Annotated in this window: 46 protein-coding genes; 27 read left to right on the top strand and 19 right to left on the bottom strand. The window is 72.3% G+C overall.

The window, feature by feature from the left end:
- The first annotated feature begins 198 nt into the window (after positions 1-198).
- Both ACFTXQ_RS30020 and ACFTXQ_RS30015 read left to right on the top strand, forming a co-directional pair.
- Positions 199-945: an enoyl-CoA hydratase family protein gene (locus ACFTXQ_RS30020; protein WP_382646610.1), complete on the top strand. Its 747-nt coding sequence runs from the start codon at positions 199-201 to the stop codon at positions 943-945.
- Positions 933-1,532 (top strand): TetR/AcrR family transcriptional regulator, encoded by a 600-nt coding sequence (locus ACFTXQ_RS30015; RefSeq protein WP_382646607.1) that lies wholly within the window; start codon positions 933-935, stop codon positions 1,530-1,532. Before ACFTXQ_RS30020 ends, ACFTXQ_RS30015 begins: the two co-directional genes overlap by 13 nt.
- Before the next feature lie 97 nt (positions 1,533-1,629).
- Here ACFTXQ_RS30015 and ACFTXQ_RS30010 read toward each other — a convergent pair whose 3' ends face one another.
- Positions 1,630-2,736, bottom strand: a complete 1,107-nt coding sequence (locus ACFTXQ_RS30010; RefSeq protein ID WP_382646604.1) for a citrate synthase 2 — start codon at positions 2,734-2,736, stop codon at positions 1,630-1,632.
- Between the two features lie 200 nt (positions 2,737-2,936).
- On the opposite strand from ACFTXQ_RS30010, the gene pdxH reads away from it, so the two are divergent.
- Complete coding sequence (gene pdxH, locus ACFTXQ_RS30005; protein WP_382646601.1) at positions 2,937-3,599, top strand: pyridoxamine 5'-phosphate oxidase; 663 nt, start codon at positions 2,937-2,939, stop codon at positions 3,597-3,599.
- Between the two features lie 467 nt (positions 3,600-4,066).
- A complete protein-coding gene (locus ACFTXQ_RS30000) occupies positions 4,067-5,383 on the top strand; it encodes a PAS domain-containing protein (RefSeq protein ID WP_382646598.1) in 1,317 nt (438 codons plus the stop codon).
- Here the strand turns inward: ACFTXQ_RS30000 and ACFTXQ_RS29995 are convergent.
- On the bottom strand, positions 5,380-6,135 hold the full coding sequence (locus ACFTXQ_RS29995; protein WP_382646595.1) for an SIS domain-containing protein: 756 nt from the start codon (positions 6,133-6,135) through the stop codon (positions 5,380-5,382). The genes ACFTXQ_RS30000 and ACFTXQ_RS29995 overlap by 4 nt on opposite strands.
- Before the next feature lie 244 nt (positions 6,136-6,379).
- Here ACFTXQ_RS29995 and ACFTXQ_RS29990 point away from each other — a divergent pair, with 244 nt between their 5' ends.
- From ACFTXQ_RS29990 to ACFTXQ_RS29980, 3 genes are all read left to right on the top strand, one after another.
- A complete protein-coding gene (locus tag ACFTXQ_RS29990) occupies positions 6,380-7,072 on the top strand; it encodes a metal-dependent transcriptional regulator (protein WP_382646592.1) in 693 nt (230 codons plus the stop codon).
- Positions 7,073-7,390: 318 nt separating this feature from the next.
- Entirely contained in the window at positions 7,391-8,314 is a 924-nt protein-coding gene (locus ACFTXQ_RS29985; protein ID WP_382646589.1) for an alpha/beta fold hydrolase, read from the top strand.
- Positions 8,315-8,442: 128 nt separating this feature from the next.
- A complete protein-coding gene (locus ACFTXQ_RS29980) occupies positions 8,443-8,964 on the top strand; it encodes a hypothetical protein (RefSeq protein WP_382646587.1) in 522 nt (173 codons plus the stop codon).
- Between the two features lie 49 nt (positions 8,965-9,013).
- Here the strand turns inward: ACFTXQ_RS29980 and ACFTXQ_RS29975 are convergent, their stop codons facing one another.
- The 3 genes from ACFTXQ_RS29975 to ACFTXQ_RS29965 all read right to left on the bottom strand — a co-directional run bounded on the left by ACFTXQ_RS29975 (position 9,014) and on the right by ACFTXQ_RS29965 (position 12,336).
- Complete coding sequence (locus ACFTXQ_RS29975) at positions 9,014-10,660, bottom strand: transporter (RefSeq protein WP_382646585.1); 1,647 nt, start codon at positions 10,658-10,660, stop codon at positions 9,014-9,016.
- Positions 10,657-11,496, bottom strand: coding sequence for an ABC transporter ATP-binding protein (locus ACFTXQ_RS29970; protein ID WP_382646583.1), 840 nt, complete (start codon positions 11,494-11,496; stop codon positions 10,657-10,659). The genes ACFTXQ_RS29975 and ACFTXQ_RS29970 overlap by 4 nt, the downstream gene beginning before the upstream one ends.
- A 153-nt stretch (positions 11,497-11,649) precedes the next feature.
- Positions 11,650-12,336, bottom strand: coding sequence for a bifunctional DNA primase/polymerase (locus ACFTXQ_RS29965; protein ID WP_382646580.1), 687 nt, complete (start codon positions 12,334-12,336; stop codon positions 11,650-11,652).
- Positions 12,337-12,550: 214 nt separating this feature from the next.
- On the opposite strand from ACFTXQ_RS29965, the gene ACFTXQ_RS29960 reads away from it, so the two are divergent.
- Positions 12,551-13,933 (top strand): transcriptional regulator, encoded by a 1,383-nt coding sequence (locus ACFTXQ_RS29960; RefSeq protein ID WP_382646577.1) that lies wholly within the window; start codon positions 12,551-12,553, stop codon positions 13,931-13,933.
- Positions 13,934-14,095: 162 nt separating this feature from the next.
- Positions 14,096-15,511 (top strand): hypothetical protein, encoded by a 1,416-nt coding sequence (locus ACFTXQ_RS29955; protein WP_382646574.1) that lies wholly within the window; start codon positions 14,096-14,098, stop codon positions 15,509-15,511.
- Between the two features lie 16 nt (positions 15,512-15,527).
- Here the strand turns inward: ACFTXQ_RS29955 and ACFTXQ_RS29950 are convergent, their stop codons facing one another.
- A complete protein-coding gene (locus tag ACFTXQ_RS29950; protein ID WP_382646571.1) occupies positions 15,528-16,814 on the bottom strand; it encodes an ABC transporter substrate-binding protein in 1,287 nt (428 codons plus the stop codon).
- Between the two features lie 208 nt (positions 16,815-17,022).
- On the opposite strand from ACFTXQ_RS29950, the gene ACFTXQ_RS29945 reads away from it, so the two are divergent.
- Together ACFTXQ_RS29945 and purU are read left to right on the top strand one after the other, a co-directional pair.
- Positions 17,023-17,469 (top strand): hypothetical protein, encoded by a 447-nt coding sequence (locus ACFTXQ_RS29945; protein ID WP_382646616.1) that lies wholly within the window; start codon positions 17,023-17,025, stop codon positions 17,467-17,469.
- Positions 17,470-17,483: 14 nt separating this feature from the next.
- Entirely contained in the window at positions 17,484-18,368 is an 885-nt protein-coding gene (gene purU / locus ACFTXQ_RS29940) for a formyltetrahydrofolate deformylase (RefSeq protein ID WP_382646568.1), read from the top strand.
- Between the two features lie 212 nt (positions 18,369-18,580).
- Here purU and ACFTXQ_RS29935 read toward each other — a convergent pair whose 3' ends face one another.
- Positions 18,581-19,099 carry an EF-hand domain-containing protein gene (locus ACFTXQ_RS29935; protein WP_382646565.1) on the bottom strand — a complete coding sequence of 173 codons (519 nt, stop codon included), beginning with the start codon at positions 19,097-19,099 and terminating at the stop codon, positions 18,581-18,583.
- Positions 19,100-19,415: 316 nt separating this feature from the next.
- On the opposite strand from ACFTXQ_RS29935, the gene ACFTXQ_RS29930 reads away from it, so the two are divergent.
- Both ACFTXQ_RS29930 and ACFTXQ_RS29925 read left to right on the top strand, forming a co-directional pair.
- Entirely contained in the window at positions 19,416-19,994 is a 579-nt protein-coding gene (locus ACFTXQ_RS29930; RefSeq protein ID WP_382646562.1) for a sigma-70 family RNA polymerase sigma factor, read from the top strand.
- Positions 19,991-21,247: a maleylpyruvate isomerase N-terminal domain-containing protein gene (locus ACFTXQ_RS29925; protein WP_382646559.1), complete on the top strand. Its 1,257-nt coding sequence runs from the start codon at positions 19,991-19,993 to the stop codon at positions 21,245-21,247. Before ACFTXQ_RS29930 ends, ACFTXQ_RS29925 begins: the two co-directional genes overlap by 4 nt.
- Before the next feature lie 727 nt (positions 21,248-21,974).
- Here the strand turns inward: ACFTXQ_RS29925 and ACFTXQ_RS29920 are convergent.
- From ACFTXQ_RS29920 to ACFTXQ_RS29890, 7 genes are all read right to left on the bottom strand, one after another.
- On the bottom strand, positions 21,975-22,256 hold the full coding sequence (locus ACFTXQ_RS29920) for a DUF6087 family protein (protein ID WP_382646556.1): 282 nt from the start codon (positions 22,254-22,256) through the stop codon (positions 21,975-21,977).
- Between the two features lie 294 nt (positions 22,257-22,550).
- Entirely contained in the window at positions 22,551-23,717 is a 1,167-nt protein-coding gene (gene tgmC, locus ACFTXQ_RS29915; protein ID WP_382646553.1) for an ATP-grasp peptide maturase system methyltransferase, read from the bottom strand.
- Positions 23,714-24,679: an ATP-grasp ribosomal peptide maturase gene (gene tgmB / locus ACFTXQ_RS29910; RefSeq protein ID WP_382646550.1), complete on the bottom strand. Its 966-nt coding sequence runs from the start codon at positions 24,677-24,679 to the stop codon at positions 23,714-23,716. The genes tgmC and tgmB overlap by 4 nt, the downstream gene beginning before the upstream one ends.
- Complete coding sequence (gene tgmA, locus ACFTXQ_RS29905) at positions 24,679-24,942, bottom strand: putative ATP-grasp-modified RiPP (RefSeq protein ID WP_382646547.1); 264 nt, start codon at positions 24,940-24,942, stop codon at positions 24,679-24,681. The genes tgmB and tgmA overlap by 1 nt, the downstream gene beginning before the upstream one ends.
- Before the next feature lie 102 nt (positions 24,943-25,044).
- Positions 25,045-25,467, bottom strand: a complete 423-nt coding sequence (locus ACFTXQ_RS29900; protein ID WP_382646545.1) for a hypothetical protein — start codon at positions 25,465-25,467, stop codon at positions 25,045-25,047.
- Positions 25,468-25,552: 85 nt separating this feature from the next.
- Complete coding sequence (locus tag ACFTXQ_RS29895) at positions 25,553-26,809, bottom strand: helix-turn-helix domain-containing protein (protein WP_382646542.1); 1,257 nt, start codon at positions 26,807-26,809, stop codon at positions 25,553-25,555.
- 246 nt (positions 26,810-27,055) lie between these two features.
- Positions 27,056-28,615 carry a class I adenylate-forming enzyme family protein gene (locus tag ACFTXQ_RS29890; protein WP_382646541.1) on the bottom strand — a complete coding sequence of 520 codons (1,560 nt, stop codon included), beginning with the start codon at positions 28,613-28,615 and terminating at the stop codon, positions 27,056-27,058.
- A 123-nt stretch (positions 28,616-28,738) separates the two neighbouring features.
- Between ACFTXQ_RS29890 and ACFTXQ_RS29885 the strand changes: the two genes are divergently transcribed.
- From ACFTXQ_RS29885 to ACFTXQ_RS29855, 7 genes are all read left to right on the top strand, one after another.
- Positions 28,739-29,947 (top strand): amidohydrolase family protein, encoded by a 1,209-nt coding sequence (locus tag ACFTXQ_RS29885; protein ID WP_382646539.1) that lies wholly within the window; start codon positions 28,739-28,741, stop codon positions 29,945-29,947.
- Positions 29,947-31,101, top strand: a complete 1,155-nt coding sequence (locus ACFTXQ_RS29880; protein ID WP_382646537.1) for an acyl-CoA dehydrogenase — start codon at positions 29,947-29,949, stop codon at positions 31,099-31,101. Before ACFTXQ_RS29885 ends, ACFTXQ_RS29880 begins: the two co-directional genes overlap by 1 nt.
- Before the next feature lie 5 nt (positions 31,102-31,106).
- Entirely contained in the window at positions 31,107-32,006 is a 900-nt protein-coding gene (locus ACFTXQ_RS29875) for an acyl-CoA dehydrogenase family protein (RefSeq protein WP_382646534.1), read from the top strand.
- Between the two features lie 360 nt (positions 32,007-32,366).
- Positions 32,367-32,852, top strand: coding sequence for an ATP-binding protein (locus ACFTXQ_RS29870; protein WP_382646531.1), 486 nt, complete (start codon positions 32,367-32,369; stop codon positions 32,850-32,852).
- A 221-nt stretch (positions 32,853-33,073) separates the two neighbouring features.
- Positions 33,074-33,298, top strand: a complete 225-nt coding sequence (locus ACFTXQ_RS29865; protein ID WP_382646528.1) for a tryptorubin family RiPP precursor — start codon at positions 33,074-33,076, stop codon at positions 33,296-33,298.
- 79 nt (positions 33,299-33,377) lie between these two features.
- Positions 33,378-34,424, top strand: a complete 1,047-nt coding sequence (locus ACFTXQ_RS29860; protein WP_382646526.1) for a cytochrome P450 — start codon at positions 33,378-33,380, stop codon at positions 34,422-34,424.
- Positions 34,414-35,637 carry a cytochrome P450 gene (locus tag ACFTXQ_RS29855; RefSeq protein WP_382646523.1) on the top strand — a complete coding sequence of 408 codons (1,224 nt, stop codon included), beginning with the start codon at positions 34,414-34,416 and terminating at the stop codon, positions 35,635-35,637. Before ACFTXQ_RS29860 ends, ACFTXQ_RS29855 begins: the two co-directional genes overlap by 11 nt.
- Positions 35,638-35,656: 19 nt before the next feature.
- On the opposite strand, the gene ACFTXQ_RS29850 is transcribed toward ACFTXQ_RS29855, so the two are convergent.
- Positions 35,657-36,583 carry a cyclase family protein gene (locus ACFTXQ_RS29850; protein ID WP_382646521.1) on the bottom strand — a complete coding sequence of 309 codons (927 nt, stop codon included), beginning with the start codon at positions 36,581-36,583 and terminating at the stop codon, positions 35,657-35,659.
- 83 nt (positions 36,584-36,666) lie between these two features.
- Between ACFTXQ_RS29850 and ACFTXQ_RS29845 the strand changes: the two genes are divergently transcribed.
- Genes ACFTXQ_RS29845 through ACFTXQ_RS29835 form a run of 3 tightly spaced genes read left to right on the top strand, consistent with a single transcriptional unit; the run spans position 36,667 to position 39,871 of the window.
- On the top strand, positions 36,667-37,587 hold the full coding sequence (locus tag ACFTXQ_RS29845) for an SDR family oxidoreductase (RefSeq protein ID WP_382646518.1): 921 nt from the start codon (positions 36,667-36,669) through the stop codon (positions 37,585-37,587).
- Between the two features lie 14 nt (positions 37,588-37,601).
- Positions 37,602-38,807 (top strand): acyl-CoA dehydrogenase family protein, encoded by a 1,206-nt coding sequence (locus ACFTXQ_RS29840; RefSeq protein WP_382646515.1) that lies wholly within the window; start codon positions 37,602-37,604, stop codon positions 38,805-38,807.
- Positions 38,804-39,871 carry a Zn-dependent alcohol dehydrogenase gene (locus ACFTXQ_RS29835; protein WP_382646512.1) on the top strand — a complete coding sequence of 356 codons (1,068 nt, stop codon included), beginning with the start codon at positions 38,804-38,806 and terminating at the stop codon, positions 39,869-39,871. Before ACFTXQ_RS29840 ends, ACFTXQ_RS29835 begins: the two co-directional genes overlap by 4 nt.
- A gap of 2 nt (positions 39,872-39,873) precedes the next feature.
- Here the strand turns inward: ACFTXQ_RS29835 and ACFTXQ_RS29830 are convergent, their stop codons facing one another.
- Entirely contained in the window at positions 39,874-40,791 is a 918-nt protein-coding gene (locus tag ACFTXQ_RS29830) for a hypothetical protein (protein WP_382646510.1), read from the bottom strand.
- Positions 40,792-40,864: 73 nt separating this feature from the next.
- Entirely contained in the window at positions 40,865-41,482 is a 618-nt protein-coding gene (locus ACFTXQ_RS29825; RefSeq protein WP_382646613.1) for a flavin reductase family protein, read from the bottom strand.
- A gap of 107 nt (positions 41,483-41,589) precedes the next feature.
- On the opposite strand from ACFTXQ_RS29825, the gene ACFTXQ_RS29820 reads away from it, so the two are divergent.
- The 4 genes from ACFTXQ_RS29820 (at position 41,590) to ACFTXQ_RS29805 (ending at position 45,215) form a co-directional block, all read left to right on the top strand.
- Positions 41,590-42,552, top strand: coding sequence for a hypothetical protein (locus ACFTXQ_RS29820; RefSeq protein WP_382646507.1), 963 nt, complete (start codon positions 41,590-41,592; stop codon positions 42,550-42,552).
- Positions 42,553-42,690: 138 nt separating this feature from the next.
- Complete coding sequence (locus tag ACFTXQ_RS29815; RefSeq protein WP_382646505.1) at positions 42,691-43,530, top strand: hypothetical protein; 840 nt, start codon at positions 42,691-42,693, stop codon at positions 43,528-43,530.
- Positions 43,531-43,562: 32 nt separating this feature from the next.
- Positions 43,563-44,327, top strand: a complete 765-nt coding sequence (locus ACFTXQ_RS29810; protein ID WP_382646502.1) for a hypothetical protein — start codon at positions 43,563-43,565, stop codon at positions 44,325-44,327.
- Positions 44,328-44,432: 105 nt separating this feature from the next.
- The gene (locus ACFTXQ_RS29805) at positions 44,433-45,215 is read left to right on the top strand and encodes a VOC family protein (RefSeq protein WP_382646499.1); all 783 of its coding nucleotides are present in this window, start codon (positions 44,433-44,435) and stop codon (positions 45,213-45,215) included.
- Between the two features lie 11 nt (positions 45,216-45,226).
- On the opposite strand, the gene ACFTXQ_RS29800 is transcribed toward ACFTXQ_RS29805, so the two are convergent.
- Complete coding sequence (locus ACFTXQ_RS29800) at positions 45,227-46,027, bottom strand: enoyl-CoA hydratase/isomerase family protein (protein WP_382646496.1); 801 nt, start codon at positions 46,025-46,027, stop codon at positions 45,227-45,229.
- 206 nt (positions 46,028-46,233) lie between these two features.
- Positions 46,234-48,468, bottom strand: a complete 2,235-nt coding sequence (locus ACFTXQ_RS29795; protein WP_382646493.1) for an acetate--CoA ligase family protein — start codon at positions 48,466-48,468, stop codon at positions 46,234-46,236.
- Between the last annotated feature and the right edge of the window lie 207 nt (positions 48,469-48,675).

The following is a 48,675-nucleotide window of genomic DNA, read 5'->3' as shown; positions in this document are numbered from 1 at the left end:
ACCCCAGGGCGCCGAACATCGAAGCCCGTCCCGGACGACACCCCACCCCGTCCCCGACCCCGCCCCCACGAAGCCCTGCCCGGGAAAACCGCCGAGCCCCCATCGGGTGACGTCCAGGGGCCCGCCAACCCCGGCGGAGCCGGCACCGCATAGCCTCCCTCGGGAGGAGACCGCCCCACCCCTCCGGAGGAGAAGACATTGCCCCCCGTCGTGCACGCCGCCCAGGCGGCCGGGATCCACACCCTCACCCTCGACTCCCCGGCCAACCGCAACGCCCTCTCCGCCGCGCTCGTCGACTCGCTCCGCGCCGCCCTGACCGACGCCGCCGCGGACCCGGCGGTCCGGGCCGTCGTCCTCACCCACACCGGCGGCACCTTCTGCGCCGGCGCCGACCTCAAGTCCCCCTGCGACCCCGCCGACTTCCTCGCCCTCCTCGGCGCGATCGCCGAGCTGCCCAAGCCCGTCGTCGCCCGCGTCACCGGCCACGTCCGCGCCGGCGGCCTCGGCCTGCTCGGCGTCTGCGACATCGCCGCCGCCGGGCCGCAGTCCTCGTACGCCTTCACCGAGACCCACCTCGGCCTCGCCCCCGCGGTGATCTCCATGCCGCTGCTCCCGCGCCTCGACCCGCGCGCCGCAGCCCGCTACTTCCTCACCGCCGAGCGCTTCGACGCCGCCGAGGCCACCCGCATCGGCCTGCTCACCCTGCACGCGCAAGCCCCGCAGGACGTGGACGACGTGCTGGCCCCCGTCCTCGCCGGACTCCGCGCCGCCTCCCCCCAGGGCCTGGCCGCGACGAAGGCACTGACCTCCGCCACCGTCCGCGAGGCCCTCGCCCGCGACGGGGCCCGCCTCACCGAGCTGTCCGCAGGACTCTTCGCCTCCGCCGAGGCACGCGAAGGCATCACCGCCCGCTTCGAACGCCGGGAGCCGTCATGGGCACTGTGACCGACCCCCGCCACCCCAAGCAGGCCCGCAGCCGCGTCACCCGCCGCCACCTCCTGGAGGCGGCCGTCTCCTGCCTGGCCGAACACGGCTGGGCCGGCTCCACCGTCGCCGTCGTCGCCGAACGGGCCGGGGTGTCCCGGGGCGCGTCCCAGCACCACTTCCCCACCCGCGAGGACCTCTTCACCGCCGCCGTCGAGTACGTCGCCGAGGAACGCTCCACGGCCCTGCGCGAGCTCTTCCAGGCCGGCCCGGCGGCCCGCCCCGTCGTCGTGGAAGCCCTCGTGGACCTGTACACGGGCACCCTCTTCCGGGCCGCCCTCCAGCTCTGGGTCGCCGCCTCCAACGAGGAGCAGCTGCGCCCCCGCGTCTCCGAGCTGGAGGCCCGGGTCGGCCGCGAGACCCACCGCATCGCCGTCGAACTGCTGGGCGCCGACGAGTCCGTGCCCGGCGTACGGGAGACCGTGCAGGGCCTGCTGGACATGGCCCGCGGCCTGGGCCTGGCCAACGTCCTGACCGACGACACGGCCCGCCGGGCCCGCGTGGTGGCCCAGTGGTCCCGGATCATCGAGACGACCCTGGCCCCCTGAACGCGAACGCGACAGGGCGCCGCACCCCCGAACCGAGGGGGATACGGCGCCCAGGCCATGCGGGACAGCGAAACAGCGAAACAGCGGGACAGCAGGATCAGGCCGTGGAAGCGATGTCCGCGTAGCCCTCGATCTCCTGCGGGTTGCGGCGCCCCGGCCCGATGTAGCGGGCCGACGGCCGCACCAGGCGGCCCGTGCGCTTCTGCTCCAGGATGTGCGCCGACCAGCCGGCGGTACGGGCGCAGCTGAACATCGAGGTGAACATGTGCGCCGGGACCTCCGCGAAGTCCAGCATGATCGCGGCCCAGAACTCCACGTTGGTGGCCAGCACCCGGTCGGGGCGACGCGCGTGCAGCTCCTCCAGCGCGGCCTTCTCCAGCGCGGCGGCGACCTCGTAGCGCGGCGCGTCCAGCTCCTTGGCCGTGCGCCGCAGCACGCGGGCGCGCGGGTCCTCGGCACGGTAGACGCGGTGCCCGAAGCCCATCAGCCGCTCGCCCTTGTCCAGGGCCTTCTTCACGTACGCCACGGCGTCGCCGGTGCGCTCGATCTCCTCGATCATGCCGAGCACGCGGGACGGCGCCCCGCCGTGCAGCGGCCCGGACATCGCGCCGACGGCACCCGACAGCGCGGCGGCGACGTCGGCACCGGTGGAGGCGATCACCCGCGCGGTGAAGGTGGAGGCGTTCATGCCGTGCTCGGCGGCCGAGGTCCAGTACGCGTCGACGGCCTTGACGTGCTTCGGGTCCGGCTCGCCCCGCCAGCGGATCATGAAGCGCTCGACGACGGACTCGGCCTTGTCGATCTCCTTCTGCGGCACCATCGGCAGGCCCTGGCCGCGCGCGGACTGGGCGACGTACGACAGCGCCATCACGGCCGCGCGCGCCAGGTCGTCGCGGGCGGTCTGGGCGTCGATGTCGAGCAGCGGTTTCAGACCCCACACGGGCGCGAGCATGGCGAGCGCGGACTGCACGTCGACGCGGATGTCACCGGAGTGGACCGGGATGGGGAAGGGCTCGGCGGCCGGCAGGCCGGGGTTGAAGGCACCGTCGACCAGCAGACCCCAGACGTTCCCGAAGGAGACGTGCCCGACGAGGTCCTCGATGTCGACCCCGCGGTAGCGCAGCGCACCGCCTTCCTTGTCGGGTTCGGCGATCTCCGTCTCGAACGCGACGACCCCTTCGAGCCCGGGTACGAAGTCGGACATCAGGCGGCTCCTCAAATAGTGCGAACACGCGCGGTTCCCGGCGTGATTCGCGGTCCGTCGCGGTCATCCCCGTTGATGCCCGGCACGGCCGAAGGTCACCCGTGTGGACACCCTCGGACCGGCCCCAAGATTTTGTCCGTTCCGGTTGAACTGGGGAAGCGTGACATACGGCACACCCCCGGCGGGGTTCCTGCGGCAGGATGGCCCGCGTGACCGACCAGGACCTTGATCCCGCCACCATGCGCAAGCAGTACCGCTCGCACATCGTCCACGAGGAGAGTCTCGCCGAGGAGCCGATGCAGCAGTTCTTCCGGTGGTTCCAGCAGGCCGCCGATGCGCACGTCTTCGAACCGAACGCCATGGTGGTCTCGACGGCGACCCCCGACGGCCGCCCCAGCTCCCGCACGGTGCTGCTGAAGCAGTTCGACGAGCGCGGCTTCGTCTTCTTCACGAACTACGTGTCCCGCAAGGGCCGCGAGCTCGATCTGAACCCGCAGGTCGCGCTGCTCTTCCCCTGGCATCCGATCGCCCGCCAGGTCGTCGTCACCGGCACGGCGGCCCGGGTCGGCCGCGACGAGACGGCGGCGTACTTCCGCTCCCGCCCGCACGGCTCGCAGCTGGGCGCCTGGGCGAGCGAGCAGTCCAGCGTGATCGGCTCGCGCGCGGAACTGGACCGGCGCTACGCCGAGCTCGCCGCCCGCTACCCGGAGGGCGAGCAGGTTCCGGTCCCGCCGCAGTGGGGCGGTTTCCGGGTCACCCCGCTGGAGGTGGAGTTCTGGCAGGGTCACGAGAACCGCCTCCACGACCGTCTGCGCTACGTCCTGGACGGGGAGAAGTGGCGCATCGAGCGCCTGTGCCCGTAGCCGTCCGGCGCTGACCGCTGACCGCTGACCGCTGACCGCTGACCGCTGACCGCTGACCGGTCGGGCCCCGCGGGCCCGGCCCGTCTCCCGCCTCCCCGAGCGGGAGCGGAAAACGCAGACGACCCGCGGACTCGGGTCTCTCCCCTGCAGTGGGAGAGGCCGGCCGGACGTGCCGGCGAGCCCGCGGGTCGGGTGACTGCTGTGGATTGGCGCCAGGCGATCCGCCGGGCACCGCACTGGGTGCGTGCGACGACGGGCGCTTAGCCCGCAGCCACCTCACGCGTCCGGTTTCCGTACATTTCGGGAACCACCTCCCTTCTCGTGTACGGCAGAGCCTAGGCACCCGCCCCGGCCGGCACAACCGTTTATTTCTTGCACCCAATCCGCGGAAAGCGGTGTGGGCTGCGTCACGTTCCAGTTGAATGATCTGACGTGCCGCACACGCGAACACCTGCAGGGGGTGCCAGGTGAGTGCCTACGGACGTGGTGAGACCGCCGACGATCTGCTCGCAGCGCTGCTGGACGGGATGGACGCCGCCCTGTGCGCGTTCGACTCCGACGGCGTGATCACCCACTGGAACCGCGAGGCCGAGCGGATCCTGGGCTGGTCCGCGGCCGAGGCCGTGGGCCGCAAGGGGTTCGCGGGGTGGGCGGTGCGGGCCGCCGACGCCCAGGACGTGCAGGACAGACTCATGGCCGCCCAGGAGGTGCCCGGGCGGCAGGTGCACGAGTTCGCGCTGCTGACCAAGGACGGCGGGCGCGTCCTCGTACGGACCCAGTCCGCCGGGGTGCCGGGCGCCGACGGGAAGCCCGCCGGCGTGTACTGCGCCTTCAGCGAGGTGCACGCCCAGATCGACCTGGAGCGGTCCATCGCGCTGAGCGAGGCCCTGCTCGACGACGCCTCGTGGGGGGTCGTCCTGGTCGACGTGGACCTGCGCCCGGCGGTCGTCAACGCGCACGCGGCGCGGGCCTTCGGCTCGGGCCGCACCGCCCTGCTCGGCCGGCCGCTGGGGGAGCTGCTGACCCAGGGCGTGGAGGAGCTGGAGGGTGCCCTCCAGCACGTGCTCGCCGAGGGGGCACCGCCCGGGCCCGTCGAGCTGTGGGTGTCGGTGCGCACGTCGGAGGGGGTGCGGCGCCGGTGCTGGCGGTGCGGGTTCCTGCGGCTGGCGTCGCCGCTCGCGGAGGAGCCGGTGCCGCTCGGTGTGGGCTGGCTGTTCCAGGACGTCACCGAGGCCCGGCAGGCCCAGCTGGACACCGCGCAGCTGCGGTTCCGCACGCACCAGCTGCACCGCGCGGGGCGGGCCGCCGCCGAGTGCGAGGACCCGGCGGAGGCGGCCGCCGTACGCCTGGAGTACGCCCTCGCCGGCTTCGCCGAGCACGTGCTGCTGGACGTACTGGACCCGTCGGCCGGCCCCGAGCGGCGCAGGCTCGTACGGTCGGCCGCCTCGCCGCCGGCGCTGCCCGGGCCGGGTGCGATCCCCGTACGGTACGAGCCCGGGCATCCGGCGCTGCAGGCGCTGGACCGGATCGGCTCGGTGCGGACCAGCGTCCCGCGCGGGCAGGCGGACGGCGAGTGGGCGCGGGCCCGCCAGTGGCCCGAGGGCGCGGCGCACGTGCTGTGCACGGTGCTGCGCAGCCGGGGGAGGACGGTGGGAGCCCTGACGTTCGTACGCGGCCCCTCGCGGCCCGCCTTCGAGCGGGCGGACGCGGAGTACGCCGAGGAGGTCGCGGCCCGGGTGGCGGCGGACCTCGACCTCGCGACGGGGGGCCCGGGGCCGGCCTAGTGGCGGAAGAAGATCCGGTCGCCGTACTCCTGCATCACGCGGCCGTTCCACTCGTGGCCGCCGTCGACGTTGCCCGAGCGCAGCAGCGGCGGCTCGATGCCCCGGGCGGCGAGCTCGCCGGCCGCCGTGGCCATGACCGCCTGCATGATCGCGCTGGTCACGACGGTCGAGGCGGGGGCGAAGGGGGCGTCGATGCCGTCGAGGCTGAGCTCGGCGTCGCCCACCGCGATCTTGCTGTCGAGGACCACGTCGCAGTGGTCCTTGAGGAAGGTGCCCGAGACGTGCCGCGACTTGGTCTCCGTCGCGTACGCCACCGAGGTCACGCCGATCACCTTGAGGCCGATCGCGCGGGCGTTCATGGCCATCTCGACCGGCAGGGCGTTGCGCCCGGAGAGGGAGATGATCACGAGGACGTCGCCCGCGGAGGCGGGGCTGCTGTCCAGGACCGCCCCGGCCAGGCCGTCGACCCGCTCCAGGGCGCTGCCCAGCGTCGCGGGCATGACGTCGACGCCGGCCGTGCCCGGAACGGCGAGGAAGTTCATCAGGGCGAGCCCGCCGGCCCGGTAGACCACGTCCTGGGCGGGCAGCGAGGAGTGCCCGGCGCCGAAGGCGAAGAGCCGGTTCCCGGCCGCCACGGCGTCGGCGACGAGGGTGCCGGCCTCGGTGATCCGCGCGGCCTCCTCGTCGCGCACCCGCTCCAGCAGGCCGATGGCCGCGTCGAAGAACTGACCGGCCAGCTTGCTCTCGCTCATACGCCGAAGGCCCTTCCAGAAGTGGGGTGCGTCCGTGTCCGCCGCTCACCGTGCGGTCTGGACCAAGGGCCTGTCAATACGGGCGTCAATCCCGGCCGTGCGATCTCCGGGGCGTCTCCGCGCGATCTCCGGGGGGTGTCCGGGGGATGTCCGGGACTGGCCTTGACCGTCGGCACGGGACGGTTGTCGGCCCGATGCGTCAGAATTGGGGGCAGGGCCAGCGCACGCAATCCGAGGGGCACGAATGTCCGGACTGATCGATACCACGGAGATGTATCTCCGCACCATCCTCGAGCTGGAAGAGGAAGGCGTGGTCCCCATGCGCGCCCGTATCGCCGAGCGGCTCGACCAGAGCGGTCCGACGGTGAGCCAGACGGTGGCGCGCATGGAGCGGGACGGGCTGGTGTCCGTCGCCACCGACCGCCACCTGGAGCTGACGGACGAGGGGCGGCGGCTGGCGACGCGCGTCATGCGCAAGCACCGGCTCGCCGAGTGCCTCCTCGTCGACGTCATCGGCCTGGAGTGGGAGCAGGTGCACGCCGAGGCCTGCCGCTGGGAGCACGTGATGAGCGAGGCGGTGGAGCGGCGGGTGCTGGAGCTGCTGCGCCACCCGACCGAGTCCCCGTACGGGAACCCGATCCCGGGGCTGGAAGAGCTGGGCGAGAAGGCCGAGGCGGACCCGTTCCTGGCGGACGGCATGATCAGCCTGTCCGAGCTGGACCCGGGCACCGAGGGCAAGACCGTGGTCGTGCGCAGGATCGGGGAGCCGATCCAGACGGACGCGCAGCTCATGTACACGCTGCGCCGTGCGGGCGTGCAGCCCGGCTCGGTGGTGAGCGTGACGGAGTCCCCGGGCGGTGTGCTCGTCGGCTCCGGCGGGGAGGCCGCCGAGCTGGAGGCGGAGATCGCCTCGCACGTGTTCGTGGCCAAGCGCTGAAGCGAAGCGGCTGTCGCGTTGACGCGGATTTCCCCGCAACGCCCCCCGCACGGTTCAGGATGTGGATAGTGGACGGTCCCGGCGCCTCGCGGCGCCGGGACCGGTCCTCCCCTGTTGACCTGGAGCCCCGAGCTCTCAAGGTCATCCCCTTCGGACCGTCTTCCCCGAGCGGCCCGCCTCCCTGTTGAAAGGATCTCCATCGGCAGCGGCGGCCAATCCTTGAGCAAGGTCACTCGAAAGAGCGGTGTTGAAGGCAGGACACCTGTTTTCGAATACGGGTTCGATAGTCTGGCCGGGAGTGAAGGGGGTGCATCCTCGGTGGAACAGCGCATCGATGTGACGGCGGCCGACGGCGTGCGTCTGGCCGTCTGGGAGTTCCGCGCACCGGCGGCCGAGCCGGCCCCCGGCCCCGGAGCGGGCGCAGCGCGGGAGCCGGCCCCCGGGCAGGACTCCCGCCCCGCCGTGCTGTTACTCCACGGCCTGATGGGCCGCGCCTTCCACTGGGCCGGCACCGCCCGCTGGCTCGGCGAGCACCGCCGCGTCGTGGCCCTGGACCAGCGCGGCCACGGCCAGAGCGACCGCCCGCCGGCCGACCGAGACGTTCCGACCGCCCTCGGCCGCGAGGCCTTCGTGGCCGATGCCGAGACCGTCGTCGAACAGCTCGGGCTCGCCCCGGTCACCCTGATCGGCCACTCCATGGGCGCCCTCACCGCCTGGCAGCTCGCCGCCCGCCGCCCCGACCTCGTCGAAGCCCTCGTCATCTGCGACATGCGCGCCTCCGCGCTCGGCGAAGCCTCCCAGCAGGAGTGGGAGGACTGGTTCCGCCGCTGGCCCCTGCCCTTCCCCACCCAGGACGCCGCCCGCCGCTGGTTCGGCGAGGACGACCCCCGCGTGGAGCGCCCCGACCCCGGCCGCGGCGCCTTCTTCGCCGAGGTCATGCACGAAGCCCCCGACGGCTGGCGCCCGCTCTTCTCCCGCCGCCAGATGCTGACGGCCCGCGAGACCTGGGTCCACGACGCCCACTGGGAGGAGCTGGCCCAGGTCCGCTGCCCGACCCTCGTGGTCCGCGGCCTGGACGGCGAGCTGGGCCGCGCGGAAGCCCAGGAGATGGTCCGCGTCCTCCCCGCCGGCCAGTACGCCGAGATCCCGGACGCCGGCCACTACCTCCACTACGACCACCCAACGGCCTGGCGCGCGGCCCTGGAACCCTTCCTGAACGGAATCAGAGCCGACGCGCCTTGACGGCGTGCGGCCGGGCAGCCACACGACCCGGGTGTCAGCGGGCTGTCAGTGGGGTCTCCGGGGTCTGTCAGGGGGCGCTGTCACCGTGACGGCGTCACCAGGCAGACCCCGAGGGAAGAAGGACCACGATGAACACGACGACCGCCGCGCTGCAGATCCTGATCGCGCTGGCCTTCCTGAGCATTCCGCTGGTCCGCAGCCGCTACGGGGCCCGCGCCCAGGCAGCCGTCGAGGCCGAGTTGGGCCGGCAGGGGGTGCGTACGACGGTCATGGCCGAGAACGGGATGCGGCTCGACGCCGGCGGCCACGAGACCTGGGCGCCGGTCGGCATCGCCACGGCCCTGCTGGTCCCCGCCGCGTTCACCCTTGCCGGCAGCCCGCTCGGCGAGACCCTCTCCTGGATCATCCAGCCGCTGGTCGTCCTCGTGAACTGCGCGATCCTCTACTCGAACCTGACCGCCGTGCCCGCCGTCACCGCCGCCTTCGCGAAGACCGGTGACGCCGAACTGCAGCGCATCGACGTCAGGTCCATGCTCGGCGCCGCCGAGAAGGGCTTCCCCCGCTGGGTCATGCCCTACCTCCAGAACCTCCGGCACGTCGTCGTGTTCGCGGGCTCCCTCGCGGTCTTCGCCGTCCTCGCCGCCGGCTGACCCGCATGGGCCGGGAAGCGCCGCCGGCCGGAACGCACGCGGCCCTCCCTCAGCCCTTGCTCACCGCCAGCAGGATCTCCGGCAGCTGCCGCGCCACCGTCGGCGCCGCCAGGCGCAGGCCCGCCCAGGTCGCCAGCGTCCCCCAGGCCACGCCCAGCGGGAGCAGCAGCCACGAGACGCCCTGGTGCCCGGCCAGGTTGAGCCAGATCGCCGCCGCGATCACCGGGGCGCAGATCACCGCCGAGGTCAGCATGCCGCCGAAGATGCCCGCCCAGGCCAGCCCGGCCTGCCCCGGGGCGACGCTCTTGAAGGCGCCCTCCGTCGGGATGGAGTACGGGAAGCGGGCCGAGGCCAGCGCCCCCGTGCAGAGCATCGAGCCGAGCAGCGCCAGCGTCACGCCCAAAGCACCCGGAAGGACGGGCCAGTCGTCGAGCAGCGCGGCCGTGACCACCGTGACCAGGATCGTGTACGGGACGGTCACCAGCGCCAGCGCGGCGGCCCGGGCACGCAGTTCCACGTACGCGTCACGCGGCGTCGAGATCGTCTGCGCGACCATCCAGAACGCCGACGTGTCCTGCCCGAACTGGTTGTACATCTGCACGCCGAGCATGCCGGTGCCGAAGCAGGCGAGGTAGATGGAGCCCGTCCCCTGCAGGGCGTTGAAGACCGGGACGATCACCCCGATCGCCAGGGCGGTGACCCAGGCCGACTTCGTCTTCGGATCGCGGACCGCGTAGCGCAGGGTGCGCTGCATCGTCGCCCCCGTGCGCCCGCCCGGCAGCAGCGACCAGAAGCCGCCCGCGCCGCGGTCCTTGGCCGGCTGCGCCGCCGCGAGGGTCGAGCCGTCCGGTGTGACCATCAGCTTGGTCAGGCTGCGCTCCCAGAACCAGAGCAGCAGGACCAGCGCGCCGACCGTGAGGACGAGCTGCGCCGCCGCCACCCCGTAGGCGCCCTCGCTCGCCGAGTCGACCATGCCCACGGCGGTCGCCGGCGGCAGCCACCGCACCACCGCCTCGGCCGGCTCCAGCTGGGACAGGCCGCCCGCCTGGAACAGGCGCTGGCTGGCGAAGTTGGCCACCTGAGCGCCCACCGCGATCAGCAGACCGCTGAGCAGCGCCAGGTCGCGCCCCCTGCGGCTGGTCAGCAGCCGTACGTTGGCCGTGGCCACCGCCCGTGCGAGGGTCACGCAGCCGAGCAGCAGGAGCGGTACGGCCACCACCGCGGCCGCCACGCCCGCGGCGCCCCGCGCGACCGCCAGCACCGAGCCGACGGCCAGGCACAGCGTGAACAGCGGCCCGATGCCGACCAGCGAGGAGGCCAGCAGGGCCCGTACGAGCGGACGCGGGCGCAGCGGCAGCATGACCAGCCGGCTCGCGTCGAGGGTCTCGTCCCCGGAGGGGAAGAACAGCGGCATGACGCTCCACCCGAGCGCCAGGATCGCGGCCAGCAGCACGACGACCGTGCCCGCGTGGGTGCGGCCGTGCAGCATGGCCAGGCCGAGCGTGACGAAGAAGCCCACGACGAGGGCGAAGGCCAGCGTCGAGAACCAGACCACCTTGCGCTTCGAGGAGCCCTTCAGCCCGTTGCGCATCAGCGACAGCTTGAGGCGGACGAAGACCGCGGTCAGGGAGGCGGGGGCGGCGGCCGTGGCGGTCGTGCCCGCCGTGCCTCCGGCCACCGTCGCGTTCGCGGTCATCGGGAGGCCGTCCCGGAGCCGCCCAGCCATTCCAGCGAGTCCCCGGCCGCGTCGCGCCCGTGCGCGCCGACCAGTTCGAGGAACGCGGCCTGGAGGGAGGGCGCGGAGCCCCGTACGTCGGCCAGCGGGCCCGCGGCGCGGATCCGGCCGGCGGCCATGACGGCCACCCAGTCGCACAGCGACTCCACGAGCTCCATCACGTGGGAGGAGAACACGACCGTGGCGCCGGAGGCGGTGTAACGTTCCAGCACCCCGCGGATCGTCTGCGCCGACACCGGGTCGACGCCCTCGAACGGCTCGTCCAGGAACAGCACTTCGGGGTTGTGCAGCAGGGCGGCCGCCAGCCCGATCTTCTTCCGCATGCCCGTCGAGTAGTCCACGATCAGCTTGTGCTGCGAACCCGCCAGGTCCAGGACGTCCAGCAGCTGCGTCGCCCGCTTGTCGGTCTCCTCGCCCGGCAGCCCCCGCAACCGGCCCATGTAGCCGAGGAGTTCACGCCCCGACAACCGCTCGAAGAGCCGCAGGCCCTCCGGCAGCACGCCGATCCGCGACTTCACCTCCGCCGGGTCCGCCCACACGTCGTGCCCGGCGACGACCACCCGCCCCATGTCCGGGCGCAGCAGCCCGGTCACCATCGACAGCGTCGTCGTCTTCCCGGCGCCGTTCGGGCCGACCAGACCGATGAACTTGCCCGCGGGCAGCTCCAGATCGATCCCGCCGACGGCCACCTGCTCGCCGAAGCGCTTCCACAGACCTTCCACCCGTACGGCGGACGGCGCGGATCGCGCGCCACCCGTCCCGTACGTCCCGCCCGTCGCATCACCCTGGTCCGGCATGCGCCTGCCTCTCATTGCGTCCCCGTTGGTCGTTCTTTCCTCACGATAGGAGGAGGGGGAGAGGCCCGAGCAGTTACTTATGTCATCAGTTTCCGGTCGGTAATGTCCTTGCCGGGCAGCGCCGTGGCTCCGGAACCCCCGGCGCCGGGCGCGTCAGCCCTGGCGCCGCTTGCGCTCGGCCGCCGCCTCGCTGCCGCACGCGTACGCCAGCGCGTCGATGAGCTCCTCCGTGTCGGGCAGCCACCGGTTCGCCGGCGTGGGGCGCCGCGCCCACTGCACCGCGCCGCGGCCGCCGAAGCGGGTGGGCGGAGCGGCCACGTACTCGCCCTCGCCGCGCGCCACCAGGTCGAGCGCGGACGGGGTCCAGCCGAGCTTGCGCACCAGGTCCGGCACCTTCGCCCCGGCGCCCGGCAGTACGAAGAACAGCATCCGGTGGTCGGGCGTGAGGGTGACCGGCCCGAGCGTGCGCTCCATCCGCTCCAGCCGCGCCAGCGCCAGGAATCCGGCGGCGTCGGGCACGTCCAGCGCGTCGAACGTCCGGCCCGTCGGCATCAGGATCGAGGCCTCCGGGCGCTTCGCCCAGATCCGCCGCACCTGCACCGCGCTGCCGGTCGCGTGCGCCGCCCAGTCCTTCACCGCGGGGTGCGCCCCCGGGGCCACGCAGTCCTCCGCCCCGCAGGAGCACAGCTCCCGCCCGTCCCCGGGCTCCAGCCAGGTGCCGGCGAAGACGTCCCAGTGCCGTTCTTCCGCGTACCGCACGGCATGGTCCAGCAGCAGTTCGCCGCGCTGCTTGGGGATGGGCGCGGTCTCCGTGACTCCGATGGTCTCTTCCACGCCCATCACAACTCCCCGGGTCACCCGGGGTTACGGGCGTAAACCAGCCGGTGGGCGGAGCATCGATCCTGCATACGGGGCGCATCGGAGCACGCGTGGGGGCGCGTGGGAGGCCGGGGCGCTGGAGTTGGGTAGCGACACGACGCAGAGCGGAAGATTCTCCGCACATCAGGCGGGAAGTGATCATTCCAACGATCACCCGCGGCCTCAGGGGGTTTTCATGGCAGCCAGGCCTCTCGTCGCCCGCCAGCCGAACGAACGGCTGCAGGCGCTCATCCAGGAAGCCGGGTGCTCCAATGCCGGGCTCGCCCGGCGCGTCAACATGTGCGGGGCGGAACACGGTCTCGACCTCCGCTACGACAAGACCTCCGTGGCCCGCTGGCTGCGCGGCCAGCAGCCGCGCGGCCGGGCCCCCGGCATCATCGCCGAGGCGCTCGGGCGCAAACTCGGCCGGACCGTCACCATCGACGAGATCGGCATGGCCAACGGCAAGAACCTCGCCTCCGGCGTCGGCCTCCAGTTCTCCCCGACCGTCATCGGCGCCATCGAGCAGGTCTGCGAGCTGTGGCGCAGCGACGTCGGCCGCCGCGACTTCCTCGCCGGATCGAGCGTGGCCGCCTCCGCGCTCGTCGAGCCGAGCCGCGACTGGCTGATCACCGGGGCCGACACCCAGGTGGCGCGCAGCGGCGGTTCGCGGGTCGGCATGTCCGACGTCGAGGCCGTACGCGCCACCACCGAGGCGCTCAAGGACCTCGACCACCGCTTCGGCAGCGGGCACGTGCGGCCGGTGGTCGTGCACTACCTCAACTCGGTGGTGTCCGGGCTGATCGGCGGCTCCTACCGGGAGCCGGTCGGCCGGGCCCTGTTCGCGGCGGTGGCCCGGCTCACGGAACTCGCCGGCTACATGGCGGTGGACACGGGCCAGCCGGGCCTGGCGCAGCGCTACTACATCCAGGCGCTACGGCTGGCCCAGGCGGCCGGCGACCGTGCGTACGGCGGCTACGTCCTGGCGGCCTCCATGAGCCACCTCGCCGCCGAACTGGGCAACCCGCGGGAGATCGCGCAGCTGGCGCGGGCCGCCCAGGAGGGCACGCGCGGGCAGGTCACGCCGCGGGTGGAGGCCATGTTCTACGCCGCCGAGGCGCGCGGGCACGCGCTGCTCGGGGACGCCCGGGCCACGGCGGTGCTGTCCTCGCGGGCCGTGACGGCGCTGGAGCGGGCGGAGCCGGAGTCGGGCGACGACCCGGCGTGGATCCGCCACTTCGACCAGGCGTACCTCGCCGATGAGCTGGCGCACTGCCACCGGGACCTGGGGCAGGCGGACGCGGCGGCGAGGAGGGCGGAGGAGGCACTGCGGGGTCTGCCGGCGGGCAAGGCCCGCCGGCGGGCGATCGGGCTGCTGCTGCTGGCGGCGGCGCGGGTGCAGCAGCGGGAGGTGGAGCAGGCGTGCCAGACGGCCACGCAGGCCGCTGATCTGCTGGAGGGGCTCCGGTCGAACCGCGGAGCGGAGTACCTGGAGGACTTCCGCACCCGCCTGGAGCCGTACCGGGAGGAGGCGGCGGTCCGCGAATTCGGCGCCCGCCTGGAGGTGCGGGTGGCCTAGCCCGTCTGCGGTGCCGCCGCGCGAGCGACCCCGCGCCTCGAACGCAGGCGGGGCTGGAATCCCGGAACCGGGGGTCCGGGTGGTCTGACGGTCGCCGTGGGTGACCAGGTAGCGTGAGCCGACGGTTCCGTAGGTTCGGGCAAGTCGGAGAAGGAGTCCCCGGTGACGGAGAGCGGACAGGGGGGCGCGCCCCAGCAGGGTGCCCCGTGGGGTCCGGCGTACCCGGAGCAGCCGCCGGCGCAGCCGGAGTACCAGGAGCCGGGCTACCCGGCGCAGGCCCAGCCCCCCGCCCAGGCCCCGGACGGGCCGGCCTACGGCTACCCGCACGCCTATCCGGCGGGCCCGGGGGAAGCGGGGCACGTGGTGGGACCGGGCTACGAGGGGCCGGGCCAGCCGCACGGCTACGGCTATCCGCCGCTGCCCGAAGCGGTCACCCAGTACATCCCGCCGGTCCCGGCCGCCCCCGCGGGGCACGAGGAGGCGGCGACGCAGTACATCGCGCCGGTCCCGGCTTCCCCCGCGGGGCACGGCGAGGCGGCGACGCAGTACATCGCGCCGGTCCCGGCCGCCCCTGCCGGGCACGGGGAGGCCGCCACGCAGTACATCCCGCCGGTTCCGGCCGCCCCCGCCGGGCACGGGGAGGCCGCCACGCAGTACATCCCGCCGGTTCCGGCCTCCCCCGCCGGGCAGGACGAGGCGGCCACGCAGTACATACCGCCCGTGCCGGGCGGGCCCGCGGCCGGCGGGTTCCCGGGGGACGACTCCGTCGGGCAGACGCAGCAGCTGCCGCCCGTCCAGGAGCCGGTGCTCCGGCAGCAGCCGCCGCCGCGCCCCTATCCGCCGCGCGCGCAGGGGCCCGTACCGCCCCGGCAGCCGCACCCGCACCAGCAGCCGCAGTACGCCCCGCCCCCGCCGCCGGAGGCGAACCGGAAGGTGTCGCCCGGGATCATCGCGGCGGTGGTCATCGGCCTGGCCGTCGTAGGACTCGGCGTCGGCTCGCTGCTCGGCGACGGCAAGCCGCAGAACAACGACCCGGGTGCCGTGCCCTCCGCCCCCGCGTCGAGCGGCGGCTCCGCGGCGCCCGGCGGGGAGGCGCCGGTGGATCCGGGCCGCCCGCAGGCCGTCCAGCTGGACAAGCTGCTCGCGGACAGCAACGACAGCCGAGCCTCGGTGATCAAGGCCGTGGACGACATCAAGAGCTGCAACAACCTCGACCAGGCGGCATCGGACCTGCGCGACGCGGCCCGCCAGCGCGAGGAGCTCGTCACCCGCCTCCAGGAGCTGAAGCTGGACCAGCTCCCGGACAACGCCCGCCTGACCGCCGCGCTCACCAAGGCCTGGCAGTCCTCCGCGGCCGCCGACAACAGTTACGCGGCCTGGGCGGGCGACGTGGCCGCCGACCGCGGTGACAAGGGCGACAAGGGCTGCAAGGACGGCAAGGCGAAGAACAGCGAGAACGCGGCCGCCGGCAACAAGGCGAGCGGCGAGGCGACGAAGGCCAAGGAGTCGGCCGCGACCCTGTGGAACAACATCGCGTCCAAGTACGGCCTCACCAAGCGCGACAAATCGCAGCTGTGAGCGGGACGGCCGCGGGTCAGGCCGCTCGCGGGGCCTGCTCCAGGGTGGCCGTCATGTCCACGGCCTGCTCGCCCGGCTGGGCGACGAGGCGGCCCGACTGGACGACCTGGAAGCTGACCCGGCCGTTGACCATGCGGGGGAAACCGGCGACGGCGCGCATGTCCTGGTAGCGCCAGCTCAGATCCGGGGTGAGGCCGCCGGTCTTGACCGCCTGCGACTGGTTCAGCGCCCGTGAGAGCTTGCGGGCGCTGATCTCCTCGCCCTCCTTGAAGCGCTTCACGACCTCGTTCAGCACCGTGTACGCGATCCAGGTGGTCTGCGTCCCGCTGTCGTCGGGGTCCACGGAGTCGTCGCCGAACGCGTAGTCGGAGATGACCTTGCGCATCGGCTGCCAGAGCGGGTCGGTGGACACCGGGTACCAACTGGTCACGTACGCGCCCTCGAAGGGGCTCTCGCGGCCGCCGGTGCGGTCCACCACCGCCTGGCTGACGCTGCCGAGGACGGAGGAGATCTGCGGCTTCCTGTTCTTGACGTCCTCCCGGCGGAAGGCGTCGAAGAACGTCTCGGTGCGCTCGCCGAGCACCGCCGTCACACAGCCCCGCTCCTTGCCGGCGGTGGCGGTGGCGGTGGCGTTGGTGAGGGCCTGGCGGGCCTGCGGCGCGAAGTCGGCCGAGTCCTCGGCGGCCCGGATGTCGGAGGCGTCGGCCATCTGGTTGGCCCGGAGCCCGGAGTTGAGCAGGACCGGCAGCGAGTCGCCCGCGAGGGTGTCGGGGCGGACGAGGGCGACCTGGCTGCAGGCGCGGCCCAGCTGGTGGCCGGCGCCGGCGAGGAGGACGGGCTGGCCGCCGTTGACGGGGTAGGAGAGCGGGGACTGGAACTCCTCGGAGGAGACCCCGTACCCGCCGATGAAGGGGATGCCCTCGGCCTCCAGCGGGGCCATGAAGGCACGCCCGTGCTGGCTGTAGGAGCCGACGACGGCGACGGCCTTCTCGGTGATGGCCTTGCGGGCGCAGTCGGCGGCGCCGTTGGCCGTGTTCTTCTCGTTGCAGGTCAGGACGCGCAGCTTGTGGCCGTTGATGCCGCCCTTGGAGTTGACCCAGCGCTCGTACGCCTTGGCCATGCCGGGCATTCCGGCCATGTTGGTCGCTTTGGTGCCCTCCGGGGCGAAGGTCATGACGGTGATGGTGTCCCCGGAGCCCCCCGAGCCTCCGGGGAGCACCCCGCATCCGGCGACGAGACACGCACCCAGGGTCGTGGCAAGGAGGGTGCGGGAAAGGTGTGCTGTGCGTCGCCGATCGGTCATGTCCATGCACCATTCCGCCCCACGGGTAACGGAGTAGTGAGGTGTACACAACATTCGGTGACGCCAAGGTGAATTGCCGGGGGGAATCTATGCCTCCGTTTGTTCACCGGCGCCTGAAGATCGCGGAGAGCGGGAACGTACGATCGAGGACGTGACATTCGCCCAAGGTTCGAAGAACTCTTCCCGCCGCGGCGGCCGCTCCTCCACCATGGGCGGCATGCCCCTCAACGACATGCCGTGGTGGCGCTGGCGCAGCAACGTGCGCTCGGCGCTGCACATGCTCTCCGACCAGGCCTTCCACGAGGACACCTGGCTGGCCGGCACCGAAGGCTACGGGGACGTCACCGACGCCGTGTACCGGCTCGTCGAGGACACCTGGCTCGACAGCTGGTCCGCCGAGAAGTACGTCGGCACGATCTTCCGCGACTCCCAGGAGGCGGCCCTCGTCGACCTGGCCGTGCTGCGCGTGCTGCGCATCCTCCACCAGGTCGGCCCCGACGCCCCCGTCTCCGCCTACCTGGAGCACCACGCCTGGCCCGAGGCCGTCCGCGCGGCGCGCGAGGCCCACGTACGCCTGGCCGCGGCGGACGGCGACGACCCCGACGCACGGCCGCGGTCGCTCGAAGTGTTGAGAATCCTCACGCGCACCGTGTGAAAAACTGTCGGGTCATGAGCGACCCGCACCCCGAGGCCCCGGCCCAGCAGCAGCCCCAGTACGTCCTGACCGTGTCCTGCCCCGACAAGCAGGGCATCGTGCACGCCGTGTCGAGCTACCTCTTCATGACCGGCTGCAACATCGTGGACAGCCAGCAGTTCGGAGACCGGGAGACCGGGCTCTTCTTCATGCGGGTGCACTTCGAGGCCGAGCCGTCGGTGACGGTGGAGAAGCTGCGCGCCAGCTTCGCCGCGATCGGCGACTCGTTCAAGATGGACTGGCAGATCCACCGCTCCGAGGAGCGCATGCGGATCATCCTGATGGTGTCGAAGTTCGGCCACTGCCTCAACGACCTGCTGTTCCGCTCCAGCATCGGGGCCCTGCCCGTCGAGATCGCGGCCGTGGTGTCCAACCACACCGACTTCGCGGAGCTGGTCGGCTCGTACGAGATCCCGTTCGTGCACATCCCGGTGACGAAGGACACGAAGGCGGCGGCGGAGGCGGAACTGCTGGAGCTCGTGCGCGCCGAGAACGTCGAGCTGGTGGTGCTCGCGCGGTACATGCAGGTGCTGTCGGACAACCTGTGCAAGGAACTGAGCGGGCGGATCATCAACATCCACCACTCGTTCCTGCCGAGCTTCAAGGGCGCGAAGCCGTACCACCAGGCGCACGCGCGGGGTGTGAAGCTGATCGGCGCCACCGCGCACTACGTGACGGCGGACCTGGACGAGGGGCCGATCATCGAGCAGGAGGTCGAGCGGGTGGGGCACGAGGTGACCCCGGACCAGCTGGTGGCGATCGGGCGGGACGTCGAGTGCCAGGCGCTGGCGCGGGCCGTGAAGTGGCACAGCGAGCACCGCGTCCTGCTGAACGGCTCCCGCACGGTGGTGTTCGCGTAGGCCGCTGCCCTGCGGCCGGGGCGCGGTTGTCGGGCCCCTGCGGGCCGGGTGCCGGGGCGCTGCCCCGGACCCCGCTCCTCAAACGCCGGAGGGGCTGGACTTTCCCCGCCTGAGTGCCCACGTGCGGCTCAAGGATCGGGGCCCCGCCCCGGACCCCGCCGGCGGGGCTGGAGGCGGCTTCCCCCGAAACCCCGCCGAGCGCGCCGCAGGCGTCAGGCGTCAGGGGCCTCCACGCCGCAGTACGCCGCGAACGCCCTCAGGACGTCGTCCTCCGCGAGGCGGTCGTCGCCGTCCGGGTCCAGGGCTGCGGCCACCTGGGTGGCCAGGGCCGGGGCCGTGCCGAGGACGCGCAGGACGCGCGCGGCCGCCGCCGGCGTGGCGCCGGCGCCGTCCTCGTCCGCCACCGCGATCACCGCCCGCAGGAACGGCCGGGCGATCTCCGCGAACCGCTCCGGACTGTCCCGCAGCCGCTTCGCCGCCCCGGTGATGAACTCCTCGCGGGACACCCGCTGGTCACCGTCGACATCGGCGATTCCGGCCATCCCCTGCCAGAACGCCTCCGCGCCCGCGAAGACGGCCTGGCCCTTGTCCGACCGGGCGGTGGTACCGAATTCGGCCAGGACGGCCTTCGCGGCCGCGCTGAAGTCCTCCCGGTCGATATAGCCGGACCCGTCCTGGTCGAAGGTGGCGAACCGGGCGGCGATCTTGCGCTCGTATTCTGCGCTGTCCATATGCGGCGTTCCGCCTTCACGTGTGCGTGGGGTACAGATCAAGACAAGGCAGGAGCGTAAGGCCTCCGTGGCCTGCGCGTTAAGCGAAGTGGTCAAGGAACCGGCCGCATCGAACCAGCGCACGGGAAGCGCGGTGGGGCGCGCACACCTGTGCCCATGTGCCGCCCGGTCCAACGGGGTTCGTACGGGTTCACGCCGCGCCACACCCCTATCACGGAGGGCTCACTTCGAGGGCGAGGTTCTCCCAAAACGGGCGCGCCGGGCCGAGTGCCGACTACATTCGATGCGTCGACACACGGCCACGGCTGGGGGCACTATGCCGAAGGACGTACCACCGCGCTGGGACCGCCGCATGCAGCAGCGCCTCGCACGCGGCGAGGCCGCCGCGCTCGGGGAGCTGTACGACCGCTTCGCCTCGCTCGTGCACAGCCTCGCGCACCGGGTGCTGGGCGACGAGAAGGCCGCGGACCGGATCACGCGCGAAGTCTTCGGCTACATCTGGGAGAACCCCGACGCCTACGACCCCAAGCAGGGCTCCATGCGCTCCTGGGTCGCCCGCATCACCCAGGGCCAGGCGGTGGCCCGGCTGCGCCAGGCCGAACTGGGCCGGGGCTCGCGCGAGGAGCTGGAGCAGAAGGTGCGCAGCGCCAACGCCGCCGCCCGCGCGGACTACATCGTCACCTCCATGCCGGCGCCGCTGCGCGCCGCGCTGGAACTCGCCTACTTCAAACGCCGCGACTACCGGCAGGCCGCCGCCGACCTCCAGATCAGCGAGGACGAGGCGCGGCGCCGGCTGCGCCTCGGACTGCAGCTGCTGTCGACCGCCAACGCCCTCCCGCCGGAGGACACCACCCAGCCCGGATACGGCCCACAGGAATACGGAACGCGCCGATGAACGGCCCCGCCGAGTCGCCCGACGACCGTTACGAGCTGCCCGGCGGCCCGAGGCGGATACCGGGTCCGCGCGGGCCCGCCGACGACCTCGACCCGCGCTGCGCCCCCGAGCCTGCGCCGGCTGCGGCCGAGAGGTTCCCCCAGCCGTCGCCGCCGCCCTCGCACGCCGTACTGAAGTCCCTCCTCGGCGCGTGGGCGTTGGCCGCCTGCTCCACCGAGGAGACCCAGGCGGTCGAGGACCACCTCACCGAGTGCGCGCCCTGCGCGGAGGAGGCGCTGCGGCTGCGCGACGCGGTGGGGCTGCTGCATCCCGAGGAGAGCCTCGACCTCAAGCCGCTGCTGCGCTCGCGGGTGCTGGAGGACTGCCTGGGCAAGCGGCCGGCCCGCATCCCGGTGCCGGCGTGGGCGAGCCCGTACGACACCGAGACCGCGCGGCTCGACGCACTGCTCCAGGACTTCGGGGACTCGGAATGGCACACCCCGGTCCGGTTGAAGTGGTTCGAGGAGGAGCGGCGCAGGTCGCACCGGACGACGGTGGCGGGCGTGATCGGGCACCTGCTGACGGTGGACGGCCTGATCGCCGGCGCGCTCGGACTGGACGACCCGCTGGGAGCGGACGCGCCGGCGGGCGACCCGGCCGCGCGGACGGAGCACTTCTGGAAGGCGTCGGCCTACCCCGCGACGCGGCGGGTCCGCGAGCCGTGGCGGGAGCAGGGGCACACGCTGGTGCGCACGGTCTCCTTCGCGGGCCGGGGCGTGGCGGAACTCTCCGTGGACTACGGGAGCTTCGCGCTGCCGCTCGGGGACGCGTTCCTGGAGCGGGCCTTCGAGTGCTGGGTGCACGCGTGGGACATCGCGGACGCGGTGGACTACCCGTACGAGCCGCCGTCCGGGGCGCACCTGCACGGGATGATCGACCTGGCGGCGCGCCTCCTGCCGGGGGCGCTGGCCTCGCGGCGGCGTGCGGGACTGGCCGCGCCGGCGCGGGGCCTGGTCGCGGCGGGCGCGCCGGGCCGGACGCTGCACCTGGAGATCGAGGGCGCGGGCGGCGGCAGCTGGGACATCGCGCTGGACTCCCCGGCGGCGAAGCCGTCGGCGGACCGGACGGTGGCGGAGATCGCCCTGGACGGCATCGAGTTCTGCCAGCTGGCCGCGGGCCACATCGCCCCGGAGGACGCGGCCGCAGGCCAACACGGCGACCGCGAGGCCATCCGCGACGTCCTGTTCGCGGCGGCTTCGCTCAGCCGGATGTAGGGGGTGTACGGGCCGGGGGTAGGGACGGGTGGGGTTGCGGCAGAGACTTCTGTACGTGTTCACGCGCCTTCGGGGCCTTCACCCCCCTGGCTCCCCGCCCCAGAGCGGCGGTTGCCCACCCGCCCCCCTCGGCGGCGGAACCGAGCCTCGGTCAACTGTCGGGCGGGGTCGGCGACACCGGCATCTCGCTCAGGCAAGCCGAGCAGCGAGTCGGCGGCTTCGGGGTTCGGGGGCCGATCCCATCGGCATCGGAGACGGTTTGGGGGTTTCCCGCCAGTCCCATAGTCCTTCCGGGGCGGGCCGGCCTGTCAAGGGCGCTCCTTCGTCGCGTCGCTTCGCGATGGCCTACGGCCACCCTTGACAGACCGTCCCACCCCGGAAAGACAAGGACTGTCGGGAAGCCCCCAAAGGGATGGTCACCGGGCTCACTTATTCGGGCCCAGGGCATCAGCGATGCACTCCCCCGGTTCCGGGGCCGGGATGCCCACGCGGGCCCGCCACCAGGGCCCTTCCGGGCCGGGCGGGCTGTCTTCCCGCACGAAACGGCGGCGAGAGCCTCATCGGCAGCGGGCGCGCGTCACATCGCTACGCGCTCCTGCCCCTCAGCGTCAGCCGGCCTCTTGGGCTGGTCATAAGCCGCCCACGATCGCTACGCGCTCCTCAATCACGCGTCCGGCGACTGTCGTGGGTTGTTCTTCGTCGAGGAGACGGGTATCCGGGAGCTGGTTCAGCCGGTGCTGTGGCGGGGTTCGTTTGCCCACGCTTTGGCCGCCGCGAGATTGGGAGCGGTACCGGCCGGGGCATAGGTGAAGCCGTCCCATTCCTCCAGGACACGGGCCTCTTCTGGCCGCACGTGCTCCGCGCCCCCTCCAGCCGGCCGGTGGCGGCGGTAGACGTCCATGGGTGCGCGGCGGCGTTTGTCGTACGCGGCGAGCGGGTCGGAACCGTCCAGGCGGGGAACGGCACGGGAGGGTTGGTTCGGAGGCCCTGGTCTGCGGTGCTTGCCCATGGGGGCAGAATCCCACAGCAGTGGAGGGGAGTCGGCGTGCTTTCGCGGGTGGCTCAGATGTTGGTCTGCGGCATGGACGTGCAGGGTGAACGCCTCCTCGGTCGTGATCCGCTCCGGAGTGTGCCGGGTGGCCCGGCCTGTGTCCCGTAGGTCCGCTGCCGGTGGGAGCGGGGCTGCCGGAGGCTGGTGCGGCGTGGGTGAGGGCCGCGATGAAGGAGACCGTGCCGCAACGCAGTTGACCCTCACCAGTGCCGTTGTTGTGCATCCGCCTCAGACGTCGAGCGGGCCAATGGGTTAGCGAAGGGGGTGCTCCCATCGCAGGTCCGGGTAGTTTGCGAGGCGGTAGGTGTGGTGCCCCTCAGCCACGTGGATGCTGACCTCCGAAATGCCCGGCTGCCCGATGCCTGCCCACCCCAGGAGCGCCCGCTCGATGTCGTCCCAAAGCCGGACCGGGCCGCCCTGGCGTACGGTCCACTCGGCGCCGTCCTGGATGAGCTCGGCGAAGCTTTCGCGGTTCGGGTCGAAGAGGTAGACGCGAGGCGTGCCGTCGCCGGCCCGGACCCGAAGGATTTGGGCCGCCGGAGCCGCGAGCTGGGCCAGGAAGGCCGGCATCGGCTCATCGAGGTCGGTCGGGGCTACGAGGGCCCGCCGTTCGCTGTCGGGGTACGCCGCCCGGGAGGAGAGATCCCCGGCGATCGGTGTGACCGCCTGGGAGCGCGCCTGCATGAAGCTGGCGTGCGCGATGAACCGCCCGTCGGCTGTCCCGTCCTCGCGCACGGTGACCTTGGCGAGGCCGGTCCCGGTGGCGAGTGACCCGATGGTGGCGAGGATGATGCCGCCGGGGCGGGTCTGCCGAACCCAGGTGTAGGGGATGCGCCGGACGCCGCAGGTGGCGATCGCTCGGTCGTACGGGGCGCGGCGGGGCAGGCCGAGGAGTCCGTCCCCTGTGACGGTCCAGGTGGAGAAGCCTGCGGTCTCCAGGGCGGCGTCGGCGCGTGCGGCGACTCCGGGGTCCAGCTCGATCGTGGTGACGTTGTCCTCGCCCAGGCGGTGGCACAGCAGGGCCGTGGAGTACCCGGTCCCGGTGCCGATCTCCAGCACGCGGTGCCCGTCCTCGACGTCCAGGGCCTCGATCATCTCCAGCACCAGTTGCGGGATCGTGGACGACGAGGTCGGGATGCCCGGTACCGGGCCTGACGTCTGGTCGGTGGTGAGGTGGTTGTCGAGCTGCGTGACGAGGGACGCGTCGGAGTATGCGATCTTGATCCACTCCGCCGGGTCGGTGCCGGCGGCGGTTACCGGCCGCCAGAGTCCGTCTCCGGTGGGCAGGAAGACGCCCGGGTTCAGGAAGAGTTCGCGGGGGACGGCCTCGACGGCCTTTCGCCATGTGGGAGTGCGGATGGCGCCTGCGGCTTCGAGGCGGTCGGCGAGCGCCTGCCGCTCGGGGCTGGTGTCGATCAAGGGGCTTCTCCTTGGGCGAGCAGGTCAGCGAAGGCGGCCGCCATGGGGAGCCCGGTGTGCTCCTCCAGCCAGCCCCACTGTCCGTTGGGGTTGAGTTCCAGGAACCAGTACGTGTCGGCGTGGTCGACGGCGAGGTCGAAGGATCCGGACGCGAGGTCGAAGGTGTCGAGGAAGGCGAGGAGGGCCATTTCCAGAGGCTCGGGCAGGATGATGGCCGAGTACGTCAGGGCAGAGTAGTCCCGCCGCCAGTCCAGGAGATCGGACTCGATGCGCACGGCGAAGACCTGGCGGCCCACGACCAGGACGCGGATGTCACAGGCCTTGTCGATCCGTGTCTGGAAGAGGTGCGGGATGACGCGTACCCGGTCGTCGATCTCGCCGGCGGCGACCGGCTCCACCCAGGACATCACCGGGACGCCATCCCGCTGGTAGGGCGTCGCCCGGAGCGTCTTGTGGATCACGCCGGGATGGGCTGCCACGAATTCCCGGGCCTCGGACGGGTCGTTGGTGATGAGCGTGGACGGTACGGTGAGGCCGAGCCGCTGCGCCACGGCCAGTTGGTGGGGTTTGTAGTCCGCTTCGGCGTTCCTCGTGGGCAGGTTTACCCACAGCGTGCCGTCGAGGGCGTGCAGGATGCCGCCGAGCCCGTATCGCGTCTGAGCGGCAGCGAACCGGGCGTCGTCAGGGCTCATGGCGGGGAAGGCCGGCCAGGTCGGCCGGCGCCAGTACACGGCCCGTACGTCATCCAAACGGGCGGATCTCGACGGGGTGAGCACCCGCCCGGCCGCGTGGGCCTGGCGGGTGCCGTACCGAGCCGAGACCGTCAGGCCGTCGCCGATGTCGGCGGGATTGAACCTGACCACCGGCACACTGCGCCGGTTGAGTTCGGTGATGACCATGTCGGCGGTGACGTCGTTCGCCTCCGTCGCGACGAGGACCGGCCTCTTCTCGGTGGTGGTCATCAGTCCTGCTGGTCGTCCTGGTCGGTGCCCTGGTCGGCAGTACCGGGTCCCCCGTCCGGGCTGGTCTGGGTCTGGGTGCCCGTGGAGCTTGCGGTGCCGTGCTGGCCCATCTCCACGACCTGGCCGTTCCGGTCGCGGAAGATGCCGGTCTGGGTGGCGGGGTCGATGGTGACGGAGGCGTGCGGGAGCTGGATGGTGGTGGGGTGGGGGGCGAGGCGGCTGCTTCCCCACGGTGCAACGGGGGCAAGGGACGTGATGGTCATGGTGTCTCCTCGTTGGTTGGTCAGATCAACTGGTGCTGGCGACGATCACGGCAAGCACGCCGAACACGATGGCCACGTGCGAGGCCTGGTGGACCCGCTCTGTCACTGGCTGGACCGGCCCACGGAGGCGTCGGGCGTCCGCTGCTCGCGGAGTGCCTTGAGCATGTTTCTCGCGATGAGCGCCAGCATGCGGGCGTACGCGAGGTTGTCGGCTGTGCCGTACCAGGGGCCCTCTTCGGCCTGCGAGGCCAGGGCCGCCCAGTCGAGCAGGGCGCCGACCGCGCGTGTGGACCGCTTGGACTCGGGGATTTCGCTGAGGCCGACCGCGAGGGTCTTGCAGTGCGTGATCACCCGCGAGGTCAGCTCCGCAAGCTCTGCGGCCTCGGGCTCGGTTGTGAGAGCCGTGGTGATGTCCTGCTCTGCGCCGTCCTCGACGGCCGCCTCGATTACGTCCGCGAGCTCCTCGAGTAACGCCCCAAGGTTCGTGAATCCGTCACTCAGGGCCCCTCGGCTGTGCTCGTGCACGGCTGCTCCCTACTGTCGTCAGCGGGTGGAGACATCACGATGACGGCAGGGAACACGAAGAAGGGGCCCGATTCGGGCCCCCTCGCTAAGCGGCCAGCAGGCCGATGTCGACAGCCAGCCGACTTGCCCTCCGACGCCGCTCCGGAAGACGAGACGCCGTCTCCTCCAGCAAGATCGAGCGGGCGTACCCGTTGTAGCGGATCGTCTCGGACGCCGCCGCGTGTGCCTGTTCCAGCGTGGCGAGCGCGGTTTCCTGCTGGCCGTCGAGGTAGTAGGCGCGGGCCTGCTCGATCCGATGCCGGGCCCGCCGGGGCCGGGACGGGATCGCCTCCGCCTCCGCCCGGTTTGCCTGCCGTACGGACTCGCCGCCAGCCCGAAGCTCGACCGCGACGGTGACGCCGTGCGCACCCATCACGGCCCGGCCGAAGCTGGTCACGCGGTGGAAGTAGCCGGCGGGGAGCCGCTGGGAGATGCGGTCGGCGCGGTCCCACCATCCCCACGCAGTGCCCGTGGCGCGGCGCTTCGCCGCTGTCAGTCCCGCCTCGACGCGGAGCGCGCCGGTGATGGCCCGCACGTCGGGGGATGCGTCCGCCAGTCTCGGTTCCAGCAGGCGCAGGGCCTGCATCACCACGTCGTCGGCTTCGTCGTAGTGTCCCGGTCCCGAGTCCCGGTGAGCCTGCGCAGACAGCCAGGCAGCCACGCCGATGGCGTGCGGGTCCTCTGACTCCTGCGCGGCGGCCATGCCGCGCTCGGCCACTCGCCACAACAGGGACGGGTCAGGCTGGTAGGCGACGAAGAACTGGGCGAGGAAGAACGTCTCGGCCTGGAGCGCCAGTGCGGCGCGGCGGTCGGTCGAAGTCTCGGCCTGCCGGACGGCGAGCTGCGTGTCCCGGATCAGGCCGGGGAGCAGCTCTCCGAGTACCGCACGGTGATTCGGCGCTCCGTGACGAGCCGCCCACGCGGCATCCAGGGCCGCGCGCAGGAAGGCCTGGGACGGTGACTCTCGGGTGCCCGGGGCCGGGTACGTTGTGAGCGCAGCCCGGACCGCAGGGAGCTGATCGTGACCGGGGCCGACGAAGAGATCGGTGTGCGGCTCGGCGCCGACATCACCCACGAGGTCATTCAGGCGGCGAACGCGCAAGACTTCAGCGATGCGGAGGATCTCCGGCAATCGCGGCATTCTCAGGGTCCCGGTCTCAATCTTCTTGACCCATGAGGCGTGGTGGCCGAGGAGTCCGGCAAACTGCTCGCGAGTCATGCCTCGACGGTTGCGGTAGATCTGGACGCGTTGCCCGAACGCGACGGGGTTGTCGTACGGGTCGGGGGTAGCATCAGATGACACGGCCTTGCCCCTTCTCTGTGCAGCTCGACGCTGAACAGCGTAGGGGGCAGGGCCTCTTCCGTGCGCCCCCAGACGCACGGAAGCGCCTCGTCCCGCCCTCAGCGGAAGGGGGGATTGCGCGGCCGGGAGATGCCGTACCACTGGAGGCCCAGCCGGTGTTGGTGGAACTCGTCGGATGGCTCGCCTTGATGAGGCTGTGCGAGGGCTGGGGCTACCGAGGGGCTTCGCGTGTGAGTCGCGGCCTGCTCAGGAGTAGCGCTCGCGGAGTTTGTACTTCAGGACCTTGCGGAGCGCGTCGTTGCGGGGGAGGGCGTCCACCAGTTCCAGTTGTTCCGGGAGTTTGTGGGTGGCCAGGCCTGCCGTGCGGAGGTATGTCGTCAGTTGGGGGAGGGTCAGGGGGGATGCTCCCGGGGGTTGTTCGACGACCGCGCAGACGCGTTCGCCGCGGGTGGGGTCCGGGAGGCCGATGACCGCCACGTCCGTGATGTCCGGGAGTTGGTGGAGGAGGTCTTCGATCTCCTTCGCCGAGATGTTCTCGCCCTTGCGGATGATGACGTCCTTGCTGCGGCCGGTGAGGACCAGGTAGCCGTCCTCGGTGAGGTGGCCGAGGTCGCCCGTGATCAGGTAGCCGTCGGTGTCGAAGACCTCCGCCGACTGGTCGGGGTTCAGGTAGCCCTGGCAGACCGCCTCGCCCTTGAGGCGGACCTCGCCGTCCGTGTCCGGGGGCAGGGGCGCTCCGTCCGCCGTCGTGATGCGGATGGACATGCCGGTCGGGGGGCGGCCCTCGGTGGTGGCGAGGTGGTCCGCGGTGTCGTCCGGGGCGCCCATGGTGATCATCGGGACCTCGGTCATGCCGTAGCCGTGGGTCAGCTGGCAGCCCAGCTCCCGCACCACCGCGTGGTAGATCTCCGGCGGTTTGGGGGCGCCGCCGCCGGCCAGGAGGCGCAGGGTCGGGATGAGTCTGGTCGCGGGGTTCTTGCGCTGCTCCGTGAGGAACATGGAGTAGAAGGCCGTGGAGCCGCCGGCCACCGTGACCCCGTGGCGGCGGTAGCCGTCCAGGGCGTCCGGCATCGCGAACTTCTCGAAGAGGACCGCCGGGAAGCCGTACAGGAGGAGCATGACCGTGTAGTCCGGGCCGGCTATGTGGGCGAAGGGGAAGGCCATCGAGCCCACGTCGGACGGGGTCAGGTGCAGGGCGTGCGCGAGGCAGGAGCCGCCCGCGATCAGCGAGCGGTCCGTGTGCAGGACGCCCTTGGGGTCGGAGGTGGTGCCGGAGGTCCAGTAGATCCACCGGACGTCGGTGCCGGAGGCGGGGGGCGGGGGGAGTGCGGACGGGTCGCCGTCCGGGAGGGCGTCGTACGCCTCGAAGACGCCGCGTGCGCCCAGCCGGCGGGCCATGGCGGGGTAGTCGAAGCCGCGCCACACGCCGGGGACGGCGAAGTACTCGGCCTTGGCTTCCTGGAGGGCGAAGCCGACCTCCCGGTCCCGGTAGAAGGGGATGACGGGGGACTGGACGGCTCCGATCCGGGCGAGGGCGATCGACAGCAGTACGGTCTCGATGCGGGTGGGGAGCTGCCAGGCGACGACCGTGCCGGGGCGTACGCCCATGGCGTGGAGGCCGGCCGCGACGCGTTCGGAGCGGTCGCGGAGCTCGGCGAAGGTGCGCCGGCGGTCGCGGGCCGGGTCCTCGGCCGCCTCGATGAGGACGGTCGTGTCCGGGGTCAGTGCGGCCCGGCGGGTGATCAGCTCCCACAGGGTTGCCGACCGGCTCAGTTCCGTCGCTGTCGCTGTCGCGGTGTCCGTCATCCCGGCCTCCCCATAGCTGACGGATAGTCAGATCAAGCGGAGAGCGTAGAGCGCCGGCGCTTGTCGGTCCAGGGGTGGCGGGGCTAGCTTGTTTCTGACGATCCATCAGATTGGGGAGACCGCATGGGACTGGAACTGCCTCGGATCATCAGCGTCGACGACCACGTGATCGAGCCCGCCCACCTCTTCGACGTGTGGCTGCCCGCCAAATACCGGGACCGCGGCCCCAAGGCGCTCACCGCGGGCATCGGCGAGCTCGAGTACACCGGCGGCAAGTACGTGATCTCCATGGACCCCGACGGCCCGCCGACCGACTGGTGGATCTACGAGGACCTGAAGTTCCCGTACAAGCGCAACATCGCCGCCGTCGGCTTCGACCGCGACGACATGACCCTGGAGGGCATCACCCGCGAGGAGATGCGGCGCGGCTGCTGGGACCCCAAGGCGCGGCTCGCCGACATGGACCTCAACCACGTCGAGGCCTCCCTGTGCTTCCCGACCTTCCCGCGCTTCTGCGGGCAGACCTTCGCGGAGGCGCACGACAAGGAGGTCGCCCTCGCCTGCGTGCGCGCGTACAACGACTGGATGGTCGAGGAGTGGTGCGGCGACAGCGGCGGCCGGCTGATCCCGCTGTGCATCATCCCGCTGTGGGACATAGACCTCGCGGTCGCGGAGATCCGGCGCAACGCCGCCCGCGGGGTCCGGGCCGTGACCTTCTCCGAGATCCCGACCTACCTCGGGCTGCCGTCGATCCACTCCGGCTACTGGGACCCCTTCTTCGCCGTCTGCCAGGAGACCGGCACGGTCGTCAACATGCACATCGGTTCCAGCTCGCAGATGCCCGCCGCCTCCCCCGACGCGCCGCCCGCCGTGCAGGCCTCGCTCAGCTTCAACAACGCCATGGCCTCGATGATGGACTTCCTCTTCAGCGGGGTGCTGGTGAAGTTCCCGACCCTGAAACTCGCTTACAGCGAGGGCCAGATGGGCTGGATCCCCTACGCCCTGGAGCGCGCCGACGACGTGTGGCAGGAGCACCGCGCCTGGGGCGGGGTCCGCGACCTGATCCCCGAGCCGCCGTCCACCTACTACTACCGGCAGATGTTCTGCTGCTTCTTCCGCGACAAGCACGGGATCGCCTCGCTGGACGTCGTCGGGCGAGACAACGCGACCTTCGAGACCGACTACCCGCACGTGGACTCGACCTTCCCGCACACCAAGGAGGTCGCCCTCGACCACGTGAAGGGACTGGACGACGAGACCGTATACAAGCTGATGCGCGGCAACGCCATCCGCATGCTCGGCCTGGACCTGGACAAGGAGCGGGCCAAGTAGTGGACCTGACCTACACCGAGGAGGAGCAGGACTTCCGCGCCCGGCTGCGCGAATGGCTCGCCAAGGCCCTCCCCGAGCTGCCCGCCAAGCCGTCCCCGGACGACTGGCCCGGGCGGCGCGCCTACGACCTCGGCTGGCAGCGCCGGCTGTACGAGGCGGGGTACGCGGGCCTGCACTGGCCGGTGGACGCGGGCGGGCGCGGCGCCACCCCGACCCAGCACCTGATCTTCCTGGAGGAGACGGAGCGCGCGGGAGCCCCGTACGTCGGCGCGAACTTCGTCGGACTGCTGCACGCGGGCCCGACCATCGCCGCCGAGGGGACGGCCGGGCAGCGGGCGCGCTGGCTGCCGCCCGTGCTGCGCGGCGACGAGGTGTGGTGCCAGGGGTTCAGCGAGCCGGACGCGGGCTCCGACCTGGCCTCCCTGCGCACGCGTGCGGTCCGCGACGGCGACGACTACGTGGTCACCGGGTCGAAGATCTGGACCTCGCACGCGGAGGTCGCGGACTGGTGCGAGCTGCTGGTGCGGACGGATCCGGCGGCCCCCAAGCACCGGGGGATCTCCTGGCTGGCCATGCCGATGGACGCGCCCGGGGTGACGGTCCGGCCGCTGCGCACGCTCGCCGGGTCGACGGAGTTCGCCGAGATGTTCCTCGACGAGGTGCGCGTTCCGGTCGAGAACCGGGTCGGGGCCGAGAACGACGGCTGGCGGGTCACCATGGTGACGCTGTCCTTCGAGCGGGGCACCGCCTTCGTCGGCGAGGTCGTCGCCTGTCGGCGCACCCTGGGCGAGCTGGCCCGTGCGGCGAAGGCCAACGGGCGGTGGGACGACCCGGTGCTGCGGCGCAGGCTGGGGTGCCTGTACGGGGAGTTCGGCGCGCTGTGGCGGCTCACGCAGTGGAACGTCAGCGAATCGGAGCGGTCCGGCGGGGTCCCCGGTATCGGCGGCTCCGTCTTCAAGCTGGCCTACTCGCACGCGCGCCAGGAGCTGTACGACACGGCCGCGGAGGTGTTGGGGGCCGGGGCGCTGTCGCTGGACGAGGAGTGGGTGCTCGACCGGCTCTCCTCGCTCTCGTACACGATCGCGGCGGGCACCTCGCAGATCCAGCACAACATCGTCGCCGAGCGGATCCTCGGCCTCCCGAAGGGCCGGTGAGGGCCGTGGACTTCCAGCCGACCGAGGACCAGAGGGATCTGCGGGCGGGCGTACGGGACCTCCTGGCGGGGCGGTACGGGCGCGAGGCGCTGCGCGCGTCGGTGGACACCGGCGTGGCGGTGGACCGGGAGCTGTGGCGGGAGCTGGGGGAGGCGGGGTTCTTCGCGCTGCGCCTGCCGGAGGCGGAGGGCGGGGTCGGCCTCGGGCTGCCGGAGGCGGTCCTCGTCTTCGAGGAGGCGGGGCGGGCCCTGCTGCCGGGGCCGCTGGTGGCCACGCACCTGGCCGCCGGGGTGGTTGCGGGGGCGGCGGCCGGAGCGGCGGTGGTGACCGCCTTCGACCTGGGCGGGAGCGGCCTGGTGACGTACCTGGCGGAGGCGGACGCGGTGCTCGGCGCGGCCGAGCGGCCGGCCGGCGAGCCGGTGCGCTCGGCGGACCCGCTGACGCCGCTGCACCGGGCGGACGGTCCGCCGGTCCCGGTGGCGTACCGCGCCGCGGGAGCGCTGCTGACGGCCGCGCTGCAGCTCGGCAGTGCGCTGCGGACGGTGGAGCTGGCGGTGCGGTACGCGGGGGAGCGCGAGCAGTTCGGGCAGCCGATCGGGGCGTTCCAGGCGGTCAAGCACCTGTGCGCGGGGATGCTGGTGCGGGCGGAGGTGGCCCGTACGGCGGTGTACGCGGCGGCGGTGACGGCGGAGGCCGGGGAGATCGCCGCGGCGAAGCTGCTGGCGGACGAGGCGGCCGTGCGCAACGCCCGGGACTGCCTCCAGGTGCACGGCGGGATGGGCTTCACCTGGGAGGCGGACGTGCACCTGCACCTGAAGCGGGCGTGGGTGCGGGCCGAGCAGTGGCGGACCGCGGCGGAGGCGGAGGAACTGCTGGCGGCGGAACTGCTGGCCTCGGCCTCGTAGCCCCCGTCGTCGCCGTAGGGCCCGTAGCCCGCTGTGACGGCACGGGTGGGACAGGGGCACGGGAGGAACGGCGCGGGACGCATGTCCGATTACAGAGAGTTGATATCGGTTTGTGTCCTTCGCCCCACTCCCTACGGACCGGAGTCGGGGGCCTGCTCCGGTACGCTCCCACGAATGCGAGCGGTTGAGCGGCGCGGGCGCCGCACAGTATGCACCACGCCTACTCCTTCGCGCGGGAATATGCCCGAAGCGCTTGTTGTGGTGACTGTATGTCAACCATGCTGCTCCGCAAGGGGATCACAGTGGGTGATCCCGTCCTGTCGCGAGGCGAAGTGTCCGCCGGTTCGGATGGTGTGAGCGGTGCAGGTGCTTCAGGTTCAGCTGGAGGTAGGACCGGATCCCGCCGAGGTCGGCCGGGCGCGCCGGTGGGCCCGGTCCCGGTTGGCAGGGTCGGGCATAGGGGACGACGAGCCGCTCGCCGAGACGCTGATCCTGCTGATCTCCGAGCTCGTCACGAACGCGGTCGTGCACACGGGCTGTCCGGCCGTGCTGCGGATGCTGTTCGGGGGGCCCGGGGTGCGGGTCGAGGTCGCCGACGCGAGCGACCGGGCGCCGGCCCGCCGGCAGGCCGCCGGGGACGACACGGGCGGTCGCGGCCTGGAGCTGGTGGACGGCCTGGCCGACCGCTGGGGCTGGCAGCGCGAGGGCGCGGGCAAACGGATCTGGTGCGAGGTCGACCGGGCGGCGAAGGCCGCGTCGGACTGCGCGGCGGACGGCCCGGACCGGGCGCAGGAGGAATGCACCGAAGGATGTGCCGCCCTGCGGGAACCGCGCGTGTACCTCTAACGAGGTGTTGACGGTTCGTCACATGTTGATCACCCTGGTGTGGAGCGATTCGACGCGAGGGGACGCCAAGGGCAGGCCTTGACGAGTGCGGGTCGCGGGGTGGCGGCTGCCGTGCCGCGCTCGGGGCGTGCATGCGCGTACGCCGCCACCCGCAGGTCCCCTTCTCGGCGGACTCCGCCAATTCTCGACGGACTCCGCCAAAAAGATGCAAGCCCCATTGAATGGGCGCCGGTTGCGTGGCTATGGTGGCGGCGCGTGCCAAAAGGAACCGTCCGCGCTCTTCTCCTACCGGAGGAGTAGGTGCGGGATTTGGCCTGCTACCCACAATTCGGCCATCAGCCATACATGGGAGAGGGGGTGCGGCGATGAAGATGCTTTTCGCCATCCGCAACGCCGTTTCCGGTCACAAGAGCCTCAAGGCAAGCGCCTGGTATTTCTGGTACTAGGCCGGCACGGCCGCCGCCCCGGTCGCAGGCCGGCCGGGGCGGCGCCCGACGGCACCGACCGGCCCCATCGGAGTCCCGCATGCCCCTCTCCTCCCCGCCGGCGGCCCGCACCACGGTGTTCGCGCCCCGGCTGGCCGCCCTGCTCCGCGACCACACCGGCAAGGACGCCTTCCGGCTCGAACCCGACACCATGGGTGTCGCCGGTCCGGAGCTCGCCGACCGGATCCTCGCCGCCCGGCGTGCCACCGAGACCGAACGGCCCACGTTCAAGCCGCTGCACGGCCGCTCCATCGAGCGGAACGAGGCGTCGTCGGTGATGCGGATCATCGGGCGCGACGTACGGGAAGCCCTGGAAAAACCGCTGCCGAAGGAAACGGACCTGTCCGGTCCGTGGCCGATAACCGGCCATTTCTTTCTCAGGGACCTCATTCTCGGCGACGACCCCTACCGGCTGCGCATTCTCATGAGCCGCAATCTCGAACTCACCCCGAAACTCACCTGGTCCGTCATAGCGGCCGGCGCCGCGATTCCCTGGCGGAAAAGGGCGGGGGTCAGGACAACCGGAATATCCGGGCTGATGGCCGAGGCCGCCGGGTACCACGACCGCCGTTATGCGATGGGCATGTACCGGAGGGCGGCCGCCCCGCTCTGCTTCACCGTCTCCACCCTCGTCGCGAACGCGCTGTGGCTGGGCTCGCCCTTCGACGACGGCGTACCGAACCGGCACCTCATCCACGAGGCCGCCCGCCTGCTGCCGCCGTCGTGGAACATCCTGCGCTACGCCTCCCCCGAGTACACCGCCCTCGACGCGCGCATCGGCACGGGCGACGACGTCCTCGTCCTGCCCCTGCTCTCCCACCGGGATCCCGCGCTGTGGGAAGACCCGGAGGAGTTCCGGCCCGAGCGGTGGGACCGCCTCGACCCCGACACCGCGCCCGGATACCTGCCCTTCGGGCACTCCTCCGAGCGCTGCTGGGGCCGGCACATGGTCATGCCGCTCGCGGAACTGCTCCTGGACCTCATCCGGGACGCCGGGCTGGTGGTCGACCCAGGGCAGCGCAAGGCCAGGGTCCCGCTGGTCGGGCTGCTCGGGGTGGAAGACGTACGGCTCGTCCATGCGCGGTGACGGCACCGAGGAGGTCGACACCTCCTTCTTCGACCACCCGCACCCCGCCCTGCGGCGCTGGCGGGAGCAGGGCGGCGCACACCGGGTGCGGATCCTGGGGGAGGCCCCGCTGGAGGGCTGGGTGATCACCGGGCACGCCGCGTGCAGGGCGGCGCTCGCCGATCCGCGGCTGAGCAAGAACGCCGCGACCGAGGCCTTCGACCGCAGGGGCGGCGCCGACGAGGGACCGGGCCCGGGGCGGGCGCTGACCGCGCACATGCTCAACACCGATCCGCCCGACCACACCCGGCTGCGCCGGCTGGTCCAGCAGGCCTTCACCGTACGGAGGGTGGCCGCGCTGCGGCCGGTGATCGAGGCGCACGTCGAGCGGCTGCTGGGCCGTCTGGACGGGCCGGCGGGCGGCGATGAGGTGGACCTCGCAGCGGAGTTCGCCGTACCGCTGCCGCTCGCGGTGGTCTTCGACCTGCTCGGCGCGAGCGACGGGGCCGGGGAGGTCCTGGAGGCCTGGGCCGCCACGCTGAACGGCGAGGAGGGCGACGGCGAGGTGTCCGTCGGCACGGCCGAGGCCCTGGTGGGCCACATCCGTGCCCTGCTCCGGCACAAGCGCGCCCGGCCCGGCGACGACCTGCTGTCCGAGCTGATCGCGGCCCGCGACGCGGGCGACCGGCTCACCGAGCAGGAGATCACCTCGATGGCGTTCCTGCTGGTGGCGGCCGGCCACCAGACCACCGCCAACCTCATCGCCAACGGCGTGTACGCCCTGCTCACCCACCCCGACCAGCTCGCCGCACTGCGCGCCGACCCCGCGCTGACCAGCGCCCTGACCGAGGAAGTCCTGCGGCACGAGAGCCCGTTCTCCATCGCCACCATGCGCTACGCCACGGAGCCCGTGACCATCGACGGCACCACGATCCCCGCCGGTGACTTCGTACAGATCGCGATGCTGGGAGCCAACCGGGATCCGGCGGTCTTCCCCGACCCGGACCGCTTCGACCTGACCCGTCCCGCGGCCGGCCATCTGGCGTTCGGGCACGGCGTCCACCACTGCCTGGGCGCGCCGCTGGCCCGCCTCCAGGCCGAGATCGCCTTCACGGCGCTGCTGAGCCGCTACCCGGGCCTGCGGCTGGCCCCGGCCGCCCGTACGGCCGAACCGCGCTGGCGGCAGAACCCGCGGCACCGGGGCCTGCGCAGCCTGCCGGTCCTGCTGCGCTAGGCGCCGCGGGCCCGGCAGGTCAGAGGACGGCCACCGGGGACACCGGGGTGCCCGTGGCGCCGACGAAGGGTTCCGGCATCGCCGAGAGGAGGAAGGCGTAACGGTTCTCTTCTGCACAGGCTGTGGACAACTTTTCGAGGTTCCAGTTCTGGCCCTGGTGCATGCCCATCTCGACCAGGTCGAGGGCGTGCACGGGCAGCCACAGGTTCTCGATCTCAGGCGGGAAGATCTCGAAGGTCAGGGTGTCGTTCGCGACCGCCGCCACGTCCCGCGCGTGGAACCACTCCGGTGTGCGGACGGACAGGCCGGGGGAGGGGAAGCCGTAGCCGTGCTTGTCGCCGGCCAGGTAGACCTGCACCTGGCCGGTGCGGACCAGGACGATGTCGCCGGCGCGCACCCGCACCCCGCCGAATTCCTCGGCCTCCGCCAGGTCCTCCGGGGTCACCGCGTGCCCGCCCTCCAGCCGGTCCAGGCCCTTGGCCCGCGCCACGTCGAGCAGGACGCCGCGCGAGACGATCGGGCCGGCCTTGTCGATGCCGCTGAACTCGGCGCGGCCGTGCGCCGTGATCGAGGAGGCCGGTCGGCCGTTGTAGATCCGCCCCGAGTGCGAGACGTGGGTGAGGGCGTCCCAGTGGGTGCCCGCCTGGAGCCCCATCGTCACGGCGTCGTCGCTGCACGCCACCGTGCCGGGGCCGAAGATCTCCTGGTTGATCTGCACCATCGTGTGCAGCGGGTTGATCCGGCCGGGGATCATGCCCGCCTGCACCCCGTCCTCCTTCAGCGGCAGGGCGAGCGGTATCCGGCGGCCGGTGCGGATCTGCGCCGCGGCCTGCCGTACGACCTCGTCGGTGATGAGGTTGAGGGTGCCGATCTCGTCGTCGGCGCCCCAGCGCCCCCAGTTGTTGACGCGCTTGGCGATGTCGTGGAACTCGGCGGGCAGGGTCATGAGGTCCCCCAGGGCTTGTGCTCCGGTATCTGACTGGTCATAGAATCTAACGGTCCGTCAGAAAACGCGGGAAGGGGCCGGACGTGGGGAACTTCTTGGCAGGCAAGGTCGTGGCCGTCACCGGGGCCGGCCGGGGCATCGGGCGGGCCGTGGCACTCGCCGCGGCCGCCGAGGGCGCCAAGGTCGTCGTCAACGACTACGGCGTCGGCATCGAGGGCGGGGAGCCGACGAGCGAGATAGCCGACGGCGTGGTGAAGGAGATCCTCGCCGCCGGCGGCGAGGCCGTCGCCGTCGCCGACGACATCTCGACGATGGAGGGCGGCCAGCGCATCGTCGACACCGCACTCGCCCGCTACGGACGCATCGACGGAGTCGTCTGCGTGGCCGGCATCCTGCGCGAGCGGATGCTGTTCAACATGTCCGAGGAGGAGTGGGACCCGGTGGTCGCCACCCACCTCAAGGGCACCTTCACCGTCTTCCGCGCCGCCTCCGCCGTCATGCGCAGGCAGGGCGGCGGCACCCTCATCGGCTTCACCAGCGGCAACCACCAGGGCTCGGTCGCCCAGGCCAACTACAGCGCCGCCAAGGGCGGGATCATCTCCCTCGTCCGCTCGGCCGCGCTGGGCCTGGCCAAGTACGGGGTCACGGCCAACGCTGTCGCCCCCGTCGCCCGCACCCGCATGTCCGCGGGCGTCCCCATGGAGCTCAAGGAGATCGGCGAGCCCGAGGACGTCGCTGCGCTCGTGACCTACCTGCTCTCCGACAAGGCCGTCGCCGTCGGCGGAGAGAAGATCACCGGGCAGGTCTACACGATCGCCGGCCCGAAGATCGCCGTCTGGGCGCAGCCGCGCGAGCTGCGCGCCGGCTACGCCGAGGGCTCCTGGACCCCGGAGAAGATCGCCGACTTCCTGCCCGGGACGGTGGGCACCGACCCGATGCCGATGCTCGCGCAGCTGGAGGCCATGGCGAAGGCGGCGGCCGCCAAGGACCGCCCCAACGCGTAGAGGGGGGACACGGCGTGGACTTCGGCTTCGGCGACGGGGACGAGGAGCTGCGCGGCCGCGCCCGGGCGTGGCTCGCGGAGCACCTCGTGGGCCCGTACGCGCAGGCCCGCGGCCTCGGCGGGCCCGGCAGCGAGCACGAGGGCGTCGACGCCCGGCGCGCGTGGGAGCGCGAACTGGGCCGCGGCGGCTGGATCGGGCAGGGCTGGGAGACGCGGCCCGGCGCGTACGGGCAGCAGCGGCTCTCCCTCACCGGGCAGGTGGTGTGGGCCGAGGAGTACGCGGCGGCCCGCGCACCCGGCCGGGTCGGGCACATCGGGGAGAACCTCCTCGCGCCCACCCTGATCGCGTACGGCAGCCAGGACCAGCGGGACCGCTTCCTGCCCGGCATCGCCCGCGGCGAGGAGCTGTGGTGCCAGGGCTACAGCGAGCCGGGCGCCGGCTCCGACCTGGCGGGCCTGCGTACGGCCGCCGTGCGCGACCATGCGGACGGCATGTTCCGCGTCACCGGGCAGAAGATCTGGACCTCGCTCGCCCAGGACGCCGACTGGTGTTTCGTCCTGGCCCGCACCGAAGCGGGCTCGCGGCGCCACCGGGGCCTGTCGTTCCTGCTCGTACGGATGGACCAACCCGGCCGGATCGACGTGCGGCCGATCCGGCAGATGTCGGGCACCTCCGAGTTCAACGAGGTGTTCTTCGACGGGGCGGTAGCGGCGGAGGTCGTCGGCCGGGAGGGCGACGGCTGGACCGTGGCCATGGGACTGCTCGCCCTGGAACGCGGGGTCTCCACCTTGGTCCAGCAGATCGGCTTCGCCGCCGAACTGGAGCGGGTCATCCGGCTCCACGCGGCTTCGGGCACGGCCGATCCGGTGGTCCGGGAGCGCCTCGTACGGCAGTGGGCCGAGCTGCGCACCATGCGGTGGAACGCCCTGCGCACGCTCGGCGGCGGCTCCGCGCAGGACCCGGGGGCGCCGAGCGTGGCCAAGCTGCTGTGGGGCGGGTGGCACCGGCGGCTCGGCGAGCTGGCGGTGGAAGTCCGCGGCGCGGCGGCCTCGGCCGGGCCGCGGGCCTGGGAGCCCGGGCTCCCGTACGAGCTCGGACTCGACGAGGAGCAGCGGCTCTTCCTGTTCACCCGCGCCGACACGATCTACGGCGGCTCGGACGAGATCCAGCGGAACATCATCGCCGAGCGCGTGCTCGGCCTGCCTAAGGAGTCCAGGTGAGAGGCGTCGTGTTCGACGGCAAGCAGGCCCAGGTGGTCGACGACCTGGAGATCCGCGATCCGGGGCCGGGGGAGGTGCTGGTCGCGATAGCGGCGGCCGGCCTGTGCCACAGCGACCTGTCGGTGATCGACGGGACGATCCCCTTCCCGCCGCCGGTGGTCCTCGGGCACGAGGGCGCGGGCGTGGTCGAGGCGGTCGGCCAGGGGGTCGCGCACGTGGCGCCCGGCGACCACGTGGCGCTGTCCACGCTCGCGAACTGCGGGGCGTGCGCGGACTGCGACCGCGGCCGGCCGACGATGTGCCGCAAGGCGATCGGGATGCCCGGGCAGCCGTTCTCGCGCGGCGGGAAGCCGCTGTTCCAGTTCGCGTCCAATTCGGCCTTCGCGGAGCGCACGATCGTCAAGGCCGTCCAGGCGGTGAAGATCCCGGACGACATCCCGCTGACGTCGGCGGCGCTGATCGGCTGCGGGGTCCTGACGGGCGTGGGCGCGGTGCTGAACCGGGCGAAGGTGGACCGCGGGGACTCGGTGGTCGTCATCGGGACCGGCGGGATCGGGCTGAACGTGCTCCAGGGGGCCCGGATCGCGGGGGCCACGACCATCGTGGCGGTCGACGCGAACCCGGCGAAGGAGGCGGTGGCCCGGCAGTTCGGTGCCACGCACTTCATCGACGCGTCCACCGTCCCCGACTCCTCGGCGGCGGTGAAGGAGATCCTCCCGACGGGCACCGACCACGCCTTCGAGTGCGTGGGCAACGTCAAGCTGATCCGGCAGGCCGTGGACCTCCTCGACCGGCACGGGCAGGCGGTCCTGCTCGGCGTGCCCGGTTTCCGGGAGGAGGCGGCCTTCCAGGTCTCGTCCATGTACCTCGACAAGACGATCATGGGCTGCCGGTACGGGTCCTCGCGCCCGCAGCGTGACATCGCGCTGTACGCCGAGCTCTACCGGCAGGGCCGGCTGCTGCTGGACGAGCTGGTCACGGAGGTCTACCCGGTCGAGGACTTCGCCAAGGCCGCCGACGACGCCCACCACGGTCGGGTGGCCCGCGGGGTGCTCACCTTCTGACGTCAGTCGTCGTCCGGCCGGGGGTGGCGCCAGAACCGCTTGGCCACCCAGGTCAGGGCGAGGGCCGGGGTCGGCACGGCGAGGGCGGCGGGCAGCCGGTCGAAGCCCGCCACCTCGAACTCCAGCGCCACCGGCAGCAGCAGGACGAGGCCGGTGAGGAGGATCGCGAGCGCCGGCAGATGGGTGGCGGGGTGGAAGCGGCGCAGCCGGTCCAGGTCCTCCGGCTCCGTCTCGCTCTTGATCAGGGCGCCCCCGATGATGAACCACGGGCCGAGGGTGATCGCCAGGATGCCGAACACCAGCAGTACGCCGCGGTCGTGGGCGGGTTCGGTGCCCACGCCGAGCTCCGGGTGGCCGGGGGCGTAGTAGGCGTCCACGTGCACGCCCGGCTCGGGCGCACCCTTCGTGTAGGCGGCCTCCAGGGCGAGTTCCTGGGGGCCGCCGGCGTACGGGACGCGGACGATGACGTCGGTGGTGTAGTGGCCGGCGCTGTCGTCCGAAGGCGGCGTGTAGTCCGGTTCGCCGTCCAGCCGTACGATCTCCACCTCGTGGTGGTCCCAACCCGCCTGCTCGTACAGCTCCGTCCGGCGGCCGTCCTCGCTGGAACCGGTGACGGTGACGATGATGGCGGCGGCCGTGGCGAAGGGGACGGCGAACGCGAAGACCCACCGCAGCACCCTGCTCGTGCGCCGCCGGGCCGGCGGTTTGCCCACCGGGCCGAGGCGGGCCCGGTAGGAGGCCACCACCCAGCAGCCGGCGAAGAACGCGGAAGCGCCGGCGAGGGCCACCTCGACCGTCAGCGGCGGGTACGGGGACCAGCCGATCAGGCTGCACGCGAGTGCGCCGAGCGCGCTCGCCACCATCAGCCACCCGGTGGTGGTGGTCCACCGGCTGCGCCCCGGTCCGTACGTGTCCCGCATGCCCCTCAAGCCCCCCGCCTGGTCCGAATCCGCAGGATAAGGGCGGGGCGGGCGAGCCCGGAGGGCAGGGCGGTCAGTCGGCGAGACGCCCGAAGCGGCCCTTGTGGAAGAGCAGCGGCTCGCCTTCGCCGGCCGCGCCCATGGCGACGACCCGGCCCACGACGATGAGGTGGTCCCCGCCGGTGTGGACGGCGTGGATCCGGCAGTCGATCCAGGCGGGCACCTCGTCGAGCTGCGGCGACCCGGTGCCGGGGGCGGGGGTGTGGGAGACCCCGGCGAACTTGTCGGCGCCGCTGACGGCGAAGGACCGGCACAGCTCGCCCTGGTCGGCGCCCAGGATGTTGACGCAGAACACCCCGGCGCGGGCGATGCGGGGCCAGGTGGTCGACGTACGGGCCACCATGAAGGTGACCAGGGGCGGGTCGAGGGAGAGCGAGGCGAAGGACTGGCAGGCGAAGCCGGCCGGTCCTTCCTCGCCCTCGCCGGGCGGGGCGGTGATGACGGTGACCCCGCTGGCGAAGTTCCCGAGCACGGCGCGGAATTCGGCGGGGCTGACCGGCGCGCGCTCGTCCTCGCCGACGGCCCGCAGGTCGGGGCGCGGCAGGGCGTCGACGGGCTCGGGCCCCTGCTCCGGCGCGGCGGAGGTCGGGGAGCCGACTGACCTGAGGTATCGGACGACGGTGGCCGCCATCCCTGCGTGTCCCATCACACGGACGATTGAAGCTGACGGTTCGTCAGATGGGAAGGGTGGTGTAGGGTCCGGGTCGATTGAACACGTTCAAACGAGGGGCGGGCGGGATGAGCGGTACGGGTGGGGCGCCGCACGCGCACGGGACCACGTCACCGCACCGGTGGCCGGGGCGCGCGGGCACGGAGCAGCCCGGCCCGGCCGCCCGCCCGCGCCGCGGGTGGTGGTCCTCCGCACCCGGAGCCGAGGCGGTCGCCGGCGCGGAACTGCTGCTGGGCATGACCCTGTGGCTCATCTGGCCCTCGATGGGCGACGACTACGGACTGGGGGCCGACGACTGGGGTCCGTTCGCCATCGGCCTCCTCGTCCTCCTGGTGTTCGTGTGCGTGATCAGCGTCGTCGTGCTGCCGGTCCTCGCCTTCGTGCACGCCCTGGTCTTCACCCGGCCCGCCCTCCACCTGGCCCGGAGGACCGGCAACCCGGCAGCCGCACCCTCCTGCCTGCTGGCCGTGTCCGCGGCCTGCGCGGTGCTCCCCTGGGTGCTCGGAGCCCCGTACGCCGCATCCCTGGTCTGGATCGCGGCGGGCGGGGTGCCGCCGCTCGTGGTGGCCGGGCGGGCGAGCCGCCGCGGCCGCAGGCCCTGGTTCGTCGTGGGCGTGACGGCCGCGGCCACCGCACTGCTGCTGCCGGTCACCGTGGTGGGCGGGCTCATCCTCGTCGACCGGGGGGTGCTGACGGGCTACGAGCCGCCCCGGCTGGAGCACGCGGCGTACGTCGGCGAATGGCGCGGCGAGGACGGCGGCACGGTCCGGCTCCGCGAAGGCGGCCGGGTCGAGGTCGAAGACCTGCCGGTGGACCACGAGGACCGCACCGTGACGAGGTGCACGGCCACCGGCACCTGGAAGGAGTGGGCGGGGAGCAGCGGGCATCGGGGCGGCGTGCACCTGGACGTCGGCGGATGCGCGGAGTGGGAGAGGGACTGGGAGGTGACCGGCACCACGGAACACCCGGAGCTGTTCCACCTCGTCGGCGACCCCGACGTGGGCCGCGTGCAGAAGCTGATCCGTACGTAGCCGAACCCCGTGTGGTTGCCAACTCCCCTTGTGACAAAGGAGACATGACGCGAAACCTCACCCCGCCCATGGTGCGTCGGTACAGTCGACGGCGCCGACGGCAGCGTGGCCGCCGCGAGGGGGGAGGCTGGAATGGGGATGGGAAGTGATCTTCGTCAGCGCGCCGAGCGGACCGGGCTGGCCATGATGGCGGCAGCGGGCATCCTCGTCACGGTCGCCGACACCCTCGGATGGCTCGACAAGGTGGCCCCCGGCGGCGTCACCAAGCTCACGCTGCTGATCCTGAGCGTCGTCACCGGAACCGTCCTGCTGGAGATCGGCCGCCTGGGGTTACTGGACAACGTCAACACCCAGCTCTCCAGGCTCGACATGGAGGCCATAGCGCAGGGCCTCAAACGGGAGCACTACAGCGGTGTCGTGCGGGTGCACCGGCGCTTCCCCGAGGAGACCTTCACCGGGTACGTGGAGACGGCCCAGCGGGAAGTGGCCGTCCTCCAGACCTGGATCCCCAACCTCCACGAGTTCAAGCTCGCCCTGAAGCGGGCCATCGTCGACCGGCAGGTGCAGGTGCGCATCCTGCTGCTGCTCCCCTCCTCCCAGGTCGCCACCTTCCGCGAGGAGGCGCTGGCCGCCGCCGAGGACCGCCCGCCGGAGGCCGACGTCAACCTGGACGTCCAGCACTGCCTGTCCGTCCTGGCGGGCCTCTATGGGGCCGTACGGCCCGAGGACCGGGGACGGCTCCGGGTCAAGGTGTACAACTCCCTGCCCTCGATCGCCGTGTACAAGGCCGACGAGCACTACCTGGTCAGCTCCTTCCTGCACGGCCGGCTCGCCATCCAGTCCACCCAGACCGAGATCGACGGGTCCGACACCGTGATGGGCAGGGAGGTCCAGGGGGAACTGGACACGTTGTGGAACATCGGGGCCGAGATCGATCTCAGCGACTGGCGGGGATCGCTCGAACTCATCGTCAGGTGAAGAAGCGAGTACGAAGGGCAAGGGGTAAGGCCATGCGAGAACTCGACCGTTTCGAAGACGAACTGATCGACCGCTTCAAGGAGCACCCGGTCCTGGCGAACGTCGGACTGCTCTCGGAGGAGGACTTCGGCACGGTCCTGCTCCAGCGGCGCTTCCTCTCCCTCGCCTTCACCCCGGCCTACGACCTGGCCATCGACCTGCTGCGCGACGAGGTCGGCCTGCGCATCGCACGGGTCATCCTGCGCGAGGAGTACCCGGACGGCCAGGGGTACACGCGCTCGCACCGCGAGGACATGAAGGACGACATCCTCCGGCTCGGCGTCTCCCGGCAGGCCCTGGTCACCACCCGCCCGACGGCGGCGACGAAGCGCGCCATCGACGAGACCTTCGACCTGATCGCGGACGCGGGCGCCCACGAGGACTCCGACCTGCGGCTGCTCTCCATCCTGCGCTTCTGGGGCGAGATCCTCGTCTCCGTCGAGTACGGGTGCCTGTGGGAGCGGATGGAACCGGTCATGCCGCGCGAGGGCGAGAACCGCTCGCGGTTCTACTACCCGCACCACGTCCACGACGAGAAGCGGACCCCGCTCGCCTCCGTCTCCCTGCGGTCCACGACCCACCCCGACCGCCTGGCCAGGCGGCTCGGCGAGCTGTTCGCGGCCGGGGCGTCCGAAGACTGCTTCAGGGAGGTGGAGGAACGGTCCTTCCGGCTGAAGGCGAGCTTCTACGACCAGTTCCTGCACCTGCCGTCGCTGGAAGCGGTCACCGCCGCCCAGTCCGTGCGTCCGGTCGGGTGAAGCGCCTGCCCTGACAGGGGCCGGTACGCACACCCGCGCGCGGGGTTCGGCATCGTGTCGGGCGCACCGGAATCCGTACCCCCCGCACCTTCTGGGAGAGGCCCCATGCTCGGCACCGACTTCCGTACCGGATCACCCAACTGGCTCGACCTCGGCAGCCCCGACACCGCGGCCGCGGTCGAGTTCTACGGGGAGGTCTTCGGGTGGGACTTCGAGTCCGCCGGTCCCCAGGCGGGCGGCTACGGGTTCTTCCAGCTGGACGGCAAGACGGTGGCCGCCATCGGGCCGCTCACCGAGGAGGGGGCCGGCTCGGCCTGGACGGTGCACTTCAACACCCCCGACATCCAGGCGAGCGCCGAGGCCGTGAAGTCCGGCGGCGGCCGGCTCCGGATGGAACCCATGGACGTCATGGGCGAGGGCTGGCTGGCGCAGTGCACCGACCCGCAGGGCGCGCAGTTCGCGATGTGGCAGCCCGGGAAGACCGCCGGGCTCGGGCTGGCCTCCGCCGACAACACGCTGATCTGGGTCGAACTGCACGTACCCGACCCGGTGGCGGCCCTCGGCTTCTACTCCGGGCTGTTCGGATGGCGGCACTCGGAGATGGAGGCGCCCGGGATGACGTACCGGGTCCTGAGCACCGCCGACGGGGACCAGCAGGACACCTCCTTCGGCGGGATCGCACCGCAGCAGCCGGGGCAGGGCGAAGCGGCGCGCTGGACCCCGTACTTCAACGTCCCGGACGTGGACGCCACGGTCTCGGCGGTGAAGGCGAACGGCGGGTCCGTCGTCATGCCGGCCTCCGACGTCCCGGACGTCGGCCGGATCGCGTGGGTGGCGGACCCGGCGGGGGCGGTGTTCGCCCTGCTGAAGCCGAACCCGCAGATGTAGCGGGGGCCACCTCACCTCCCGAGGTACTTGGGCGTGCGGCGCTCGACGAAGCTCGCCACTCCCTCGTTGGCGTCGGCCGTGGTCATGTTGATCTCCTGGGCGGTGGCCTCGGCCGCCAGCGCGGCTGCGCGGTCGCCGTCCAGGGAGGCGTTGACCAGCTGCTTCGTCATCGCGATGGCCCGGGTGGGACCCTGCGCGAGCCGCTCCGCCCACTGCCGGGCCGTGTCCTCCAGCTCCTCGGCCGGGACCACCTTGTTGACGAGGCCGAGCCGCTCGGCCTCGGCGGCCGGGACGGCGTCGCCGAAGAACATCAGCTCCTTGGCCTTCTGCGGGCCGATGAGGCGGGGGAGCAGGTACGCCCCGCCGCCGTCGGGGACCAGGCCGCGGCGGACGAACACCTCGATGAAGCGGGCCGGTTCGGCGGCGATGACGAGGTCGCAGGCGAGGGCGAGGTGGGCGCCGATGCCGGCGGCCGTGCCGTTGACGGCGGCGAGGACCGGCTTCTCGCAGTCGAGGACGGCGGTGATCAGCCGCTGCGCGCCGAGCCGGATCATGCGGGCCACGTCCCCTGCGACGCGCTCACCGCCTGCGGCTCCGCCGCGGAGGTCGGCGCCTGCGCAGAAGCCCTTGCCGGTGGCGGTGACGACGACGGCCCGGATGGCCGGGTCGGCGGAGGCGTCGGCGAGCAGCGTGATGATGCGGTCGCGTTGGTCCCAGGTGAGGGCGTTCATGGCGGCCGGGCGGTTGAGGGTGATCCAGGAGACGTTGTTCTCCGTGCGGTGGAGGACTTCGTCCTCGGGGGCCGGGGGCATGGGGTGAACTCCGTTCGTGTGGGCCCGGTTCTGGGGCCGACGGTGTTGGTGCCGGTCTGGGGTGTGCGGGTGCCGCTGCGCGGAGCGGGCCCCCTACCCGCCCTTCCACCGTTCCCTGGGGCTCCGCCCCAGACCCCGCTCCTCAAACGCCGGAGGGGCTGAAAAACAGCCTCTCCGGCGTTTGAGGAGCGGGGGTCCGGGGCTGGTCAGCGGCAGATGGCCAGGGCGTCCAGGGCCACCGCGCCCTGGCCCCGGGGGAGGACCATCAGGGGGTTGATGTCCAGCTCCGAGAGTTCGTCGCCCAGCTCCAGCGCCATCCGCTGGATGCGCAGGACCACCTCCACCAGCGCGTCCACGTCCGCCGGCGGGGCACCCCGGACGCCCTCCAGGAGCGCCCGCCCCCGCAATTCGCCGAGCATCGCCCGCGCCTGGTCCTCCCCGAACGGCGGCACCCGCACCGCCGCGTCCTGCAGCACCTCCACCAGGACCCCGCCCAGTCCCACCGTCACCGTCGGCCCGAACAGGTCGTCCTGCGTGACGCCGACGACCATCTCCACCCCCCGCTCCACCATCTGGCAGACGAGGATCCCGTCCAGCGGCACGTTCTCGTAGCGCGCTATGTCGGTCAGCTCCCGGTACGCGTCGCGGATCTGGCTCGCCGAGGTCAGGCCGATCTTCACGAGTCCCAGTTCCGTCTTGTGGGCGAGCTGCGGCCCCGACGCCTTCATCACGACCGGGTAGCCCACCAGGCCGGCCGCCCGCACGGCGGCCGCCGCGCTCGTCACGAGCTGCTCCCGGGGCACCCGGATCCCGTACGCCCGCAGCAGCTGCTTCGCCGCGTGCTCGCTGAGCTGCTGCCCGGGTCGCATCAGCGCCTGTGCCTTGCGGTACGAGGGCGAGGGCGTGCGCGGTGCGTCCTCGAAGGGGGAGCGGTAGGAGGCGGTGAAGCGGTGGTGGCCGAGGTAGGCCCGTACGGCGGTGATGCAGTTGCCGAACGTACGGAAGGTGGCCACGCGGGAGGAGCCGAGGAGGGTGGTGCGGTAGGCCTCCTCCGTGCCGACCGGGGAGCCCCAGATCACGCAGATCAGCTTGTCCGTGGCCTCCGCCGCGTCCACCAGGTCCTGCGCGAGCTTGTCGCTCATGGGCGGGAACGGGCCGGTGATCGGGCAGATCAGCACGCCTACCGAGGGGTCGGCGAGGATCGCGTCGATTATCTTGCGGCCGCGCCAGTCGCCGACCGGGTGGCCGCCGTTGTCGACGGGGTTGGCGACGTTCAGGTACTCCGGGATCCACTGGTGGAGCTCGTCCTGCTTGGCCTGCGAGAGGGTGGGCAGGGTCAGGCCCGCCTCCGTGGCGAGGTCGGAGAAGTGCGCGCCCGTTCCGCCGGAGATGGAGTAGACGACGACTCCGTCGGCCTTGGGCTTGCGGGCGCGGGCGAGGAGCGCGGCCGTGTCCTGGAGCTCGTCCAGTCCGTCGACGCGGATCACGCCGAACTGGCGCATCGCGGCGTCCACGACCGTGTCCGCGCCGGTCAGCTTCCCGGTGTGGGAGGCCGCCATCCGGGCGCCGGTCTCGGTGCGGCCGACCTTGACGGCGACGACGGGGACGCCGTTGCGGGCGGCCCGGTCGGCGGCGAGCAGGAAGGAGCGGCCGTCCTTGAGGCCTTCGACGTAGCAGGCGATGGCCCCGACCTCGGGCTGCTCGGCGAAGTAGGAGATGAAGTCGGAGGTTTCGAGGTCGGCCTCGTTGCCGGTGGGGGCCCAGTGGGAGAGGCGGATGCCGAGCTCCTGGAGGGTGTAGACCGGGCGGCCCTGGTGGCCGGACTGGGTGATGAGCGCGATCGCCGGGCCGTCGAGGTCGTCGCGGAACTCCTCGAAGGCGTTGAGGTTGGTGTTGGGGCCGAGGAGCCGCAGGCCGGAGCGCTGGACCGCGGCGGAGAGCCGGGCCTGGGCGGCGGCGCCCGCGTCGCCGGTCTCGGCGAAGCCGGAGGCGAAGGCGACGGCGAACTTCACCTTGGTCTCGGCCAGTTCCTCGATGACGGGGAGCGGGTCGGCGACGAGGAGGACGGCGAGGTCCACCTGTTCGGGGAGCTCGGCCACGGAGGCGTGGCAGGGCAGTCCGAAGACCGTGGGGCGGGTGGGGTGCACGGGGTGGATACGGGCGCCGACGCGTTCGGCCCACGCGATGAGCTGGCGGGTGATGCCGGTGTTGGGTCTGCCGTCGGCGTCCGAGGCGCCGACGACGGCCACGGACTCGGGCCGGAAGAACCGGTCCAGGTCGGGCACGTCGGCGTGCAGGGGCCGTCCGCTGACGTCCACGACGGCCGCGTCCTCGGCGGTCGGAGCCGCGGTGGAGTGGACGGCCGTCCTGGGGGACTCCCCGCAGGCGTGGACACGTGCGCGGAAGTCGGTGGTGAGGGTGCCGTGAGTAGATCCAAGCATCGTTCCGCCCGCTCCTGCTCGATGAACCTCGATGGAACCTCAATAACTGACGCGTAGTCAGATTACTGAACTGACGTGCCGTCAGGAACAGGGATGCGTAGGAAAGGTGGTGGAGGTGGTGTGTGGAACGGTGCCAGGTCTGCCGGGGGTGGGTCCAGAGGGCCGTTTCGGCCGCCGGGGGTGGGGGGTGGGGGGGTGGGGCTGGCC

It is taken from the genome of Streptomyces sp. NPDC057010 (genome assembly GCF_042673805.1).
GTDB lineage: Bacteria > Actinomycetota > Actinomycetes > Streptomycetales > Streptomycetaceae > Streptomyces.
This window is presented reverse-complemented; position numbering and strand designations above follow the sequence as displayed.

Coding starts and splice junctions, on each gene's coding strand:
- ACFTXQ_RS30015 (WP_382646607.1), top strand. CDS start 933: ATGGGCACTGTGACCGACCCCCGCCACCCCAAGCAGGCCCGCAGCCGC.
- ACFTXQ_RS30010 (WP_382646604.1), bottom strand. CDS start 2,736: ATGTCCGACTTCGTACCCGGGCTCGAAGGGGTCGTCGCGTTCGAGACG.
- pdxH (WP_382646601.1), top strand. CDS start 2,937: ATGGCCCGCGTGACCGACCAGGACCTTGATCCCGCCACCATGCGCAAG.
- ACFTXQ_RS29995 (WP_382646595.1), bottom strand. CDS start 6,135: ATGAGCGAGAGCAAGCTGGCCGGTCAGTTCTTCGACGCGGCCATCGGC.
- ACFTXQ_RS29990 (WP_382646592.1), top strand. CDS start 6,380: ATGTCCGGACTGATCGATACCACGGAGATGTATCTCCGCACCATCCTC.
- ACFTXQ_RS29980 (WP_382646587.1), top strand. CDS start 8,443: ATGAACACGACGACCGCCGCGCTGCAGATCCTGATCGCGCTGGCCTTC.
- ACFTXQ_RS29975 (WP_382646585.1), bottom strand. CDS start 10,660: ATGACCGCGAACGCGACGGTGGCCGGAGGCACGGCGGGCACGACCGCC.
- ACFTXQ_RS29970 (WP_382646583.1), bottom strand. CDS start 11,496: ATGCCGGACCAGGGTGATGCGACGGGCGGGACGTACGGGACGGGTGGC.
- ACFTXQ_RS29965 (WP_382646580.1), bottom strand. CDS start 12,336: ATGGGCGTGGAAGAGACCATCGGAGTCACGGAGACCGCGCCCATCCCC.
- ACFTXQ_RS29960 (WP_382646577.1), top strand. CDS start 12,551: ATGGCAGCCAGGCCTCTCGTCGCCCGCCAGCCGAACGAACGGCTGCAG.
- ACFTXQ_RS29950 (WP_382646571.1), bottom strand. CDS start 16,814: ATGACCGATCGGCGACGCACAGCACACCTTTCCCGCACCCTCCTTGCC.
- ACFTXQ_RS29945 (WP_382646616.1), top strand. CDS start 17,023: ATGGGCGGCATGCCCCTCAACGACATGCCGTGGTGGCGCTGGCGCAGC.
- purU (WP_382646568.1), top strand. CDS start 17,484: ATGAGCGACCCGCACCCCGAGGCCCCGGCCCAGCAGCAGCCCCAGTAC.
- ACFTXQ_RS29935 (WP_382646565.1), bottom strand. CDS start 19,099: ATGGACAGCGCAGAATACGAGCGCAAGATCGCCGCCCGGTTCGCCACC.
- ACFTXQ_RS29930 (WP_382646562.1), top strand. CDS start 19,416: ATGCCGAAGGACGTACCACCGCGCTGGGACCGCCGCATGCAGCAGCGC.
- ACFTXQ_RS29925 (WP_382646559.1), top strand. CDS start 19,991: ATGAACGGCCCCGCCGAGTCGCCCGACGACCGTTACGAGCTGCCCGGC.
- ACFTXQ_RS29920 (WP_382646556.1), bottom strand. CDS start 22,256: ATGGGCAAGCACCGCAGACCAGGGCCTCCGAACCAACCCTCCCGTGCC.
- tgmB (WP_382646550.1), bottom strand. CDS start 24,679: ATGACCACCACCGAGAAGAGGCCGGTCCTCGTCGCGACGGAGGCGAAC.
- tgmA (WP_382646547.1), bottom strand. CDS start 24,942: ATGACCATCACGTCCCTTGCCCCCGTTGCACCGTGGGGAAGCAGCCGC.
- ACFTXQ_RS29890 (WP_382646541.1), bottom strand. CDS start 28,615: ATGACGGACACCGCGACAGCGACAGCGACGGAACTGAGCCGGTCGGCA.
- ACFTXQ_RS29885 (WP_382646539.1), top strand. CDS start 28,739: ATGGGACTGGAACTGCCTCGGATCATCAGCGTCGACGACCACGTGATC.
- ACFTXQ_RS29865 (WP_382646528.1), top strand. CDS start 33,074: ATGGGCGCCGGTTGCGTGGCTATGGTGGCGGCGCGTGCCAAAAGGAAC.
- ACFTXQ_RS29860 (WP_382646526.1), top strand. CDS start 33,378: ATGCCCCTCTCCTCCCCGCCGGCGGCCCGCACCACGGTGTTCGCGCCC.
- ACFTXQ_RS29855 (WP_382646523.1), top strand. CDS start 34,414: ATGCGCGGTGACGGCACCGAGGAGGTCGACACCTCCTTCTTCGACCAC.
- ACFTXQ_RS29850 (WP_382646521.1), bottom strand. CDS start 36,583: ATGACCCTGCCCGCCGAGTTCCACGACATCGCCAAGCGCGTCAACAAC.
- ACFTXQ_RS29830 (WP_382646510.1), bottom strand. CDS start 40,791: ATGCGGGACACGTACGGACCGGGGCGCAGCCGGTGGACCACCACCACC.
- ACFTXQ_RS29825 (WP_382646613.1), bottom strand. CDS start 41,482: ATGGCGGCCACCGTCGTCCGATACCTCAGGTCAGTCGGCTCCCCGACC.
- ACFTXQ_RS29820 (WP_382646507.1), top strand. CDS start 41,590: ATGAGCGGTACGGGTGGGGCGCCGCACGCGCACGGGACCACGTCACCG.
- ACFTXQ_RS29815 (WP_382646505.1), top strand. CDS start 42,691: ATGGGAAGTGATCTTCGTCAGCGCGCCGAGCGGACCGGGCTGGCCATG.
- ACFTXQ_RS29810 (WP_382646502.1), top strand. CDS start 43,563: ATGCGAGAACTCGACCGTTTCGAAGACGAACTGATCGACCGCTTCAAG.
- ACFTXQ_RS29805 (WP_382646499.1), top strand. CDS start 44,433: ATGCTCGGCACCGACTTCCGTACCGGATCACCCAACTGGCTCGACCTC.
- ACFTXQ_RS29800 (WP_382646496.1), bottom strand. CDS start 46,027: ATGCCCCCGGCCCCCGAGGACGAAGTCCTCCACCGCACGGAGAACAAC.
- ACFTXQ_RS29795 (WP_382646493.1), bottom strand. CDS start 48,468: ATGCTTGGATCTACTCACGGCACCCTCACCACCGACTTCCGCGCACGT.